The following is a 55,845-nucleotide window of genomic DNA, read 5'->3' on the forward strand; positions in this document are numbered from 1 at the left end:
GGCCGGGTCGCCGGTGCCGTCGGCGCCGTCGGCCGCGACGGCGGGAGAGCCCGAGCCCATCAGCAGCCGCTGGGCCTCCTGGGCGGTCGGCCGGTCTTCGGGATCCTTGGCGAGGCACGCGGCGACCACCTCGCGCATCGGGCCGGCCAGCTCGCCGAGGTCCGGTTCGGCCGTCACGATGCGGTGCATCACCGCTGCGGTGTCGTCGTCGCCGAAGGCGGGGTGTCCCCTCGACGCGAACACCATCGTGCTGCCCCAGGCGAACAGGTCGGCGGGCGGCCCGAAGCCCTGGCCGGCGATCTGTTCGGGGGCCATGTAGGCCGGCGTCCCGATCGTCTGCGTCTCGCTCGCCGCTCCGCGCACCCGCGCGATGCCGAAGTCGAGCACCCGGGGCCCGTCAGAGCCGAGCACGATGTTGTGCGGCTTGAAGTCCCGGTGCAGGATCCCGGCCTGGTGGATCGCGGCCAGCGCCGTGAGGGTGCTGATGGCCAGCCGCTCCAGCGCGCCGCCGCTGCGCGGGCCTCGCTCGCGGACCGATGCGTACAGAGTGGGGCCCTCGACGTACTCGCTCACGATGTACGGCCGGTCGCCGATCAGGTCCGCGTCGAGCACCTGCGCGATGCAGAACCGGGCCACGCGCTTGGCCACGTGCAGTTCACGTACGAAGCGAGCCCGCGACGACGCGTCCGCGATCAGGTCGTCATGGAGCAGCTTGATGGCGACGTACTCGCCTTCTGAGCCGTCGCCGGCGCGGCGGCCGAGATAGACGGCGCCCTGACCGCCTTCGCCCAAGAGCCCGAGGATGTCGTACTGCCCGACCCGTGCCGGGTCCCTGGGGCGCAACGGCGCCGCGTCCGGCATGATCGTCCTTTCTGTCACACCGCTCTCTGTGGTCACACGCGGTGTCAGGGAGAAGGTTATTTGTCTCGTGACGCCATGTCATATCGGTTCGCTTCATCGTCACGACCGCAAGACCACGCCGTTGTGCCACTGTGATCTTTCGGGCGGTGCCGGCCCGTGGCCCATGCCCGGGTGGTACGGCCCCCGCCCTCTACCGGGTCCCGATCCGGTTTCCGGTATGAACGGTCATGCGGAACCGAACCGCGGGACCCCTGAGCTCGGGAGGAGCACCGGTGACCAGTTGGCCGCCCTTGCCAGCCGATACCCCCTTTCCGGTGGAGAACCTGCCGTATGGCGTCTTCTCCGCAGCAGACGGACGCCGCAGGATCGGCGTCGCCATCGGTGACCACGTACTGGACCTGGCGCCGGTCGCGCGAGCGAGCGGGTTGCCGTTCGCCGACCTGCTCGACCGCCCGGTGCTGAATCCGCTGATGGCGGCGGGTCCGCCGACCTGGCGCGCCGTGCGGGCGGAGATCACCTCGTGGCTCACGGACACGGCGCATCGGGCCGCGGTGGAGCCGCATCTGCTGCCGCGCGGGGAGGTGACGCCGCACCTGCCGTTCGAGGTCGCGGACTACGTCGACTTCTACTCCTCCGAGCATCACGCGACCAACGTGGGCCGCATCTTCCGCCCGGGCGGCCAACCGCTGACGCCGAACTGGCGGCACCTGCCGATCGGGTATCACGGCCGGGCCGGAACGGTGGTCGTCTCGGGCTCGCCGGTCACGAGGCCGGCCGGACAGCGCAAGGCGCCGTCGGACCCGGCGCCGACGTTCGGACCTTCGCGGCGGCTCGACATCGAGGCCGAGGTCGGTTTCGTCGTCGGCGTTCCCTCTGAGCTCGGCCGACCGGTGCCGGTGGGCGCGTTCCGCGACCACGTGTTCGGGATCTGCCTGGTCAACGACTGGTCGGCACGTGACATCCAGGCATGGGAGACCGTTCCCCTCGGCCCGTTCCTCGGCAAGTCCTTCGCCACCTCGGTGTCGCCGTGGGTGGTGCCGCTGGACGCGCTGGAGTCCGCCCGGGTGGCGCCGCCGGCCCGGGATCCGGCGGTGCTGCCGTACCTGGACGACGCGGCCGAACCCTGGTCGCTCGACCTGGCCCTGGAGATCCGGCTCAACGGCCACGTGATCTCCCGCCCGCCGTTCGCGCCGATGTACTGGACGGGCGCACAGCAACTGGCCCACCTCACCGTCAACGGAGCCTCCCTGCGGACCGGGGACCTCTACGCCTCAGGCACGGTCAGCGGTCCCGAGCGCGAACAGCGGGGCTGCCTGCTGGAGTTCACCTGGGGCGGCGCGGAGTCGTTCGAGCTGCCGGACGGCACCCGCCGGACCTTTCTGGAGGACGGAGACGAGGTGACGATCACCGCCACCGCTCCGGGACCGGGCGGCGTGCGGCTCGGCCTGGGTGAGGTGACGGGCCGGGTCGTGCCCACGCCGGAGCCATGAGCCCGACCGGGCCGGCGAGGGTGGAGGTCGCGGTCGTTCGGCCGGTGCCGCGAAGTAGCGGCCGGCGGCCCGGTCATGCGGCCGCCAGCAGGGACGCCAGGGCCTCGTTGAACGCCGCGGGCCGCTCCAGGTTGGGCATGTGCCCGGCCCCTTCGATGACGGCCAGGGACGCCTTCGGGATGCGGTCGTACATCAGCCGCGCGTCGGCCACCGGGGTGAACTCGTCCCGGTCGCCGACCACCACCAGGGTGGGCACGGCGACGTGCGACAGCATCTCCACATAGTCGGGACGTTCGGCGCGACCGCGCAGGGCGGCCGCGGCGCCCTGCGCCGACGTGCCCCGCATCATGCCGAGCACATGTCGTGCGACGGCGGGCAGGGCGCGGATGTTGTCCGGGGCCACCATCTTCGGCAGCACCTCGTCGGCGTACGGGGCCATGCCCTCGCCGATGAGCCGCTCGGCCATCTCGTCGCGTGCTCTCCTGCCGTCCGCGGTCTCGGCCTGGGCGGAGGTGTCGGCGAGCAGCAGGCCGCGGACCCGGTGCGGGAACAGCCGGTGGAACTCCATGACGATCTGACCGCCCATGGACAGACCGCCGAGGACGATCCGGTCGATCCGCAGGTGATCGAGGAGGGCGGCGATGTCGCGGGCGAAGGTCTCCAGCGTCGTCTTGCCGGGCACGACGGTGCTCTCGCCATAGCCGCGCAGGTCCGGGGCGACCACCCGTACCCCCGCACCGCCGAAGTGCTCGATCTGGGGTCGCCACATCGTCCGGTCGAAGGGGTGGCCGTGAACGAGCACCAGCGGGTCACCACCACCGATGGCACGACCGCGGACGTCGCCGCCGCCCACATCGTCGAATCCGATGGTGATCCCGCCAATGGAAACGGTGCTCATCGTGGTGCTCTCCTCGTGTCTGGGCAGCCGCGATCGCACTCGTCGCCGCCGCCGGCTGCGCGTCACCAGCGCGCCGTTGTCGGCGCCTTGACGGCTCGATGCTATGAGGTGCAATATCTCGGTGCAATAGTAAAAATGCTCTCGGTGCAATATAGTGCGAGGTCGTGAAATGGACGATTACCGGCTGATCGCGGACGGCCTGGCGGCCGACATCGCGGCGGGGCGGCTGCGCCCCGGCGATCGGCTCGCGCCGCAGCGGCGGTTCGCCCGCCAGCACGGCATCGCCGGTTCCACCGCGGCACGGGTGTACGGCGAGCTGATCCGCCGGGGGCTGGCCGTCGGCGAGGTCGGCCGAGGCACCTTCGTACGGGCCGGCAGGCCCGCACCCGAGCCCGCGCTCGCCGAACCGGGCGGCGCGCGTGTCGATCTGGAACTGAACTTCGCCATTCCGGCCGAGCAGCCGGCCCTGCTCGCCCGCAGCCTGGAGCGCCTGATGCGGCCGGACGCGCTCGCCGCCGCACTGACGCCGGTCGGCGCGTCCGGCACGCCGGCGGCCCGTGCGGCCACCGCCGAGCTGCTCTCGCGACCCGGCTGGACGCCCGGTGCCGAGCAACTGCTCTTCGCCGGCAACGGCCGGCAGGCGATCGCCGCCGCGATCGCCGCGCTGGTCCCGGTGGGGGAGCGCCTCGGGGTCGAGGCGCTCACCTATCCCGTGGTCAAGGCCATCGCCACCCGGCTCGGCGTCACGCTCGTCCCGCTGCCGACCGACGACGCCGGGCTGGTGCCGGAGGCACTGGAATCCGCGCACCGGGCCGCGCCGCTCAGCGCCGTGTACCTACAGCCGACTCTGCACAACCCGCTCGGCGTCACCATGCCGGCGCGGCGCCGCGCCGCGCTCGCCGACGTGCTGCACAGGCTCGGCCTGTACGCGATCGAGGACGCCATCTACGCCTTCTTGAGCGACGAGCCGGCACCGCTCGCCGCGCTCGCTCCCGAGCACACCGTGCTTGTCGACGGCCTGTCCAAGCGTCTCGCCCCGGGTCTGTCCCTCGGCTTCGCGGTGCCGCCCGCGAGCATCGCCGGCCGCGTGGCGGCGGCGCTCAGATCGGGGACCTGGACCGCTCCCCGCTTCGCGCTCGAGGCGGCCACCTGCTGGCTGACCGACGGTACGGCGGCCACCCTGAGGCAGATCAAGCGTCGTGACGCCGCGGCCCGCCAGGAGATCATGCGCGGCCGCCTCGGCGGGTTCGCGGTCGCGGCCGATTCGAACGCCTACCACTGCTGGTGGGAGTTGCCGGAGCAGTGGCGGGCCGAGACCTTCGTCGCCGCCGCGTCCCGGCGGGGTATCGCGGTCACCCCCGCTGCGGCGTTCGCCATCACGCCGGGCCGCGCGCCCAACGCCGTACGGCTCGCGCTGGCCGCTCCGCCGGTGGACATGCTGTCCGCCGCGCTGGAGGTGCTCGCCTCGATCGCCCGAGGCACGCCCGAAGACACCGGTGTCGAGTGAGGACGCGGCCGGCACGCTACGGCCGGACGGTAGTACCAGCCGTACCGCGAGGTGAACGAGAGGTCCTTGAGCTTGGCGCCGTTGACGCGCAGGTCCACGGGCGCGGTCAGTCCGGTGCCCGCGGCGTTGTCGGGGACGCTGTAGCGGACCGTCATCGCGTTGGCGGGCTTGGTCAGGGTGAACTCGACGTACTGCCCGGCCGCGCTGAGCCGGACCGCTCTGCGGCCGGAGGCCTCGGACGGCAGGTGCGTGTAGACGCGGTCGGGCCCGATGACCGCACCGTTCGTGGCGGCGTCCTCGGCCTCGATCTCGGTGAAGGGGACGGTCGCGCCGCGGCCCGGCACGGCGATGGGCGATCCGCTCGCCGCCTGGGCGGCGGCGGGCCGCATCGGCGTCGGCAGCGAGGTGACCATCGAGGCCACGAGGGCGATCAGCGCCGTGATCGCGACGACGACCGTGAGTCGTCCGGTGACAGGGGAGGTGTTGTTACCCGGGTGGTGGCCAGGTCTCTTCATCGCTGGACCCTTCCGCATCGGCGCCGGGGGACGCGAGGGCAGTCACGGACGCGGAGACCGTCCAAGCCCGGCGGGGGTGGCGCCGACTCTGCTCGTGACGGCTGCCGGGGGTGGGCCAAACGATAGGTCGGTTGACAGGATCTTGCAATCATCTGACAGAAACTTACAAATTCCAGATAGCCGGCCAGAAATAACCGTGGGTAGGTCACAGTGTGATTGGAACGATCCGTATGCCGGTCCGGAACTCACTCCGCATGGTTCGACGCGACGGGCACGTCCGCCGGGACGACCTGGGCGCATGGCCGCAACTGCTTGCGCGCTCTGTCGTAGGCTTGCCGTCATGACACGACGACTTGCCGACGTGGCCAAGAAGGTCGGGGTGAGCGAGGCGACCGTGAGCCGCGTGCTCAACGGCAGACCCGGCGTCTCGGAGGCGACGCGCGAGTCGGTGCTGACCGCCCTCGATGTGCTCGGCTACGAGCGGCCGACGCAGCTGCGCGGCGACCGTGCGCGCCTGGTCGGCCTGGTGCTGCCAGAGCTGCAGAACCCCATCTTCCCGGCCTTCGCCGAGGTCGTGGGCGGCGCGCTCGCGCAGCAGGGGCTCACCCCGGTGCTGTGCACCCGGACGGTGGGCGGGGTGTCGGAGGCCGAGTACGTGGAGCTTCTGCTCCAGCAGCAGGTGTCCGGGGTCATGTTCGCCGGCGGCCTCTACGCGCAGGCGGACGCATCGCACCTTCACTACGAACGACTGGTCGAGCGGGGTCTGCCCACCGTGCTGGTCAACGCCGCCGTGGAGCACCTCCGTTTCCCGCGCGTCTCATGCGACGACGCCGTCGCGACCGAGCAGGCGGTGGGGCATCTGGCCGCACTCGGGCACGAGCGCATCGGCATGGTCCTGTGCCCGCCCGACCACATGCCCTCGCGGCGCAAGCTGGAGGCCTACCTCAGGCTGTCGCGGGCCGGGCTGCCCACCGGCCCCGAGCTCGTCGAGCACACGACCTTCTCCCTCGAGGGCGGCCACGCGGCGACCGGCCGGCTCCTGGACAAGGGCGTGACCGGCATCGTGTGCGCGAGCGACGTGCTCGCCATGGGCGCGATCCGGGCGGCCCGCCGCCGGGGCCTGTCCGTGCCGGCGGACATCTCGGTGATCGGCTATGACGACTCCGCCCTGATGACGTGCATGGACCCGCCGCTGACCACGGTGCGTCAGCCGATCGAGGCGATGGGTCGCGCCGCGGTCGACATGCTGGTGGCTCAGATCGACAAGGCGAGAGTGCCGAACGACGAGCTGCTGTTCGAGCCCGAGCTGGTGGTGCGGGCCTCGACGGCGCCGGCGTCCTCGGCGAATCGGATCACCTCCCTCGGCGCCGTCGGCGGCTAGCCGTCACCGACCCCCGTGAGCGGGGGGGGTCGGAATCTCTTTGGTCCCCGCGTGCAGGGTGCCGGAATCGGTCCGGCCCCTCGTGTCGGCGACTCCTCATGCGCCCGTGTCGTGTGGCTGCGTCGCACATGCCACCAGTGCTGTTGAATTCTTGCGAACTTCTGCTGAACTATTGCAATAGCTTGTCCGTCCTCGTATGTTTCGGGCACCGGTACGCGAAATGAGCCCGTAGCAGTAAGGGGACCTTGCCGGAGGGGCTCGGTTGTCGGGGGCCGAGACCTCAGCCGCAGTGGTGTGCCACACCAGGAGGAAGTTCGTTGATGAAATCCCGTAAGCTCACGATCCTGCTGGTCACGGGGATCGCACTGACCGCCGCCGGTTGCGGCGGAGATGACGGTGACGGTGACTCGGGCGCCGGCTCCACCCCCGGCCAGGTATCGGTCACGGTCGCCTGCCAGCCGCCGAAGACCGCCAAAGAGGAGCGCAGGCTCTGGGACGAGGACGTCGTCGCGTTCGAGAAGCTGCACCCGAACATCAAGGTCGTCAGCAAGGACGCGTTCCCCTGCTACGAACCGAAGACGTTCGAGGCCAAGCTGGCCGGCGGGCAGCTCGAGGACGTCTTCTACGTCAACTTCCCCAACGTCTCGCGCATCATCCAGGCGGGCCAGGCCACCGACATCTCCTCCTACGTCGGTGCCCTCAAGAACGGGAAGGACCTGCGGCCCGACGTCACGAACATCTTCAAGAGCGGCGGCAAGACCTACGGAGTGCCCCGGGACGGGTACGGGATGGGCCTGGTCTACAACCGCAAGCTCTTCACCAAGGCCGGCCTCGACCCGAACAACCCGCCCAAGACGTGGGCGGAGGTACGTGAGGCCGCGAAGAAGATCGCCGGGCTCGGCAGCGGCTACGTCGGCTTCGGCGAGTACAGCGGGGGCAACACCGGCGGCTGGCACTTCACCGCGTCGCTGTACGGCCGGGGCGGGGACGCGGTCACGCCCGACGGCACCAAGGCGGCCTTCAACAGCGACCAGGGCAAGGCGGTCCTGCAGACGCTGAAGGACATGCGCTGGACCGACAACAGCATGGGCACCCGCCGTGCGATCAAGTGGGAAGACCTGATGCAGCAGATGGCCGGAGGCAGGATGGGCATGATGCTCGGCGCTCCGGACGTGACCCGGGACCTGCAGGACAAGTTCCGCGGGAAGATCGAGGACTTCGGGGTGACCGCGCAACCCGAGGCCACTGCCGCGCTGAACGGCGGCTCCGGGTACATGTTCAACCGCAAGGCCTCGCCCGAGAAGATCAAGGCGGGTCTGCTCTGGCTCGAGTACCAGTACCTGACACCCGGCAAGGGCCAGTTCGACTACCCGCGCCTCAAGGCCGTCGGGAGGCCGGTCGGCCTGCCCATCCCGGACCTGTACGGCACGACGCCGCCCGGCCAGCAGATCGCCGCCGACCGTAAGCAGAACGCCACGGTGCCCGTGGAGAACTTCGCGCCGTACGCGGCCGGCACCGCCAACATCGCCGCCAAGCCCGAGCCGCCGCTCGCCCAGGAGATCTACGCGGTCCTGGACACCCCGATGTCGGCGGTGCTGACCAGGCAGGACGCCGACATCAACAAACTGCTCTCCGACGCCGAGAAGAAGGTCAACGCGTTGCTGGCCAAGAGCTAGCCGACCCGAAGCCCGGGGTGCCGGTCCATGCCCCCTACTGGGCCGGCACCCCGCACAGTCAGAACGGATCGGATACGCGTTGGAGGAACACCGATGGCCGTAGCGAGCCCCATCCGGCCCGCCCGGAAGCGGAAGCCCACCAGGTTCAAACGGAATCTGCGCCGCAACCTGTCGGCGTACGGCTTTCTGAGCGGAGCACTGATCTGCTTCGCGTTCTTCTCCTGGTATCCGATCATCCGTGAGTTCATCCTGAGCTTTCAGGAGAACAACTTCGTCGACCCACCTGTCTGGGTGGGCCTGGACAACTTCAAGACCGTGTTCGAGGACTCGGCGTTCAAGCCCGCCTGGGTGAACACCGTGGTGTTCACCCTGCTGGCGCTGGTCTTCGGATACGCGATCCCGTTCGTCATCGCGATCGTCCTGAACGAGCTGCGGCACGCGCGGGCCTATCTGCGCTTCGTCGTCTACCTTCCGGTCATGCTGCCGCCGGCCGTCGCAGTGCTGCTGTTCAAGTGGTTCTACGACCCGGGGCCGGGCCTGTTCAACCAGATACTGGGCCTGGCGAACCTCCCGGGTCTGAGCTGGCTCGACTCGACCAGCACGGCACTGCTCTCGCTGGTCATCGTGTCGACCTGGATGAACCTCGGCAGCGGCACGCTGATCTACCTGGCCGCACTGCAGACGATCCCCAGCGAGCTGTACGAGGCGGCCGAACTGGACGGCGCCGGCATCCTGCGGCGGATCTGGCATGTGACGATCCCGCAGACCAAGCTGATCCTTGCGGTGATGCTGCTCCTGCAGATCATCGCCACGATGCAGGTGTTCATCGAGCCGTACCTGCTCACCGGCGGTGGGCCCGAGAACGCCACCGTCAGCGTCGTCTATCTGATGTATCAGTACGCGTTCAACTTCACCAACTTCGGCGCGGGCAGCGCACTCGGCCTGATGCTCATGCTCGTCTTGATGGTTTTCTCCGTCGCGTACTTGCGCATCTCCCGCGAGAAGAATGGCTAGGGACCGCATGTCGAATCTCACCGCTCTCCGGGAGCCGACCGTCGAGGAGCCGGCCGATCCGCGCCGCCCGGGCGCGAACCGGCGCCGGGCAAGGCGGCGCCACGAACCCACCAACGAGTTCCGTACGATCATCTCGCCGCAACAGCGGAACTCCCGCTGGGGCAAGCGGATCTACTGGGCTGTTCTGATCGGCGTACTCGTGAGCTTTACCGCCATCTTCGTCTTCCCGCTGTTCTGGATGGTCACCGGGGCGATGAAGTCCCCGGACGAACTCGCTCAGATGCCCTCGCCGGTGCTGCCGTCCAAGGTCGATTTCACGGCCTACCGCGAGGCCTGGGATCTGATGGATCTCGGCCTGCTGCTCAAGAACACCGTGATCTACGCGGCGGGCGCCTGGATGTTCACCCTGATCTTCGACGTGTCGGCGGCCTACGCGCTCTCCAAGCTGCGCCCGGTCCTCGGCAACCTGATCCTGGGGGCGATGCTCTCGACGCTGATGATCCCCACGATGGTCGTGCTGCTGCCCGCGTACCTGACGGTGCACGACCTGCCGATCTTCCATTGGGATCTGCTCAACACGCCCTGGGCGATCTGGCTCCCGGCGGTGGCCAACGGTTTCAACATCTTCCTGCTGAAGCGCTTCTTCGACTCCATTCCACGGGAGCTGCTCGAGGCGGCGGAGATCGACGGCGCCTCACCCTTCAAGATCCTCTGGAAGGTGGTGCTGCCGGTCTCCCGGCCGATCATCGGCGTGGTGTCGATCTTCACCGTGGTCAACGTCTGGCGGGACTTCGTCTGGCCGCTGCTCGTGTTGCAGGACGCCGAGAAGATGTCGATCAGCGTCGGCATCGCCTCGCTGTCGGCCCAGATGCCGCAGAACACGCTCATCGCGGCCCTGGTGATCGCGAGTGTCCCGACCATCGTGGTCTTCTTCATCTTCCAGCGGCACATCATGGCCGGGCTGACCGCCGGAAGCCTCAAGGGCTGAGCCCGTGTCGAGCGACCCGAGGGCGTGGCCCCTGAGCTCGGCGATCGAACGGGTACGTCAGGATATGCCGTTGTGCCTGCTCATGGTCGCGCCCGGCACACGCGAGCGTTCCGATGATCGGCTTCTTCCTGCTCTTCAACGGCACACACTCGCGGGCCTCGTCGGCGGCAGCCGCAAGGGCTGATCAGTTAAGGAGAAAGACAGAACATGTCAGAAACGTGGTGGCGGGGAGCCGCGATCTACCAGGTCTACCTGCGCAGCTTCGCCGACGGGAACGGCGACGGCACCGGCGACCTGGCCGGCCTTCGAGCACGCCTGCCCTACCTCGCCGACCTCGGTGTGGACGCCATCTGGCTCAACCCGTGGTATCCGTCCCCGATGGCCGACGGCGGCTATGACGTCGCCGACTTCCGCAACACCGATCCGCTCTTCGGCACGCTGGCGGAGGCCGAGAAGCTGATCGAGGAGGCGCACGAGGTCGGTATCAGAACAATCATCGACATCGTGCCGAACCACTGCTCGGACCAGCATTCGTGGTTCGTCGAGGCGCTGGCCGCAGGCCCGGGCTCGCCGGCACGGGAACGGTTCTGGTTCCGCCCCGGCCGCGGCGACCTGCCGCCCAACGACTGGAAGTCGATCTTCGGTGGTCCCGCGTGGACCCAGGTGCCGGACGGCGAGTGGTATCTCCACCTGTTCGCCGCCGAGCAGCCGGACTTCAACTGGAACAGCCCCGAGGTGCACGAGGAGTTCCTCGACATCCTGCGGTTCTGGCTGGACCGCGGGGTCGACGGCATCCGCATCGACTCGGCGGCGGTGGTCATCAAGGACCTCGACAGCGTCGAGGAGTCCTACACCGACCACGACGGCGTGCACGAGATCTACCAGGACTGGCGCCGGCTGACCGACCAGTACGACGACCGCATCCTGATCGGCGAGCTGTGGCTGCCGGATCAGCCTGACCGGTTCGCGCTCTATCTGCGGCCGGAGGAGATGCACACCGCGTTCAACTTCGACTTCCTGTCCTGTGCATGGGAGCCCGCCGCGCTGCGCCGTGTCATCGACATGACGCTCGCGACCCACATTCCGCTGGGCGCGCCGGCGACGTGGGTGCTGTCCAACCACGACGTCACCCGGCCGGTGACCCGGTACGGCCGTGCGGACACCGCCTTCTCGCACTCCGACCGAGGGCATGGGGCGCCCACCGACCTGGAGCTCGGCCTGCGGCGGGCCAGGGCGGCCGCGCTGCTGGCCATGGCGCTCCCCGGCAGCATCTACATCTACCAGGGCGAGGAACTGGGCCTCTGGGAGGTCGAGGACCTGCCCGACGAAGTCCGGGAGGACCCGATCTGGGAACGTTCCGGTCACACCGACGTCGGGCGGGACGGCTGCCGCGTGCCGATGCCCTGGTCCGGTGACACGCCCCCGTTCGGGTTCGGGTTCGGTGACGGGGACGGTCAGCCGTGGCTTCCCCAGCCCGCCGGATGGCGGGACGTGACGGTCGACGTGCAGGAGGGCGACGTCGGCTCGATGCTGAACCTCTACCGGGCCGGGTTGCGGATCCGCCGCGAGTTTCTCGGCGACGGGGCGATGAACTGGCTGCCGCTCGGGGACGGCGTGCTCGCCTTCACCCGCGACTCCGGCCTGACCTGCGTCGTCAACCTCTCGGCGGAGGACGTCGTGCCGCTGCCGGAGCACGAGTCGGTGCTGCTGGCCAGCGGCCCGCTCGCCGGTGACCGGTTGCCCGCGGACACGGCCGTCTGGCTGCGCTGACCCTTCGTCGACTTGCGGCGTGTCGTTGGTCTGCGCGCCCGTACACCAACGACACACCGCAACTCGAGCGCGAAGAACCGCGCGCGCTTTCTCACGGTTCTGCCAAGAAGGTCGTCTAGCGTCGTCCTCCCATCACCGATCAGGAGGACGACGCATGGCGAAGAGCATGTCGCGAAGGTCATGGAGAACGATCATGGGCGCGGGTGCCGTCGGGGCACTGGTGTTCGTGGGCGGGCCCGTCGCGCAGGCGGACACCCCGACGCCGTCCCCGACGACCTCGTCGGAGTCGGCGCAGCCCGCCAAGCCGGGCAAGTCCGCACAGGACAGGCTGGCCAAACGGGCGAAGCGGATGTGCGCACGCGCGGACCGGGTGGAAAAGCGAGTGGACCGGCTCGTGAAGCGGCTGTCGGCCGGCCCGGGGACGCGGGGCTCGGTGCAGCGCCTGCAGAAGCGGGCCGCCACGGTGCGGAGCAAGGACGCGGCGCGCGCCGACATCCTCGACGGGCAGGTCCGCATCCGGCAGTCCCGGCTCAACACTCTGAAGCTCCGGCAGCAGAACCTGCCGAAGGTCGACAAGTGGTGCGACTCGCACGGCTTCCGCGACGGGAGCGCCGGGTGAGCAGCGCGCGATGGCGGGCGGCCCTGCCCGCCGGGCTGCTCTGCCTCACCCTGACCGGTTGCGGTGGCTCGGAGCCGCCGGCCGGTGAGCCCGGTGGCCAGGGCGGTCAGGGCGGATCGGCGCGGACGACGCAGACGCCGCAAGGCTCAGCGCCGCCCGCGGCCGGCATCTCCCAGGAGGAGATCTCCGAGCTGGAGAAGGCCGTCTCCGACGCCGAAGGCGCGGCGGACCAGGCCGAGCGCGAGGTCGTCGAGCCCGAGTGAGCCCTGGCGCGGTCCCGGCCCGGTGCTCACGGGTCCTGACCGGGCTGCGATCTGGCCCCGGCGGGCAGGGTTCCGCCCGGCCTCATCCGCGGGGGCCTGCCCGGGTACGCGGCCGCGGGCGCGCCGTGGCCGCGTACCCTGACCTCCGATGAGGGCAGGAGCATCGATGAGCGGACCTCGGATCCTCGCCGTCGACGACGACCCCGCGATCCTGCGATCGCTGCGGCGCGGTCTGCGGCTGGAGGGCTTCGGCGTGGAGGTCGCCGACTCGGGCCGGCGGGCGCTGGAGCTGGCCGGCAGCGCAGCTCCTGACGCGATCGTGCTCGACGTCTCCATGCCCGGACTGTCCGGGATCGAGGTATGCGCCGAACTGCGGGCGCGCGGAGCCGAGGTGCCGGTGCTGATGCTGTCGGCCCTCGACGAGGTGGCCGACCGGGTGGCCGGTCTCGCCGCCGGCGCCGACGACTACGTCGTCAAGCCCTTCGACCTGCGTGAGCTGGTGCTGCGGCTCAGGGCCCTGTTGCGCAGGGCCGGGCGCGAGCCGGGCGGCGTGGTGCGGGTCGGTCCGCTGACGGTCGACCCCACGGCCCGCCGGGTCACCCTGAACGGCCGAGACGTCGAGCTGACCCGGCGCGAGTTCGACCTGCTCGAGGTGTTCGCGGGCAACGCGGACCTCGTGCTCTCGCGCCCGGTGCTCCTGGACCGGGTCTGGGGATATGACTTCGAGGTGACCGGCAACGCCGTGGACACCTTCGTCGGCTACCTGCGGCGCAAGCTCGAGGCCGGCGGCGAGCCGCGCATGCTGCACACCGTGCGCGGTGTCGGCTTCGTGCTGCGGGACGGGCGGCCATGAGACTGTCGACCCGGTTCGCCGTCTGCGTCGCCCTGCTCGTACCGCTCCTCGTCCTGCTGGCCGGAGTGGCCATGCTGCGTCTGGCCTCGCACGACCTGCGCGCCGAGCGGGACAGGCACCTCACCACGCGCTTGCGCGCGCTCGTCCCGATGGCGACGGTGTACGCACGACGAGCCCGGCCGATATCCAAGGTCTCGCCGGAAGCCGCCGCGCAGCGGCTGGCCGGGGCGGCGCTCGGCGCGGAGGCCCCGGGCGGGGTCTATCTGCACGTGCCCGGCGCCGATCCCTTCATCATCGGCAACGTGCCGTCCGTCATGCCCCCGGGCGGTGCGGGCGGCCCTGCCACGTTCACCGCCGACGGCGCCGCCTGGCGGTACGTCGGCGCCGACCTGGCACTGCGCGGCAGGAACGGTGACCGGGCGCAGGTCTGGGTACTGGAGCCGGAGCAGCGGCTCGCCGGGCAACTGGACCTGCTCCGCAAGCGGCTGGCGCTCGTGACGCTCGCCGCCGTCGCCGTGGGAGCGGCGGCGGGGTTCGCCCTCGGCCGGTTCGCGGTGCGCCCGCTCGCCGTGCTGACGAGGCAGGCTCAGGCGCTCGACGTCCCGTCCGGCACCGCCGCCCGGCTCGGAACCGCCTCGGGTGTCAGTGAGATCGACAAGCTGGCCGCCCTGGTCAACGAGCTCCTGGGGCGACGTGACGTGGCGGTCGCGCGTACCGCCGAGGCGCTCGAGGCGGCGCGGGCCTTCGCCGCCACCGCTGCGCACGAGCTGCGGACGCCCCTGACCAGCGTCAGCACCAATCTCACGCTGCTGGACCACCCCGATCTCGATCCCGCCGAACGGGCAGAGATCATCGCCGATCTGGTCGCCGAGCATGGCCGGATGCAGCGTTTGATCGCCATGCTGCGGGAACTGGCACGCGGCGAACTCGCTGACGCCGCCACGTTCGCCGCCGAGGTGGAGCTCACCGAGATCGTCGCGACCGCGGCAGAGGAGGCGCGCCGCCGCCACCCGCACGCGACGATCACCTGCCCGCTGGACCGCGAGGTACGGGTCCGCGGCTGGGAGGAGGGCCTGCGCGTCATCGTCGACAACCTCATCGACAACGCCGCCATCCACGGAGCCGACGACTGGGGCCGCGCCGACATCACGGTGACACTGGCCCGGCAGGGTGCCGCCGCGCTCCTCGCCGTACAGGACGCCGGGCCTGGCATCCCCGCGGCCGAGCGCGGCGCGGTCTTCGGCAGGTTCCACCGTCGTCCGGGGAGCCCCGGCTCGGGCCTCGGGCTCACCCTCGTACACCAGCAGGCCGAGCGGCACGGGGGAACCGTCACCGTGCCGGATCCGCCCGCCGGGACCGGCACCCGGATCGAGGTCCGGTTGCCGATGGCGGGCCCCGCCGCCGTCGACCGGCCCGAGGCCCGTTCATGGCTGACCGCGCAGCACCCGTAGCCGGCAGACGCGTCGAGTTGCGGCGTGTCGTTGGTCCCTGCCGTGCCGTACCAACGACACGCCGCAACTCAACCGAGAACAGGGCGCTCGATCGTCATTTCCTGGGGCGGATCGGGCAGTCGGCCAGCCAGAATCCCCACGAGATGTCGGCCCCGGAGCTCAGGTCATGCAACGCCATGCCCCAGCGCGTCTCGCCGGGGTCGAATCGTATTCAGTGTCGGCAAAAGCACGACCGGGGCGGCTCCCGGTGGTGCGAACGCCGACACTGAACGTCGTTCTGCGTTCGTACGCAGGGCGGGGGCACGGCGCGCCGGTCCGGGCGGCCGGGGCGGGGCTCGGCGGTCTGACCGACCGGTCAGGCCGCGCTGACCTGGAGGAGTGCCCGGACCACCGCGTCAGTGTCGGTCAGGTCCGCCAGGACGATGTCGGCACCTGCCGCTCGGAGCGCCTGTTCGTCGCTGGCGCCGGTGGCCATGGCCACGACGCGAGCGCCACCCCGGTGCCCTGCGTCCACGTCGTGCGGGGTGTCCCCGATCAGAACGGTCGTCGAGGCGTCGAACGTCTCCCCGAACTTCCGTTCCGCACGCTTGCGAGCCAGCCCTACGAGCGGTGGCCGGTCGTCGTGATCAAAGCCGTACGCGCCCACCTCGAAGTCCACGAGGTCGTGCAGGTCGAATGCCGTCATCTTGCAGACGGCGATCGGCTTCATGTTGCCCGTGAGAACCGACTGGATCACGTCGGTCCGGATGGCCAGTTCCGTCAACGCAGCCCGGGCTCCGGGAAGCTCCCGGCCACGTGCCTTGATCTCATGCTGCCGCGCCGTGAACGAAGCGGCCAGGACGTCGGCGAAGGCCGTCACGACCTCGGTGTCGGGGGTGATCCCGTGTAGTCGCAACGTTTCGGCGATGATCGTGCGATCCGTCCTCCCGGCCATGTCCGCGACCCGCTCCATGGGGCGGCCGATGACCTCGCGGAACGCCGTATCGTAGATCTCTCTGCTGAGCCCGCTGATGCTGATCAGCGTGTGGTCGATGTCCCAGAGCACCAGAGTTCGCACGCACGCATGCTAGGCGAGAGACGGCTCAGGCGGTCTCGAGCACCCCGTGGCCCGCAGCGGCGACGCGGTGATCTCGTCGCGCTGCGCCGGATCGGGCGCGTACTGGTCCCAGAACCACTGCATGGTGTCACGACGCAGGAAGAAACCCTCGGCGAACCGCTCGTAGGAGCCGGTGTCGAAGGCGGCGTCGGTGACCGGATAGAACAGCACCTGACCCGCGAGCCGGACATCGCCCTGCTGCTTGGCGGTCAGGGTGAGCGACGCGGCCATGTTCCCGCCGACCGAGTCTCCGGCCACGGCGATACGGCCGGGGTCGAGTCCGTGGTCCGCACCGTGCGTGACGACCCATTGGGCGGCCGTCCACCCCGGTGGTTGGAGAGTGTTCAGTTCCGACGGCGCGCTGACGACGGCCAGCGCGCAGTGGCGGGTGAGTGGATCGCGCCGAGGGCCTGGGGACATCACGGCCAAGAGGATTCCTGCGATGGACAGATGACGAGTTCGCGCAGCTCGCACCCGGGCGGCTGGCAGAGCGCGAACAGGACCGCCTCGGCCACGTCCTCCGGCCGGTTGAGCTTCGCGTCCGGCGGTGGCCTGTACTGCTCGTCCCGGCCGTCGAAGAAGGCGGTGTCCATGCCGCCGGGCACGAGGAGCGTCACGCCGATCCGCCCGGCGGTCTCGACGGCCAGTGCCCTGGTGAAGCCCACGACGCCGAACGTCGCGGCGCAATAGGCGGTGGCGTCACTGACAGCACGCAGTCCGAGAGTGGACGCACAGGTGACCACCCGGCCGTTGCCGGACGCGAGGAGGTAGGGGAGCGTGGCCCGGACCACCGCGACGGTTCCCAGCAGGTTGACCCGTACGACGCGTTCCCAGTCGTCGGCGGGCACGGCGCCGAGCATGCCGCAGGCGTCGATACCGGCGGCCGTGACCACGGCGTCCAGGCCGTCGGCATGGCGGGCGAGAGACTGCACGGCGCGCTCGGCCGCCCGCCGATCGCAGAGGTCGGCCTGGATGTGCTCGACCGCCACCTGCGGCAGGTGCCGATCGAGGATCAGGGGCCGGCCGCCGTTGTCGTGGACCTTCCGCGCCACGGCGGCACCGAGTCCTGAGGCGCCGCCGGTGATGAGAACTCTCATGGCCTGCTTCCCTTCGGCCGCCTCGGAGCATGCCCGTCCCCACTGGTGTCACGTATATGGCATTTGTCGCCATCGGAGACTGCGCTAAACCAATAATTGCGCAAACTTGAAACGTTGCGGGACAGACTCAGCAGTGCGCCCGAAATGGGCAAAACCGCAGGTCAATGGGCATAAATCCCATCGTCTCGGGTATGCGTGAGAAGGCAGCACTCGAGTACCGGTTCAACGCGAGCGCGCACAATTTTCACTCATTCGAAGGGAGCGGTAATGGGCAACAATCAGCCTTCGTTCATTGAGGTACAGAAACACCTCTCCGGAATGGATTATCCGGCGACGCGCGACGAGCTCGTCGATCATGCGAGGAAGAACGGGGCACCTGAGGGCGTCATCGAGTCGCTGCGCAGGCTTCCCGAGCGTCAGTTCGACGGGCCCAACGCCATCAGCAAGGAGATGACCAAGGTCTCCTAGCGGACGTGCCGGCGGTCGGGCCGTTCACGTCACGGGGCGCGAACAACTGCGGGATCACAGAGGAGTGGAGCGGTGAGCTCGCAGTTGTTCGCGCCGGTGTCGGAACTCGGTCACCGCCGCGTCGGTGAATCCCGGGGGTGGCGCGTTCAGTGGCGCCGTTCCCGGCGTGGCCGGACGCACGTGCGGTGGCCGCCGTCGCTCAGCGGCCGGCCGGCGGGAGCCAGAGCCAGCCCCAGGCGCGGGTCTCCTTGCAGGAGACCCGGAGGCGCTGGTAGGCGGCGGGATTGATCAACCCGCCATGCCGGCTGGCATCGCGGTAGAGCCCGTCCGAGACGATCAAACCGAGATCGGCGCCGCTGGTGTTGAAGGCCTTCTTGAAGGCCGCGGCCTCGAGCAGCCGGAACAGGTGCAGAGCGGCATGACCGGCCACCCCGTTGAGATCGCGATGGACCCTTCCGCTGTGCACGGCCGCGCGCAGCCGCAGCCGCCCGGTCTCGCTCGCCAGCCGATTGTGGCGGCGGAGCCCGGCGTGCAGATGGTGGGCCAGGGGATCGAGCAGCGCCTCGGCCGGGACGTCGGGCGGAGTGACGATGAGCACCCCGTCCCCGCGGTCCTCACGGTGGCAGGCCGCCCACGGCAGCCGCGTGATCGAGAAGGCGTCCACGAGGCACTCGTACATCGCCTGGCGCAGGTGGAGCTGGGCGTCGTCGTCCCGGCGATGATCGCCGAACGCGGTGATGTCGACGGCGGCCAGGGTGGTGGGCATGGCGGACCAAAGCCCCTGAGGCGGATGCGCGATCTCGTGGAACCCCTGCCGGACGTCGAGAGGGCGGAGCGGGCGAAGTGCGGAGAACGGCTCGTCGGCCGGGTGCAGGCTCACTTCCGGGCCTCCACGAGCGGGTCCGCCCAGAAGTCGATGAGTTCGTCCACGCCGAGTTCGGCGGGCGGCACGCCGTGCCGCAGTGCGCGGCCGGTGGTCAGCGACCAGATGTTGATGAGCGTGTAACCGATGAGCTCGTCGTCCGAGCGTTGTGGATCGAGCAAGCCTCCTCCCGACTGCGGGCACCCGAGGCGTGGGCGCACAGTGACATGGCGCGCGGTGAGATGGCGCGCGGTGACGTGGGGCCGCGGTGACATGGCGCACGGTGACGTGGGGCGCGGCGATACAGGTCATCGTGGCTCCTTTCGTTTTCGTCATCTATGGAGGGTCTTGTGCTTACGGGCCCACGATGCAGGGTCGGCATGCGGGCAGGTGGTCGGCTCAAACACTTCGGAACGGCTAGGGGCAAGATGGGCCGCCTCCCTTTGGGGGCAGAGCGCGCCCGGGCGAGCCGGGCCATCAGCGCTCGGGAGCGTAGGGCCGCGCGCGGTGGACCTGGCTGATGAGGTCGGCGAGGCTCGGCAGCGAAATCGCATGTTCGGGCAGCGGAGGCGGCGGGGAGATCCCCTCTCGCCGTGTCTCGTGGTGGAGCCTGTCCGACCACCATTGCGCGAGCGGATGCCCGCACTCCGCCGCCCGGCTGAACCAGAAGACGGCACGGGCCGGGTCCTGGCGTTCCATCGACAGAGCGCCGAGTTCGAACGCGGCCCGTGCGTGGCCGTGGCCGACGGCGCGTTCGAGATAGAGCTCGGCGGTCGCGTGGTCGCCCGCGGTCGCGGCCTGGGCGCCCAGCTCATAGGCGAAGGCGGGGGCGACGGCGCGCGGAGAGGGGTGCTCGATGAGCCTGCTGGCCCCTGGATGACCATGGCGCTCGGCCTGCATCAGCCAGGCCAGCGATTCGGTGGGGCGATCGTCCATGCAGAGCAGCAGGCCGAGCCGGAAGCACGCCTCCGGATCCTGGTGGCTCTCGGCGGCTGTGAGCAGGTCGACGCCGTGCCGGCCGTACTGCTTGAAGAAGCGCAGCTCGGACAGCGACGGGCCGCCCGGATCGCCGACGTAGTCCTCCAGCAGCTCGACGATGACGGCCTGGGCGGCGGCCCGCGGTGCGGCGCGCGAACCTGGAGGGGAGTCGCGGTCGTCCGGGCTGTCGCGGGCCGGGGTCCGAGGCTCGACCGTCGGCGCGGCAAGCGGCTCGCACGGTGGCGGGGAGGGGGACGGCGGAGGCGAGGCAGGAGGGGGCGAGGCAGGAGGGGATGGGGCCGGTGGGGACGGGGCTCGCTGGGGCGGGGACTGTGGGTAGGCCGGCCACTCTCCTGGTGGTGACGCCGCTGAGGGACCGCGGCCGGTCCTCGGGTCGGCGTCCTGGTCCGCGTCGGGCGCCTGGGCGGCGTCGGGTTCCTCGTTCGCGGTGGGATTCTCGCCGGTCGCGTAAACCGCCTGCAGCCGCCGGTTCCACTCCGGCAGCGTGCTGCCGCCCGGATCGTGGGGGATCAGGCCCGACTCGGCGGCGTAGCGCTGGCAGGACAGGACGTACGAGGCCACCCAGCTCCACGGCGGGGGCTTCTTCCGGCGGCGATTGAGCACATCGCTCAGCGCGGTGGGCGAGAGCATCTGCAGGTGCCGGTATCGCTTGTCGGAGGTCTCCACGACCTGCCGCGAGACCCGTGCCAGCTCCCTTATGCCCGGCCCGCCACAGGCTCGCCGGAATTCCTCCAGGACCTTGATGAATTCGTCGAGAGCGGCACCGTTCCAGGGTTCATCGATGCTCATTAAGGCTGCCTTTACCGGTTACATGCGAGGTTAGTTGATTTATTCCCCCCACAGTGGTCAATCGTCTCACCCTCCCCACGGCTTCCGCGCGAACCGCCTGTTCTGGAATGTTCCGTGTCGTTCTGGGAGATGAGAAATCCCAGGTGGGAGGCGCGGGACGCCGGTGTTCCGATATGTACCGCACCACCCGGTTGGGGCGGGATGCCGGGCCGAGTGGCAATTGGCCGGTGACCGGCCGAAGTCGAATGTGTCAGGTGACACATTCGGGGTTCGTTAAGGTGGGCGGCGCACAGGTACCTGGTCGATCGGCCGGGCTATTGGTGGTGAGTCCGCCATTTCGCTAACGTAGCGTTAAGGTCGGAAAGATACATGATATAGAGAATTTTCCGGTTACATGGATTTTAGTATGTTTTGAGGTGTTCGCCCCGGTCCTTGGCAGTGGAGCGCGTCTCGACGTCCTCCACGTGATCGAGCTGAGGGACGTCCGGTTCGACCGGGTTCCCGCTCATGGCCGGGCCACCTGGCCGGCATGCCTGTGTGAGGGGAAAAGGGGGCGATATCCTAAATAGTCACGAGTGTCGCGAACACAACTCTCTTACTAGTGTGTCCGTGATGCCTCCCTCGACGCTGGAACAGCGCGCAACGGAACCTCCGACGGAGGCGCCGGCCAGGGCCCGGCTGGCCTGGCTTGACGTCCTGCGCGGCCTGGCGGCGCTGGCGGTGGCACTGCATCACGCGACGTACTACTTCACGCCACGCCTGCGGTATCAGGTCTTCGAGTGGTTCGACCCGGGCAGGTACGGTGTCCTGGTCTTCTTCCTGGTGAGCGGCTATGTGGTTCCCGCCTCGCTGGAGCGGCACGGGCGGGTGCGGGACTTCTGGATCGGCCGGTTCTTCCGTATCCATCCATTGCTGCTGGTGGCGTCCGTCCTGGGCATCGTGCCGTTCATCCTCGGCATCAGAGGACTACGGGCCGGGCTGGAACAGTACGACCCGGTGATCGCGACCCTGGCCCACGTCACGATGTTGCAGGACGTCCTGGCCGTGCCCAACACCCTCAACGTGCTGTGGACGCTGTCGTACGAGATGGTCTTCTACCTGTTGATCGTCGCGCTGTTCGTCACCGGCACGCATCGTCGGTCCGCGCCCATCGCCGCTCTCCTGGTCCTCGCCGCGCTCCTCGGGGGAGCGGTGCTGCCCACCGCGGTGCTGTCGCGCGCCGCGGGAACCGGCCGGGTGGTCGTGATCGCGGCGGTCCTGCTGGCCGTGGCGATCGCCGCCGCCGCGTCGAGCCGGGCGAGGCCACGGACGGCCGGCGGAATCCTCGGGGGAGTCCTCGCGGCCGTGCTCGTCACCGTGAACGGGCGGATCACCCCCTGGGAGGGGCTGGTGATCCTCGCGGTGATGTTCGCCGGCACGGTGGTGTACCGCGCACAGCACGGCCAGATCGGCAAGGGCGCAGCGGCGCTGGGCCTCGCCACCGTACTGGCCGGATCGGTCGCCGCCGGGGTCTGGAGCGCCGCGCGGACCATGCCCCGGCCGGACGCGCACGTCTTCCAGGTCTACTGGACCGGCTCGGTCCTGCTGGCGGCGTTCACCTTCGCCGGTGTCATGGCGCTGAGGCACCGCCGCATGCCGCGCAGCCTGGTCGGCCTCGGTGTGATCAGCTACTCGGTGTACCTGCTGCACCCCGTCCTGTTGATCATCTCTGATCAGCTCGGCGGCACTCCCGAGCGCGACGATGTGCTCAGGCTGGCCGTCTTCGTCTGCGTGCTGGTCATGGTGAGCTGGACGACCCACCGCTGCGTCGAGGCCCCGATGCAGCGCCTCGGCCGGCGCGTGGCCCGCCGGCTCGGCTCGGGCGCAGCGCGTCATGCTCCCCCGAGCGGCGGCGACCGGTCGGCCTCGATCGCGGCCGGGGCGCCCGGAGCGTCCGTCACGCCCGCCGACTGACGAGGACGAGGTCCACTGTCATCTGGGGCGCCCGCTCTCGCGGACCTTTCCGTCTCTCGGGGTATGTCAACAGACAGTGGAAGTCAGGAGGCACCCACGATGTCCGTACAGCTCAACCACACGATCGTCACCGCACGAGACAAGAAGGCGGCAGCCGACTTCATGGCCGACATCCTTGGACTCGAGGTCGGCGCCCCCTTCGGTCCGTTCATCCCCGTCGACACCGGCAACGCGGTCACGCTCTTCTTCCTGGACAGCGACGCGGCCGAGATCGCTTCGGAGCACTACGCGTTCCTGGTGTCCGATGAGGAGTTCGACGGCATCTTCGAACGGATCCGCCAGGCCGGGATCGCCTACTATGCCGACCCCGCTCATCAGGAGCCCGGCCGGATCAACCGCAACGACGGTGGACGTGGCGTCTACTTCGACGACCCGAACGGGCACAATCTCGAGGTCATCACGCGTCCGTACGGAAGCGGCGGGTGAGCGTGCGGTGCCGCACGGGCGGTGGTCGCGCGGCGGGCTCCTCGGCCGGGCCGCCGGGTGCGGGTACGGGCCTGGTACGAGGTCGACCGGTGTCGCTTCAGCGCCGCATGTCGAGATCGTGGAGCGGCGCGATGGGCAGTCTCAGCGCCTCTAGTGCGGCCCGTAACTGATCGCGCTCCTCGACCGTGACGGGCTGGTTGTAGGCGTGCAGCGAACCGATCAGGTCGTCCAGCACCTGCTGCCACTGCCCGCCGCTGGCCGCGATGCTGATGCGCTGCAGCGTGCGGTCCGGCAACCGGTCGGTGAACCGCTCTGGAAGGCGACGGATCGCCAGGGCGAGCTCACGATGCCCCACTCTCACGGTCTCGCAGGTCGACCCACGACGCCCTGGACGCCAAGTTCTGATCAGTAATGAGCGCCGGAGCGTTTGCACCAGCTCATGCCGAGGCATCCCGCACCTCCTGGTCTATCGCGGCCCACCCGCCGTTATCACGATAAGTGTACGCTCCATCGCGCTATGTAGTGAGTCTGGAGGATCCCATGGGACCTGCATGAGCCGGTCCGCTCACCGGTCGCAGCGGTGGCGCGGCCGGGGCCTCCGGTCGCCGGCGAAGATCGACGATGATCCTTGGATCCTGATCGCCGTGCTCAACGTCGGAGGACTGTGAGCACGGGCGTCCTCAGACATCTGGGCATGTGCGCGCCGCCGCGATCAGGCGGCTCGCACCTTCTGTCAGGGGCGGGGATGCCCAACGACGCCGTACGGTCCGGCACCCGCCGGAGCAAGGGCCGCCGGGCCGTACGGCCTCTCCTCGACGCGCCGATCGGCTCAGGCCACCTTGCGCGGCGGGCGTTCCGAGGGCCGGCCACTCCGGTCCTGGTCGTCACCGGCGGTAGCGGGGGCGGGGACGGCCGCGCGGCCAGGGCGCGCAGGGGGGCCGGCCGTACCGGGCTCGGGCCATCGCGCCCGCGACGAGCGCGCGAAGCGGCGGCCCAGCCGCTGCGTGGGCTCCTCGACATAGCGATAGGCCACGGCGCTCGAGACGACCACCATGGTCACGATCACGCCCGCCCAGCCCGCACGCTCCATCACCGACAGTGGCGCCGGATCGCCGGTCAACCGCCGGACGACCTGCAGCGGCAACTGGTGCAGCAGATAGACGGAGTAGCTGATGACACCGAGCCAGGGCAGTGCCCGGGGCATGGCGCGATGGCGCAGTGCGAGCACGACGGCGAAGGTCAGCCAGGCCGCTGCGACGGCGGCGGGCCAACCCCAGGACAGCCTCGGGTGACCGGGCGGCACGCCCCAGCCCGCGGCGAGGCGGACCCCGGCCATGATCGTCAGCGCGGGCACCAGGATGACCACGACCCGGTCCATCGGACGATGGACGGAGCCCCGGTGCCGGAGGCGGTAGATCGAGGTGCCGGCGAACATGGTGGCCATGATCGAGAAGCTTTCGACGGCGCCGACCCGGCTGTTCAGGGCGAGCAGCGCGAGGGCCGTCACGGCGACCACCGCGGCACCCCAGGGACGGAGCCGCGGACGGCCGCTCAGCACTGCCGCCAGCCCGGCGATCAGCAGCACGCTGACCCCCGCGACCGCACCGGCACCCCACGCCGCCGAGATCAGGTACGCCGGCAGCGCGATGCCCAGCGTCAGGGCCGCCGCGCCGAAGCCGAGGGCCGCGCCCGCGCTCGCCCGATGCACGCCCGCGACGAACATCGCCGTGACCAGCAGGTAGAAGGCCATCTCGTACGACAGCGTCCAGAACACGTTGACGACGTTCGGGACTCCGAGCAGGTCCTGCAGCATCGTCACGTGGGCCAGGGCCGACGTCCACGGGCGGTCGGACAGCTGATCCGGCAGCCCCCAGAAGACCTCCGCGAGGGCGAAGAGCAGGCCGATCGCCGCGGCCACCGCCCATAGCGGGTAGAGCCGGAACGCCCGGCCGATCCAGAACTCGCGTACGCTGCCGCGCCGTTCGAGGGACGCGGGGATGACGTACCCGCTCACGATGAAGAAGACGAAGACGCCGTACCTGCCGAAGTCGAACCACGGACTCGCGGTTCGGCGTACCTCGGGCAGCAGCGCGTCCAGCAGGTGCTCGAAGACCACCGCCAGTGCGGCCACGCCGCGCAGTGCGTCGAGCCAGACCAGCCGTTCGCGAGGTCGGTTTTCAGTTCGGGTGGGCGACGCTCCGTTCTGTGCGGGGGCGAGCGAGGCGTCCACGTCCTTTCTGAAGCGCTGGGAGAACGGGCCCCGCGTCCACTTTGACGCCGGCCCGAGATGCTCCCGGAACACCTCCACTCTGTGCCCAGGGACAGTGTGGATCTCACCTCTCGCCTACGAGAGCCGAGTCACACCGCCCTTCGTCAGTCGTCCGGGTCGGGCATCGCGTCCAGGTGCCCTTCGAGCGCGTCGAGGCGTTGCGCCCACATCTCCCGGTAGCGCCGCAGCCACGCGTCGACCTCCATGAGGGGCTCGAGCCGTAGCTCGTAGACCCGCCGCTGCGCGTCGGGACGGATCCGGACCAGCCCGGCCTCACGCAGGACCTTGAGGTGCTTGGACGTCCCCGGCTGGGTGAGGCCGAGTTGTTCGACCAGCTCGCCGACCGGTCGCGGCCGCTCGAGCAGGAGGTCCAGGATGCGGCGGCGGTTCGGTTCGGCCAGGACGGCGAAGGCGGTGGTCACCCGACAATCATAACCGTAGCTGAATATAGCCAACAAGATATATATCCTCCGTGCGGGGCCGCTGACCCGCTGACCCGCCCGCCTGTACTCACCGTTCTCCCCGGGCCGGTGCGTCCGTGAGGGAGGTCCCGAGGAGGGTCGCGGCCGCGGCCCGCGCCCGGTGAGCGATCTCCGGACCGCCGGTGATCGCGGCGGTGGTCATGGCTCCTTCCGCGAGGAGCAGGATCTGATCCACGATCGCCGGGTCGTCGGCGGCGAGGTCACCGGCGAGGCCGGCCAGATAGTCCCGGAACAGCGACTTGTGCTCGCGGACGACGCCGGCGATGAGGTCGTCGGCGGCGCCGAGCTCTCCGAAGGCGTTGATGAAGGCGCAGCCGTGGAAGTCCGGTCCCCGGAACCAGCCCTCCAGCCAGTCGAAAACCGCGAGGAGCCGGTCCGCCGGTCCGGCTGCCGGGCCGGCGGTCTGCGCGGCTACGTGGCCGGCCAGGTCGGCACGCCATCGCTCGTCGCGCCGGCGCAGATAGGCGGCCACGAGGTGCTGCTTGGAGGGATAGAGCCGGTAGAGCCGGGTGAGCGAGACTCCGGCCGTCGAGCGGACCTCGTCGATGCCGACGGCCTGGACACCGCGCGCGTAGAAGAGAGCCTCCGCCGCGTCGAGCAGGCGTTGTACGGCTTCCTCGCGATCCACGCCACCTCCTCGGAACCTCGGGAGAACGAGCGTTCTAGACTATCTTCCAAGGGTAGAACGCACGTTCTGTGTTCTGCCATGGTGTGCGCCGAGGAGGATGCGTGATGACCGGTCGACCGCCCTTTCCGCCGTTCGACGAGGAGACCGCCGCGCAGAAGGTCCAGGCGGCGGAGGACGCGTGGAACACCCGCGACCCACAGCGGGTGTCGCTCGCCTACACGGAGGACTCGGTGTGGCGGAACCGCGATCGCTTCGTCACCGGCCGCGAGGCGATCGTCGCGTTCCTCACTGAGAAGTGGGAGCGCGAGCTGGACTACGCGCTGCGCAAGGAGCTGTGGTCGTTCAGCGGCGACCGGATCGCCGTGCGCTTCCAGTACGAGAGCCATGACGCCGCCGGCCAGTGGTGGCGCAGTTACGGCAACGAGCTGTGGGAGTTCACCGCCGAGGGCCTGATGCGGCGCCGCGAGGCCAGCATCAACGACGTGGCGATCGAGGAGGGCGACCGGCGCATCTTCGGACCTCGCCCGGACGCCGAGCGCGGAGCCTCGATCCCGATCTGGTGAGCGGCCCCGCACTCCGTTCATCGAGATCCGTGATCCGGCGTCCATCGAGATCCGTGACCCGGCGAACGTGCTGCGATGTTAGTTTCGATGAATGACCGACGAGGGCCGGGCGCGCCCCAAACTTGACACGAGCATCGCGCATCCCGCGCGGGTCTATGACTACTGGCTGGGCGGCAAGGACAACTACGCCGCGGACCGCGAAGTGGCCGAACGGGTCCTGGCCATCGTGCCGGAGGCTCCGCGGAGTGTGCGGGCCAACCGGGCGTTCCTCAAGCGGGCGGTACGGCTGACGGCCGAGGCCGGTGTGCGGCAGTTCCTCGACATCGGCTCGGGCCTGCCGACCGCGGAGAACTCCCATGACATCGCCCAGCAGGTGCGGCCGGACGCCCACGTGGTCTACGTCGACAACGACCCGATCGTTCTCGTCCATGGCAACGCGCTGCTGGCCGGGACGGGGTCCACGACGGTCGTCCAGTCCGATGCCCGGGACCCGGAGGCCATCCTGGGTCATCCGGAGGTGCGGCGGCACATCGACTTCGGGCAGCCGGTCGCGGTGCTGCTGCTCGGGGTCCTGCACTTCGTTCCGGACGACCAGGACCCGTACGGGATCGTGGCCCGGCTCGCCAAGGCGATGGTGCCCGGCAGCCATCTCATCCTGTCCCACCTGACCGGCGACTCGGATCCGGAGAACGCGAAGAGGTTCCTCGAGTCGGTCAACCGCGAGGCAAGGGCGGTCGTCCGCACTCGCGAGGAGGTGCAGCGGTTCTTCGACGGATTCGAGCTCCTCGACCCGGGTGTCGTGCCGGTGGATCGGTGGCGGCCCGACGGCCCGGACGCCATGAAGCGCTTCTGGCTGTGGGCGGGCGTCGGGCGCAAGGCGTAGCGTCACCGGGCCTGGCGGCGCCGGGTGGGACGCGGCAGGGTCAGGGCATCAGCGAGGCCGGCAGCACGACCAGCTCCAGGGGAGCGTGGCCGTTGTACTCGAGCCCGTGCTGGTTCCAGAGGACGTCCTCGGGGCGAGGCTGGACGTTTCCGGCCCTGTCGCGCGCGCGTGACATCACCCGGTACTTCCCCGGCTTCACCCCCTGCCACGGCACCTCGAACCGCACCCACATGAAGGGCTCCGGCGCGCTCAGCAGTTTCGCCTCGCGCCACGGGATCTCGGTCGTCCACCGGCCCGGCGCGACGAGCCTGTCGACCTGGACGTCGACGCGGTCGATCGCCCCGGCTCCCGACCAGGCGCGCCCGCGCAGCGTCATGTCGCCGGGCGTGAGCGTGACGTTCTCGTTGAACTCGACGGCGCTGCGGACCCGCCCGGCGGTGGGTCGGACCGGCTCGGGAAAATCGGGACCGGTGAGCACCTGCAGTCTCTGCGGACCCGCGGCCGGGATGCTCCGCTTCGACGCCTCGATATGGCCGAGCCACTTGACCGCGGTGTTGCCGCCCCACCCGGAGAACAGCGCGCGCAGCGGGTAACCGTGGTCGACCGGCAGGTCGGCGCCGTTCATGCGATAGGCCAGGAGCGTGTCGTCCTTGACGGCCTTCTCGAACGGGATGACCTGCGAGTAGTTGACCGTTCTCCCGTCTGGATCCGTGATCTCGTCCAGGCCGGTGAACTTCACGTCGACGCCGTCCCGGGCCCCGGCCGCGGCGAGCACGTCCTTGACCCGTACGCCCGTCCACTCCGCCGCGCTGACCGCGCCGAAGTGCCACTGGGTGAAGCCGATCGGCAGCCAACGGCGGCCGTCGCCCGACGGCGGGAGCGAGGGAAAGAAGACGCGGCAGTTGGCGCCGCAGTCGAGCGTGCGCCGCAGGGTCACGGCCGGGAGCGCCAGCAGGTCCTCGTAGCCGAACGACCGGGGACGGGCGAGCGCGTCGCCGGTGAGCCTGAGCCGCCACGTGCGGCGGTCGATGTCGGGCGGCCGCGCCCTGTTGTGGATGTAGAACCGGTCGTTGGGCACCGTCTCGGCATAGTCCCGCGCCGGGCCCCACTTCATCTCCTCGGAACCGTTGCCACGGTTGACGAAGTAGCGGGACGGCGTCGCCTGGACCACGCGGTCGGCCTCTTCGGCGACCTTGCCCACCTCGCCGGACGGGCGGCTCGCGGTCGTCTCGCCGCGCGCCGCCGCCTCGGCCGCGACGCCCGTGCCGAGGACCAGCGATCCGGCGGTGCCGATCGCCGACGACGTCAGGAACCGGCGGCGTGAGTACAACGCATCGAGAAGGGACTCCAGGACATCGCCCGGCGCGGTCTCCCGGCGGGCCGGTCGGCGATGCGCTGCCATGGCCACTCCCCGTCATGGTCGCAGGACGGGGGGTCGGTCAGCTTTCACCCGTCTTATCTCCGCTCGTGTTCATCCCAAAACGGCTTATTTCGGGCATGTCATCTGGTGGACGGAAGAAATTCACCTCGCACGTCAGGGTTGCCATCCGTGACGACGCGCTCTCCGGAGGAGCGGTCGTGCGACCCGATCCGTCTTGCCATATGGACAGTTAGTATCACGATATGAACGCCACGCCCTCCCTCTCATCCCGGCGCCGATGGGTGGTGCTCGCGGTCGGACTCGCCGCGATGACCGCGGGCACCGCCTTCCAGTTCGGCCTGCCGTACCTCATCCCGGCTTTCCGTGCGCACGGACTGTCGCTCAGCGAGGCGGGCGTGCTCGTGGCATGTCCCCTGGCCGGGCTGATGGCCACGCTCATCGCCTGGGGCGTCGTGGCGGACCGCCGGGGTGAGCGGTTCGTGCTGAGCGCGGGCCTCGCGGTGGCCGGGATGGCCCTGCTCGCCGCCGCAGCGGTGCACGGCACGCTCGCGCTCGGGGTCTGCCTGGTCACCGCCGGCGCGGGCGGCGGATCGGTGCACGCGGCGAGCGGACGTCTGATCCTCGGCTGGTCGCGGCCGGGGAGCGCGGGCTCGCCATGGGCATCCGGCAGACCGCGCAGCCTTTGGGACTGGCGTTGGCCGCGCTCACCCTGCCCGTGCTGGCGGTGCGCGGCCTGGCCCCTCCGCTGCTCACGCTGTCCGGCTTCTGCCTGTTCATGTCCCTGTTGGTCTGGCTGTTCGTGCGCGATCCCGTACGACCGGACGAGGCGGCGGGGGAGCGGCGGGGTTCTCCGTACGCCACCCCCGTGCTGTGGCGGCTGCACGCGGCCGGTGCGCTGCTGGTCGTCCCGCAGTTCGCGGTCGCGACGTTCTCCCTCGTGTACCTGGTGGACGACCACCATTGGGACGTCGCCACGGCCGGCCGGGTGCTCGCCGCCGCACAACTCTGCGGGGCCCTGGCGCGGATCGGCGCCGGCGCCTGGTCCGATCGCGCGGGCAGCAGGCTGCGCCCGTACCGCCTGCTCGCCGTCCTGATCGGCGCGGTGATGCTGGCCCTGGCGGCCGGTGCCTACGTGGACTCGGCCGTGGCCGTCGGGGCACTGCTCATCGCCGGCGTGATGACGGTGAGCCCGAATGGGCTCGCCTTCACGGCGGTCGCGGAACACGCCGGACGCTCCTGGGCGGGCCGGGCTCTCGGTGCCCACAACACCGTGCAGAACGCGTTCGCGGCTGCGACCCCGCCGCTGCTCGGCGCCGTGGTCGGCGGAGCCGGTTATGCCGCCGCCTTCGCCACCGCCATCGCCTTCCCGCTGGCCGCGGCGGCGATCACCCCGGTCTCCGCCGAACGCTCCCACCTCGCCCGCGACGCCGCCGTACCCGAACGCACGGTGGTGTGATCCGGCGGCAGGCCCGAGCCCTAGAACGACCACCAGCCGAAGGCGAGATGGCCGGTGAGCCACACACCGCCGATCAGCAGCAGGCCTCTGCCGATCCAGGTGGCCACGGTGGGGCGGCGGTCGCGCACTTTGAACACCCGCCAGACGAACTCGGACAGCGTGTCGCCGGGTCGCTTGTCCCGGAGGGCGATGCCCTCGAGGGTGGCGAACGCCGCGATCCAGACGATCCACAGCACGGGCCAGACGCTCATGAACTCCCCCGTTCAAGGCGATGCCGCCGAAGTCTCTTCAGTCCTCCATTGAACGGCAGGGGAAAGGGCTGCATGCCGCCTTGAAGATGGCCGGATCACGCCACCCTGCGGTTGCGCGCCGGTGACGGCGGGACGCCTTCGCCCGGTTCAGGGCGGATCTCATCGACGTGATCGAGCATCAGCGGCGGCTGAGCCAACGGCAGGAGAGCAACGGCCGGATCAGACGTCTCGGCGGAGGAGGGACAGGGCGCCCGCGCCGAGTGCCGCGGCGACGTAGGCCGCCATCACCGCCAGCGCCCCGTACGGCGACATCACCGTGTCCTCCTGAGCGCCCGCGAGCTGCCCCGCCAGGCTCGGGAGCATCACCGCCGAGATCCGGCCGCCCCAGGGCGACGGCAGCAGCGTGGTCATCGCCGGCAGCACGAGGAGCAGCGTGCTGACGATGACGAGCGCCGCGGCGGTGGACCTGACGACCGCACCGATGCCCAGGCCGACGAGACCGATCACCATGATGGACAGACCTGACGCGAGCGCCGTGGGCAGCCCGGCCGCCACCGACTCCCACGCGGTGATCGGCGCCGGCCGGTCCCCAGTGATCAGCCTGCTCAACAGCAGCGAGGAGAACGCGATGGCCAGGCCGGTGGCGAGGGCCAGAGCGGCGATCACAATGATCTTCGCCGTCAGCAGCCGGAGTCGTTGCGGCACCGCGGCGACGCTGGTCTGGATGAGGCCGGTGGCGAATTCCGAGGTGATCACCAGCCCGCCGAAGGCCGCCAGGCAGAACTGGGCGAAGGGAACGGCGAGCATGCCGGGGTCGGCGCCGGGGAAGGTGGCCTGCTCGGCCGGAACCGAGCCGTCCCAGTCCGCGGTCATCAAGTACGACATCAGCGTGCCGATGAGCAGGGCGACGACGAGCGCGCCGAGGACGGCGAAGGTCGAGCGGACGGAGCGGACCTTGAGCCACTCCGCTGCGATCAGGCCGGTCATCGGGTCGTTCCTCCGGTCCGGTACTCGACGCTGTCGTCGGTCAGCCGCATGAAGGCCTCCTCCAGTGATGCGCTGCGCGGGGTCAGCTCGTGCACCGCGATGCCGTGGGCCATCGCGAGCTCACCGATCTCGGCGGCGGTCATCCCGCTGACGGCGAGCCCGCCGTCCGGTTCCGGCGTGACGGTCGCCCCGGCCGACCGCAGCGCCGTCCCCAGCCCGGGCTCGTCCGGAGTACGGACCAGCACGTCCTGGTCGAAACGGCCGGCGAGTTCGGCCATCGTCGTCTCAGTGATCAGCCGTCCGCGCCCGATGACCAGCACGTGGTCGGCGGTGAGCGCCATCTCGCTCATGAGATGGCTCGACACCAGCACCGTCCGGCCCTCCGCGGCCAGCGACCGCATCAGCCCGCGGATCCACCGGATGCCCTCCGGGTCGAGCCCGTTGACCGGCTCGTCGAACAGCAGCACACCCGGGTCGCCGAGCAATGCCGCGGCGACGCCCAGCCGCTGCCGCATCCCGAGCGAGAAGTCCTTCACACGTCGCCGTGCCGCACCGGCGAGGCCGACCTGCTCCAGCACCGCGCCAACACGTGCGGCCTCGATGCGGTTGGCGAGCGCCAGGCAGCGCAGATGGTCGTAGGCGGTGCGTCCACCGTGCACCGCGCCGGCGTCCAGCAGCGCGCCGACCTCGTGCAACGGACGTCTGATGCCCGCGTAGCGGCGGCCGTTCACCAGCGCCGCGCCCGACGTGGGCAGGTCGAGCCCGAGGACGGCCCGCATGGTGGTGGACTTGCCGGCGCCGTTCGGCCCGAGAAAGCCGGTCACCCGTCCGGGCATGACCCGGAAGGACAGCCCGTCGACGGCGGTCACGGCGTCGTACCGCTTGGTCAGGTCTCTTACCTCGATCATGGCTGCAACGATGGCCGATCGCTCCACGCCGCACATCGGACCGTGGCCTGGACCCGTGCCTCCTCCCGGGGCATGACCGGCAGGCCCCCGCGGCGCGGGATCAGACCAGGGGATGACGTGCTCCGGCCGGATGTGCCGGGCCGAGCCGGGCGGATACCGTCGAACCGTGCGTGAGACGGATCGGCGGCCGCTGCTCAGCCGCCCGCTGCGCCGCGGCCACCTGGTCGCGCTCGACGCGGCCGCCGCGGTGGCGGTGTCGCTGCTCTGCGCGTACGCGGCCAGGGAGACGGCGGAGGGCTGCCCACATGAGCCCGTCTGGGTGTCGTGGCTGGTCGCGCTGGTGATCGGGCTGCCGGTCTCGCTGCGCCGGCTGAGGCCGTTGACGGCCCTCGGCATCGCGGCGACGGGGTCGGTCACGGCGCTGGTGACCGGTGTCATCCCGCTGTTCGCGGTGCTCGCGCCGACGACGGCACTGGTGCTCGTGCTGTACGAGGTGGCGCTCAGCCGACGTCGCCGCACGGCGGCCCTGGCACTCGGCGCCTGCCTGTTCGGCGTCGTCGTCGCCACCATGGGCGGCGCGGCCCTGTCGGCCGGGCAGGATCAGCCGGACGCCCTCGTCGGAGGCTTCTACGTCGGTCTGGTGGTGACCCTCCCGTGGGCGGTCGGGCGGGCGGTGCGGGAGCGGCGCGCCTACGCCGCCCGCTCGGCCGGGCAACTGGCCCGGCAGGCCGTGGCCGAGGAGCGTCTGCGCATCGCCCGCGAACTGCACGACGTGGTCGCGCACAGCATGGGCCTGATCGTGGTCAAGGCCTCGATCGCCAACCATGTCGCCGACTCCCGGCCCGAGGAGGCCCGGGACGCACTCCGCGTCATCGAGGAGACCGGCCGGACGGCGCTCGGCGAGATGCGGAACACGCTCGGGCGGCTCCGCTCCGGCTCTGGCGACCCCGCCGGACTGCGCCCCGCCGAACTGCGCCCCGCCCCGGGTCTCGACGGCCTGCCCGAGCTGGTCGATCGGGCCGCGATGGCCGGGGTCGGCGCCGACCTCGAGGTGAGCGGCACGGCCGTGCTGCCCGAGGGGGTGGGGCTGTCGGTCTACCGCATCGTGCAGGAGGCGCTCACGAACGTGGTCAAGCACGCCGCTCCGGCACGATGCCGCGTGACGGTCGAGTTGGGCCGGAAGAGGGTCCGGATCGAGGTCACCGACAACGGTCCCGGCGTCCGGGTGCTGCCGGACGACGGCGCGACCGGGCAGGGGCACGGTCTCATCGGGATGCGGGAACGGGCCATGATGTACGGCGGGTCGTTCTCCGCGGGGCCACGTCCCGAGGGCGGCTTCAGGGTGAGCGCGGACCTGCCGTACGAAGCCGCCGGACCGACCGGGAGCCACACCCCTTGAGCGAGCGGATCCGCGTGCTCGTCGCAGACGACCAGGCGCTGCTGCGCGGCAGCTTCCGTCTGCTGATCGACACCACGCACGATCTGACGGCGGTCGGTGAGGCCGGCACCGGCGCCGAGGCGGTGGACCTGGCCGCTCGGGAACGCCCCGACGTGGTGCTCATGGACGTTCGGATGCCCGAGATGGACGGCATCGAGGCGACCCGGCGAATCTGCCGGTCACCGGAGACGGCGGGGGTACGGGTGCTCATCCTCACCACGTTCGACGTGGACGAGTACGTCTACTCGGCGCTGCGGGCGGGCGCCAGTGGATTCCTGCTCAAGGACACCCCGCCGGCCGACCTGCTGACCGCGATCCGGGTGGTCGCCGCGGGCGAGGGACTGCTCGCCCCCACCGTGACCCGGCGGCTCATCGCCGAGTTCGCCCGCCGCCCCGAGCCCGCGCGGCCGCTCGCCCGGGGGCTGGACGGCGTGACCGAGCGGGAGCGCGAGGTGCTCACCCTGATCGCCCGCGGCCTGTCCAACGCCGAACTCGCCGAGCACCTGCATCTCAGCCTCGCCACCGTGAAGACGCACGTGGGCCGGCTGCTCGCCAAGCTAGAGGCGCGCGACCGGGCGCAGCTCGTCATCATCGCCTACGAGACCGGCCTGGTCCGCCCAGTGTGATCTCCATTCTCGGCAATCCGATGATGGGTGGTCGAAGGGCGACTTCGACCACCCGTCATTAGGCGGCCTTCAGGGCTCGTAGAGCGGTGAGTTCCATATCGGTCGGCGGCGCGGTGGTGCCGATGGTGTCGGCTGTCTTGAGCGGCCAGCCGGTGGCGGCGTGGACCTGTTCGACGGTGACGCCGGGGTGCAGGTCGGTGAGGACGAGCTCGGCGGTGCCGGGATCGGGACGCAGGATGCCGAGGTCGGTGATGACCGCCACGGGGCCCTTGCCGCGCAGGCCGAGGCGTTCGCGGTCGCCGGGCCCGGAGCCGTGGCCGACGGAGGTGACGAAGTCGAGCCGGTCCACGAAGTTGCGGGTCGAGTGGCGCAGCACGATGAGCACCTCGCCGCAGCCGGCGGCGATCTCCGGTGCCCCGCCGGCGCCGGGCAGACGGCCTTCCGGCCGGTCCGGGCCACGGTCGACGACAGTGGTGTTGATGTTGGCGTGCCGGTCGAGCTGCGCCGCCCCGAGAAAGCCGACGTCGATCCGGCCGGCCTGCAGCCAGTAGTTGAACATCTCCGGCACCGACACCACGGCGTCGGCGGTGTCGGCGAGTTCGCCGTCCCCGATCGACAGCGGCAGCCTGGTCGGTTTGGCGCCGAGGGCACCCGACTCGTAGATGAGGACGAGGTCGGGTGCGGCGGTGCGGCGGGCCAGGTTGGCGGCCGTGCTGGGCAGGCCGATGCCGACGAAGCAGGTCTTCGCGGCGGTGAGGGCACGGGACGCGTTGACGGTCATCAGCTCGTCGGGGGTCCAGTCGTTCATCGGGCGGACGCCCCCTCGGTCTGCAGGATGTTCTCTCGGATCCAGGCGGTGAACCGCTCACGGTCGCGGGCGATCGGGTCCCATGCCTGGTAGAAGTCGTTGTCGCGGACCGAGTACCCGGCGGCGTACGACGGGTGGGCGCCGCCCGGCACCTCCGCGACGGCGGTGACCACCCAGCTGGGCAGCACCACGCCACCGGGGCGCGGTTCCAGCCTGTCGACCAGTTCCTCGACGGTGACCAGCACCCGCTTCGCCGAGAGCGCGGCCTCCTTCTGCACCCCGGTCAGGCCCCACAGCTGGACGTTGCCGTCGCGGTCGGCCTGCTGGGCGTGGATGACGGTGACGTCGGGGTTCAGCGCCGCGACCGCGGCGAGCTCCTCGCCGGTGAAGGGACAGACGACCGTCGACACCGTGTCGGTACGCTCCGGCAGCTCGGTGCCCCGGTACCCGCGCAGTACGGCGAAGGGCAGCCCTGAGGCACCGGCGACATAGCGGTTGGCCATGCCGGCGTGGCTGTGCTCGTCGACTTCCAGAGCGCGCGGCCAGCCGTTCTCGACGGCGTCGCGGAAGCGGTGCAGCGATCCGACGCCGGGGTTGCCGCCCCAGGAGAAGACCAGCTTCCGCACCAGGCCGGCCCCGATCAGCTGGTCGTAGATGACGTCTGGCGTCATCCGGATCAGGGTGAGGTCGGTGATGCCCTGCCGGATGACCTCGTGAGCGGCGGCGAAGGGGATGAGGTGGGTGAAGCCCTCCATGGCGACGGTGTCGCCGTCATGGATCAGCTCCGCCACCGCGTCGTGGAGTGTGCGGATATCAGTCATGTCTTTCGCTAACTCAGTTCAGTCGGCCCAGTTGAGCGAATGGCTCAGGCCTAGCTCGATGTCGGCGGCCGCCTCTCGCACCAGCGGGACCAGCGACCGCATCTCCTCGACCGACTTGCGGCCGATGTGCGTGGAAAGATTGATCGCCGCGCGGGCCCGTCCCATGCGGTCCCGCACCGGAACGGCGATGGCGACCAGGCCCTCCTCGAGCTCCTGGTTGACGAGGGCATAGCCCTCCTCGCGCACCTTCCTCAGCTCGGCGCGGAACTCGTCCGGATCGGTGATGGTCCGGGGCAGCGCCGGCGTCAGCTCGTACGTCCGCAGGTAGTGCTCGAGGTCGGCCGGCGGCAGGTTCGCCAGCAGGACCCGTCCCATCGCCGTCGCGTTCGCCGGACGCCGGGCTCCGACGTTGACCGAGATCGTCATCAACGCCGGGCCGGGGACGCGCACGACGTAGACCACGTCCCCGCGGTCGAGGATCGACCCCTCGCTGGCCTCACCCGTCTCGGCGACCAGCTTCTCCAGGCGGGGCAGCGCGATGTCGGGGAACGACAGCGCCGACAGGTACGAGTAGCCGAGCTCCAGAACCTGGGGGGTGAGCTCGTAGCGGTTGTTCTTGCCGTACACGTAGCCGAGCTCGCACAGCGTCAGCAGGAAGCGGCGTACCGCGGCGCGGGTGAGCCCGGCCTCCTGAGCTATCTCGGAGACCGTCATCGACGGGCGTTCGGCGTTGAACACGCGGATGATCGCCAGGCCGCGTTCCAGCGACCGGACGAAGTCGCGTGAACGTTCGTCGTCGCCTGCGGGCTGCTCGTCCAACTCGCCGCCGCTCTTCGCATCAACAGACGGTGAGACGGGTACCACGTGAAGACCTCCTGGCGGACGGGGCGGTGGGCGACGGCCCGTGGACTTTCTATCGAATGTACGAGGCACCGTTCACGTCCAGCGTGGCCCCCGTGAGACTAGGGCATGCGTCGGTCGCGAGAAAGGCCACGAGCGATGCCAGTTCGTCGGCCTCGACCAGCCGGCCCATCGTCAGCCCGTCCGCCACCGCCTGCTTGGCCGATTCGTCCTGCCCTGCGATCGCCATGCCCGCGTTGACGACTCCCGGGGCCAGCACGTAGACCCGCAGACCCTGCCGCGCGAAGTTGCGGGCGAACGTCTGGGCGAGATTGCGGATCGCGGCCTTCGACGCGGCGTAGGATGTGCGGTCGATGAGCCGTGAGCCCATTTCCGCCGCCCAGCTCGACAGCACGATGATGGTGCCGGATCCGCGCGCGACGAAGTAGCGGGTCGCCTCGCGCATCAGGGCGCCCGCCCCGATGACGTTGACCTGCAGGGCCTCCTGCCAGCCCGCGTCCCATGTCTCGTCCGGTGCGTCGATCGGCGTCTCCGGGTTGACCGCCGCGTTGAGCACCAGGACGTCGATGTCCCGGTCCCATTCGAGTGCCGAGCGCCAGAGGTCGCGTGCGCCGGCGGGTGTCGAGAGGTCGGCCTGGAGCAGCAGCTTCTGGTCGCCGGAGAGCGCCTCGACGGCGCGCTCGGCGCCGTCGCGCTCGGTGCGGTACTGCGCGATGACGTTCGCGTTCGCACTCGTGAGCGCCCGCGCGGTCACCGCTCCGATGCCACGGGAGGCGCCCGTGAGCAGCACGGTGCGACCTGCGAGCGCGTTCTGGTCGAGAGTCACCTGAACTCCTAGTGGATTCCGCCGTCGACGTTGATCAGTTGACCGGTGATGCCCGATGACAGGTCGCTGGTGAGGAACGCGATCGCGTCGGCGACCTCGGCCGCGGTGGCGATCCGGCCGAGCGAGGTGGCGCGCGCCGACCGCTCGAGCGCCTCGTCCACCTGCAGCCCTGTCGTCTCGCGGCGGGACGCCATGCGCGAGCGCAGCGCGTCGGTGGCGATCGGGCCCGGGGCCACGGCGTTGACCCGGATACCGTCAGGCCCGAGCGCGAGCGCCGCCGACCGGACGATGCCGAGTGCCGCGTGCTTGCTGGCGGCGTACGACGTGATGTTGGGATCGCCCCGCCAGGAGTTCAGCGAGGCCACCACCGTGATCGCCCCGCCCGGGCCGAGCCGCGGCGACGCGTGTTTGATCGTGCAGGCCACGCCGCGGGCGTTGATGGAGAGCACCCGGTCGAAGTCGGTGAGGTCCATCTCCGCTGGGCGCTGCCAGGACGGAACCACGCCGGCGGCCGCCACGACCGCGTCGATCCCGCCCAGCAGCCGTGCCGACTCGGCCACGGCCGCACGCATCGAATCCTCGTCGCGGACGTCGACGGGCGCGGTGTGCCAGCCGTCCGCCGGTGCGCCGGCGAGCGAGCCGGGCAGGTCGAGCACCACGCCGCATGCGCCCATCTCGGCGAAGCGCCGCGCGACGACGGCACCGATGCCGTTCGCGCCGCCCGTGACGATCACTCGCCGGCCGGCCAGCAGCGTCCCGGTCGAGGCGGTGGAGCCGGTCGAGGACGTCGGGGCCGTCATCGGGCGCTCGCGGCGTCACGGAGCAGGTCGTGGTCGGCGGCGGCGGTACCGTCGAGAGGATCGACGTCGACGATGATCTCGTCGACACCGGCGCGGCCGAGTTCGCCGATCCGGCGGGCGACCTCACCGGCCCGGCCGGCCGACGCGACGAGCCGCAGCACCACCTGCAGGTCCGACGGGTCGCGCCCGGCCGCCGAAGCGGCGGAACGAATGGTCGCGATCTCGTCGGCGAGCCGGGCCGGGTCGAGGTCGGGCACCGCCTGCTGGGCCAGCCAGCCATCGCCGAGCTGCGCCGCGCGCCGCAGCGCCGTCGGGGAGTGACCGCCGACGTAGAGCGGCACCGCGTGTGCGGGAGTGGGCAGCACGAGCGTGTCCCCCGGCAGGTTGTAGTGAGTGCCGGAGCGGGCGGCCGGACGCCCCGTCCAGCATTCGCGCAGGAGCGTTATCCACTCGACCATACGCGCGCCGCGCGTGTCGAAAGGCGTGTCGAGGGCGTTGAACTCCTCGCGCAGCCATCCCGCTCCGATGCCCAGCGCGACCCGTCCTCCGGACAGCGCGTCGATGCTCGCGACCTGCTTGGCGAGCAGCACCGGGTTGCGCTGCGGGAGCACGAGCGCGGCGGTGCCGAGCCGTACGCGCTCGGTGACCGCGGCGGCCGCGGCCAGTGCGACGAGGGCTTCGAGGTAGGGGGTGTCGGTCGGCCAGGTCGCCTTGCCGTCGGCAGCGAACGGGTAGTGCGACTCGATGACGGTCGGCAGCACCACGTGGTCGCTGACCCAGAGGGAGTCGAACCCCGCCAGCTCCAGTTCGCGCGCGTGGGGGGCCAGGGACGGCCCGGCCGCCGCGTTCCCCGTGTGCGGCAGCTTGACGCCGATCCGCATGGTCATGGGACAACGACCCTTCTCTACTACGCGCGCCCGGCTGGCACTGCGCGGATACGCCGACGAGCGGGGCGCCGCATGGTCCGAGCCGACACGGGGCTGCTCCGGCGGTGACGCCGAGGCGAAAGCAGGCGGCGTGATGGCCGCATGGTATTGACAGGCCGTCTGTGCGTCAAGCGCACGATTGCTCGCTATGAGGTGCGTTGTACGTCTTGCGCCCATCGGAACGATATGCGAGCATCTCCCGAAATGCATCGCGGCCAGGCCTGCGCCGACGTTTGGGCTGGTCAAGCCGCTGGGAGGTAGCGGAATAGATGGTAGCCACCACTCGAAGACATGGAACGCTGACGGGGCTGGACCACATCGGCATCGGTGTGTCGGACATGACGGCATCGCTGGCGTTCTATGCCGAACTGGGGTTCACCGACGTCGCCTTCGACTACGCGGGACCACTGCCGGGGCTGAGCGGGGTCACCGGATACGACGGCACCGAAGCGCGTGTGGTGTTCCTCCGCACCCGTAACCCCACGGTGCTGGGCCGAGCGTCGATCAAGCTGGTGCAGATCACCGATCGGCCGTCGCCACCGGCCCCCGAGGGGCAGGCCTGGGGCGAGCCGGGGATCTGCGAAGTGTGCGTGCACGTCAACGGTCAGAGCGACTTCTATCGCGAGCTCGTCGCACGCGGGCACACCGGGCTGATGGAGCCCAACGAGGCCGACCTCCCGCCGTACGAGACCCACTGCGGCCTGTCCTACGTCGCCGATCCCGACGGCGCCAAGATCGAGCTCATCGAGTGGTCGACGCTCGAAGCCGGCTGGCCGGTCGAGCCAGGCCCGCAGGGCGTCAACCACGTCGCGTTCGGCGTGGCCGACATCGAGCGCACGCGAAGCTTCTACCAGGGGCTCGGCTTCACCGGGCAGCTGTTCGAGTCCGACGGGTACTTCGAGCCGATGCACCCGTGGTTTCACCCCCGCACTCCGCCGCGCCAGCGGATGATGCTGCTCACCAGCCCGCTCGGCGGCGCGCTCGAGCCCGTACAGCACTATCCGCCGTCGCCCGACATGCGCGGCGAGTGGGGCCACCTCGGCACCTTCGAGTTCGCCGTGGGCGCGCGGTGCATCGACAGCGCCATCGAGCACCTGGCCGCCGGCGACATCGCGCTCGTCGGCGAACCGGCCACGATCGACCTCGGAGACGGGGCCACCTGGCGCTACGCGTACTTCAAGGATCCCGACGACCTGTACGTCTGCGTCACGGAGGTTCGCGCGTGAGCGCTCTGGAGAAGACGGCCGCCGTTGAAGAGACGACGCCGATCGTCGCGCTGCGCGACCTCCGCAAGTCGTTCGGCGACCTCGAGGTGCTGCGCGGCATCGACCTGGACGTCTTCGCCGGCGAGCACGTGGTGATCTTCGGGCCGTCCGGCTCGGGCAAGTCCACCGTGCTGCGCAGCATCAACCTCCTGGAGCCGCCGACCTCGGGATCGCTCAAGGTCGCGGGCGTCGAGTACGGCCCAGGCCGGCCGGGCGAGCGCGTCGAGCGCCGGGGGAAGGCGCTGGATCTGCGCCGCACCGTCGGGATGGTGTTCCAGCAGTTCAACCTGTTCCCGCACCTGACCGCGCTCGACAACGTGGCGCTGCCGCTGCGGTCGGTACGCGGCCTCAAGCGGGGCGACGCCCAGCTGAAATCCGCCGAGGCACTGCGCCGGGTGGGGCTGCTGCAGCGAGCGGGCCACTACCCGCAGCAACTGTCCGGGGGGCAGCAGCAACGCGTCGCCATCGCCCGCGCCCTGGCCCTCGATCCCGAGGTGATGCTCTTCGACGAGCCGACCTCGGCCCTGGACCCGGAACTGGTGGGTGAAGTGCTCAAGACGATGCGAGAGGTCGCCTTGGACGGAATGACGATGGTCGTGGTCACCCACGAGCTCGGCTTCGCGAAGGAGATCGGGGACCTGAACGTGTTCATGGAGGACGGCGTGGTCGTCGAGAGCGGGCCTCGCGGGTTCTTTGAGAACTGCACCAGTCCCCGCGCCCGCGAGTTCATCCTGGCGGTGCGCTGATGTACGACTGGGGACTCATCTGGGACAACCACAGCGCCCTGCTGAACGGCCTGCTGGTCGCCCTGAAGGTGTCGCTGTGCGCCGTGGTCATCTCGATCGCCGGCGGTCTGTTGCTCGCCATCATGCGGTTGGCGCGACAGCCCTTCTCCTTCATCGCGGCCGTCTACATCAACGTCTTCCGGGGCGTCCCGGCCCTGGTCAGCGTGATCTGGGTGTACTTCGGCGTCTCGTTGCTGCTGGGCGTGGACTTCAGCGTCTTCCAGGCCGGGGTGATCGCCCTGTCGTTGCTCTACAGCGCGTTCATGGCGGAGATCTTCCGGTCGGCGCTCAGCGCCATCCCGGCCGGGCACCGTGAGGCGGGACAGGCCCTCGGCATGCGGCCGATCCGCGTGTTCTTCTCGGTCGTCCTGCCCCAGGCGGTCAAGATCGCGTTGCCGAACATCGGCAGCATGTACATCGGCATGGTGAAGGACACGTCCACCTTCACGGTCATCGGTCTGCTCGAGGTCGTCCGGGTCACCCAGAACGTGGTCTCGCAGACCTTCCAGCCGTTCGTGCTCTACACGGCGGCCGCTGCGATCTACGTGCTCGCGGCGTTCGTCATCGACCTGGTGTTCCGGCTCATCGAAGGGGCCTACGCCAGCCCGCCCAGCGGGGCGGTGTCCCGGCTCCTGCGCTCGCGTCAGCAGCGCCGCATCAAGCAGCTCATGGTCGACCTCGGCTCATGAGGCTCCACCCCCTCCCAACCTCGCCTTTTCAGCATCGAAAGAGGAAACCCGTGCCCAGAAGCATGAAGTCATGGTCGGCGGTGAGGCGCACCGCTCTGGCGGGCGTCGCCGTCGTGTCCGCCCTGGTCCTCGCGGCGTGCGGCGGGTCAGATTCCTCCGGCGGCGGCAGTGGCGGCGACGACGCCGGCCTCAACAAGGCCGGGACGCTCACCGTGGGGATGAACCTGCAGTTCAAGCCGGAGATGTACCTGGACGCGGCCGGCAAGCCGGCCGGCTACGACGTCGACCTGCTCAACAAGCTGGCCACCGAGCTGGGCGTCAAGCTCAACATCCAGAACCTCGACTTCAACGGCCTGATCCCCGGCCTGCAGAGCAAGAAGTTCGACATGGTCTCGGTCGGTTTCTCTGCGACCGAGGAGCGCAAGAAGGTCATCGACTTCACCCGGGCCTACGTTCCGTACACCAGCGTGCTGGCGGTCGGGCAGAACGACACCTCGCCCGCGACGGTCGACAGCTACAACGCCAAGGGCAAGACCATCACGGCGCTGCAGGGCTCCACCGGTGAGCAGCTGGCCAAGAAGTCGTTCCCGCAGGCCAAGGTGAGCAGCTTCAGCGACCAGAACGCCGCACTGCTCCAGGTGGCGACGGGCCGTGCCCAGGGCAGCGTGGTCGAGGACTACATCCTGGCGCAGTACCAGAAGAGCAACCCGAACCAGGTGAAGAAGGCCGCTCTGCCGCAGCCCCTCGACCTGTCCTACGGCGCGTGGGCCGTGCAGAAGGGCAACAGCACGCTGCGGACGAAGCTCGACGCCTTCCTGTGCAAGGCGCAGAAGGACGGCACCCTCGCCGAGCTGTACAAGAAGGACTTCGAGGTGTCGGAGTTCCCGGCCATGCCGGAGGGCTGCTGAGCGGTGGTAGCCAGCTACCTGGATCCTGACCTCCTCGTGGTCGGAGGCGGTCCGGCGGGCATCTCAGCCGCCCTGGCGGCGAGCAGGGCGGGTCTGAACGTCCTGCTCGCCGACGAGCGCCCGACCCTTGGTGGCCAGATCTACAAGCAGCCGGGCCCGGGCTTCACGGTCACGGACCCGGCTGCGATGGACCGCCAGTTCCGGTACGGCAGATCCCTGATCGAGTCCCTCGACGGCACCGGCGTCGCCGTGCGGCTGCGCACGAGCGTCGTCGCCGTCGAGGGACGGCGGGCGGTGCTGGTCACCGAGGGATCCGCCGCGCACACCGTGACGGCACAGCGGATGGTCCTCGCGCCCGGGGCACACGACCGGCCTGTCGCCTTCCCCGGCTGGACCCTGCCCGGAGTGATCACTGCGGGCGGGCTGCAGACCCTGGCGAAGACCCAGCGTGTGCTGCCGGGCGAGCGGATGCTGTTCGCCGGCTCCGGCCCGGTCGCGCTGGCGTTCCCCGCCCAGCTGGGCCACTACGGCGCGCACATCGTGGCCGCGCTGGAGGCGGGGCCGGCCCCGCGGCCCGCGGACTTCCTCGCCATCGCACGAGCCGCTCGCGGCAACACCGCGCTCCTGCGCGATGCCGCCCGCTACCGGAGCCTGCTGCTGAGGCACCGCATCCCGCTGCGGTACGGACGGATCGTCGTGCGCGCGGAGGGCGACGGCAGGGTCGAACGGGTCGTGCACGCGGCGGTCGACACGGACTGGCGGGTCATCCCCGGCACCGAGCAGAGCGTCGACGTCGATGTGCTCTGCGTCGGGTACGGGTTCGTCCCGTCGCTGGAGCTCATGCGGCTGGTGGGCTGCGACTTCGACTACCAGGAGGACCTCGGCGGGCATGTCGTGCACCGCGACGAGTGGCACCGCACGACCGTCGACGGCGTCTATGCCGCCGGCGACGGCGCCGGCGTCGAGGGGTCGTTCGTCGCGATCGACGAGGGCCGCATCGCCGGTCTCGCCGCCGCGATGGACGCCGGCGTGATCGGTGCGGACGATGCCGTCGCCGAGGCGGCGCCCGCCCGGCACCGGCTGGCCCGCCGCCGCGCGCTGAACGCCGCGACCACCCGGCTGTACCGCGTGGGCCCCGGCATCTTCGAACTGTCCACCGACGACACGGTGATCTGCCGGTGCGAGGCCGTCCGCCAGCGCGACCTGGCGCCCGCGATCGACTCGACCGACGACGTCAACGTGGTGAAGGCCTTCACCCGGGCCGGCATGGGCCTGTGCCAGGGCAAGAACTGCCAGCGCCAGGTGGCCTCGCTCATCGCCCGACGGCACGGCCGCCCGGTCGCGGACATCGCACCTGCCACGCCGCGCATGCCGGTACGGCCGGTGCCGATCAGCGCGCTGGCCGACCACTCGATCGTGGGACCGACTCTGTTCCTCGCCGACGACGCCGTACCGGAAGACGCCGCATCGGTCGGCCCCGCATCGGTCGGCACCGCATCGGATGACGCCGCACCGGTCGGCACCGGGTCAGATGACACCGGATCGGCCGGCACCACGGCAGAGGGAACGGGGGAGCCGTGACCGACGCACTAGCCACCCAGCGCTGGGTGCCCGCGGAGAGCAGCCGCGCACCGCTGCCGTCGAGCACCGACGTGCTCGTCGTCGGTGGCGGCATCGCGGGTGCGGCGATGGCCTACCACCTGGCCAAGGCCGGTGTGGAGGTCACGCTCGTGGAGCGGGGCGAGCTCAACCGCGAGGCGTCCGGAACCAACGCCGGCAGCTTCCATCTGCAGCTGGCCATCCACCAGCTGTCCGGCCAGGGCGCCGCGGCCGACCGTGAGCGGCTGCTGGCCGAGGCCAGGCTGAGCCTGAAGGCGTTCGCGGTATGGCAGGAGCTCGGAGCGGAACTCGACGCCCCGCTCGACGTCCACCTGACCGGTGGATGGATGGTCGCCGAGACCCCGGAGCAACTGCGGACACTGCGTGACAAGTACGAGCTGGAGCAGCTCGCCGGGATCGAGACCGAGGTCGTCACCGGCGACGAGCTGCGGCAGCGTGCCCCGTTCCTGTCCGACACCGTCATCGGCGCGACCTACTGCCCGCTCGAAGGGCACGCCAATCCGCTGATCGTGGCGCCGCTGTACGCGCTGCGCGCCTCGCAGCACGGGGCCGTGATCCGCACCCATACCGAGGTGCTGGGCATCGACGTGACCGCGGCGACCGGCGCCCGGCGGTTCACCGTGCACACCGACGCCGGCTCGATCGACGCCCACCGCGTCGTCGACTGCGCGGGCGCCTGGGCCGGTGAGCTGGCCGCGATGGTGGGCCTGCGGCTGCCCGTGCGCAGCGAGGGTCTGCACGTCAACGTGACCGAGCCCCGACCCCGGCTGCTCACGCCCATGGTGCAGCACATCGGCCGCCGGCTGACGCTCAAGCAGACCGAGCAGAACACGTTCATCATCGGCGGAGGCTGGCCCTCGCCCGCCGCCCCGCGCCCCGAGCGCTATCCGACGAGCTGGCACAGCGCGGCGGGCAGCACGGCGGTGGCGGTGTCGGTCGTGCCCGCGCTCGCGGACGTCCGGGTGGTGCGCACCTGGTCCGGCGTGATCGTGTTCACCGACGACTTCTCGCCCGTCGTCGGCGAGTCGGTCCGGGTGCCCGGATTCCACGCCTGTGTCTCGTCGACCGGCTTCACCTTCAGCCCGCTGCTCGCCCACCGACTGGCCGAGCACATGGTCGCGCCGTCGGCGTCCCGGCGCTTTCCCGAGAGGTACGCGCTCGACCGCGCGACGCCCGGCACCACGTCCTGATTGGAGAGGTTCATGGACCGCAACGATGTCGACTGGCAGGGGTACTTCCCGGCCTTCGTCACCCCCTTCACCGAGTCGGGCGACCTCGACCTCGACACCCTCCGTGCGCTGGTGGACCACTACGCGGCCGAGGGCATGCACGGCATCGTGGTCAACGGAACGTGCGGCGAGTGGTTCTCGCAGACGGCGCAGGAGCGCCGCGCGGTCGCCGAGACCGCCGTCGCGCAGACGGCCGGGCGGATGCGCGTGCTCGTGGGCTGCACCGCCTACACCGCCAAGGAGACCGCCGAGTTCGCCCGCCACGCGCTCGCGGCGGGTGCCGACGGCGTGCTCGCGTCGCCGCCCCCGTACGCCAAGCTGTTCCCCGACGAGGTGATCGAGTTCTACCGGGACCTCGACGCGGCGGTCGAGGGGCCGATCGCGGTCTACAACTGGCCGCACGGCAGCGGTGTCGACATCGGCACCGACCTCGCCGACCGGCTCGCCGACATCGACCAGATCGTCGCCATCAAGGACAGCACTCCCGACGCCGACCAGTTCTTCGAGACCTCGCGCCGCGTGCGCGACCGGGTGCGGGTCTTCGGGCCCTACATGAGTGTCCGGGGGCTCGAGGTGCTGCGAACCGAGGGCGGGGACGGCACCGTCGGCGGTGGCTCCCTGCACGGGCGTCCCGACCCCGAGTTCTGGGAGTCGTACTGGCGCGGTGACTACGACGGCCCGCGCGCCCACGCGGTGGCGGGGGACCGGCTCTTCCCCAAGCTCTGGCTGCCCGGTGGCTGGGCGGGCAAGTACGGCGCGTACCAGAGCCAGCTGAAGGCGCTGATGACGATGCTCGGCCAGCCGGCCGGACATGTCCGCCGGCCGCGCCTGCCCGTGACCGACCCGGCGAGCCTGCGCAGCATGCGCGCCGTGCTCGTCGAGGAGGGTCTGCTGCCGGAGGTGGCCGAGTCGTGACGATCAGACGGCCCCGGCTCGCGGCGGGGCGGGGCCTCGAACGCGGGCCGGCGGTGACCATCACGGTCGACGGCCGGCCCACACCGGCCTACCTGGGCGAGAGCGTGGCGGCGGCGCTGATGGCCGACGGCGATCTGTCCACCCGGACGGCCCTGGACGGCGAGCCGCGCGGCCTGTTCTGCGGCATGGGCGTGTGCTTCGACTGCCTGGTGATCGTCGACGGCGTGGCCGGGACCCGGGCCTGCGTCACATGGGTCCGCGACGGCATGGACGTCGCCCGCCAGGACCATCCGGGGCTGCGCCGCGAGAGCGCCGAGGCATCCGGCGATGGCCCAGGCCGTGCGTCCGACGGCTGAGCCCGACGGCACCCGAGCCGCCGGGCGTCCCGGCGTACCGGCGGCAGCGCCGGCGCACGGTTCGGGCGCCGGCCCGCCGGGCGTTCTGGCCGTGGGGGCGGCCGCCGAGCCGGCGGGCGTCTCGGCGGCCGGAGCGGACGGCGGGTCAGCCGCCGAGACCGTCGACGCAGAGGTACTTCAGCTCGGTGAACTCGTCGAGGCCGTGCCGGGAGCCCTCCCGGCCCACGCCCGACTCCTTCACGCCTCCGAACGGCGCTCCCTCGTAGGAGATCAGTCCGGTGTTCACACCGACGACGCCGAACTCGAGGGCCTCGCCGACCCGCCACATCCGGCCCAGGTCGGTGGTGAAGAAGTACGAGGCGAGACCGAACGGCGTGTCGTTGGCGATCGCGATCGCCTCGTCCTCGGTGTCGAACTCGATGACGGCGGCCACCGGGCCGAACGTCTCCTCGCGGGCCACCAGCATGTCGGGCCGTACGCCGGTGAGCAGCGTGGGTTCGAAGTACGTGTGACCGAGCGGGTGCCGGTCGCCGCCGCTGAGCACGGTGGCCCCGCCGGCGACGGCGTCGCCGATGTGCCGCCGCACCTTCTCGACCGCGGCCTCCGAGATCAGCGGTCCCTGTTCGGACCCGTCCTCGAAGCCGTTGCCGACGGTCAGCGCCTCGATCGCCGTACGGAAGCGCTCGACGAAGGCGTCGTGGATGCCGGACTGCACGATGACCCGGTTCGCGCACACGCAGGTCTGCCCGGCGTTGCGGAACTTCGACGCCATCGCACCGGCGACCGCCGTGTCGAGGTCGGCGTCGTCGAACACGATGAGCGGAGCGTTGCCGCCGAGCTCGAGCGCGACCTTCTTGACCGTCTGCGCGCTCTGGGCCATCAGCAGCTTGCCGACCTCGGTCGAGCCGGTGAAGCTCAGCGCCCGGACCGATGGGTGCGAGGTCAGAATCTCGCCGATCATCGCCGGCCGGCCCGACACGACGCTGAGCACACCGTTCGGGATCCCGGCCCTGGCGGCGAGTTCGGCGAGCGCGGTGGCCGACAGCGGCGTCTCCTCGGCCGGCTTGATGATCATCGGGCAGCCGGCCGCCAGCGCGGGCCCGGCCTTACGCAGGATCATCGCCGACGGGAAGTTCCACGGCGTGATCGCCGCAGTCACGCCGACCGGCTGTCGCATGGTGAGCAGCCGGCGCCCGGCCACGTTCGTCGGGATGACGTCGCCGTAGGCGCGTTTGCACTCTTCGGCGTACCACTCGACGAAGCCGGCGCCGTAGAGGATCTCGCCGCGCGCCTCGGCGAAGGGCTTCCCCTGCTCCGCGACGAGGATCGTCGCCAGGTCGTCGGCGTTGGCGACGATGAGGTCGTACCACCGGCGCATGACGCGCGCGCGTGCGATCGCGGTCATCGCGCCCCAGGCCGGAGCCGCCGCCTCGGCCGCGTCGATGGCGCGCCGGACGTCGGCGCCGGTCGCGTCGGCCATGCGCGCGATGACCGCGCCGGTGGCGGGGTCGACGACGTCGCTGCGCTCTCCGGCCGAGCCGGGCGTCCAGACGCCGTCGATGAAGAGGTCTTCCCGCAACAGGTCCGCGTCGCCCAGGTGAGAGCGCAGTCGAGAGCGGTCGAAGGTCGAGTCCACGGCGTCAGCCTCCATGCTCGAATATCCGGCAAATCCGACGAGATAGCACTTGTCCGGCGACCCAGTGGCCGGATAGCGGGCAACGGTACGCTACGCGGCCATTTATTGCTACATTGGCCTCGCGGTCGCCGGCTCGGTCCCCCGACCCCCTCCCATTCGACACACCGACCCTCCCCACACCGACTTCACGGATGCAGGCGCCAATGACGATCGAGGACATCGACAAAGAGTTCTTCTTCCACCCGTTCACGCATGCGCGCGAGCATGAGCGGACCGGCCCCCTGACCATCGCCCTCGGGCACGGATCGACGCTGACGGACACGCGCGGCCGGACCTATCTGGACGCGATGGCCGGCCTGTGGTGCGTCAACATCGGCTACGGCAACGCCGAGATGGCAGAGACGCTGCGCGCCCAGACGGAGCGGCTGGCGTACTACCACACGTTCGCGTCGATGGGGAACGAGCCGGTCGCGCGGCTGGCGCAGCGGCTCATCGCGATGGCGCCGGGCGCGATGTCGAAGGTCTTCTTCGGGAACAGCGGCTCCGACGCCAACGACACGCACGTCAAGCTGGTCTGGTACTACAACAACGTCCTCGGCCGGCCGCAGAAGAAGAAGATCATCTCGCGCAACCGCGGCTACCACGGGGTGACGGTGATGTCCGGGAGCCTGTGCGGCCTGCCCGGCATGCACGCCGGGTTCGATCTGCCGCTGCCGATGGTGCACTTCGTCCGCGCGCCACACCGGCTGTGGGAGCAGGAGGCGGGGCAGAGCGAGGAGGAGTTCGTCCAAGGGCTCGCCGACGAACTCGAGCAACTGATCCTCGCCGAGGGCCCGGACACCGTGGCCGCCTTCATCGCCGAGCCCCTCCAGGCCGCCGGCGGCGTCATCGTCCCGCCCGCGTCGTACTTCCCCGCGATCCAGGAAGTGCTGCGCCGGTACGACGTACTGCTGATCGCCGACGAGGTCGTCTGCGGCTTTGGCCGGCTCGGCGAGAACTTCGGCTCGGAGGTCTTCGGGCTGCGACCCGACCTCATCACCGTCGCCAAGGGCATCACGTCGGCGTACATGCCGCTCTCGGCGAGCCTGGTCTCCGAGGCCGTGTGGGATGTGATCGCCAGCGGGTCGGAGAAGTACGGCGTCTTCAGCCACGGCTACACCTACTCGGCGCACCCGCTCGCCGCGGCGGCGGCCATGACCAACCTCGACATCATCGAGCGCGACGGGCTCATCCCGCAGGCCAAGGCGCGTGGCGAGTATCTCGCCGAGCGGCTGCGGGCCGAGTTCGGCGGCCACCCGCTGGTGGGCGAGGTACGCGGTCACGGCCTGGTCGGCGCGGTCGAGTTCGTCAAGTCCACGGACCCGCTGACGGCCTTCGACCCGGCACTGAAGGTGTCGGCCGCGGTCGTACGGCGCAGCCGGGAACTCGGTGTGATCACCCGGGCCCTCCCGTCGGCCGACACGATCTCGTTCTCGCCCCCGTTCGTGGTGACCGAGGCCGAGATCGACGAGATGGCGGCGGCGACGAGACGGGCGCTGGACGACGTGGCGGCGGAGCTTCGCCTGCTGCCATGACCGAAGGACCCTCGCTTGGCGTCGTCGTCAACCCGATCGCCGGGATGGGCGGCCGGGTCGGTCTGCACGGCACCGACGGGCCGGCGCTCGACGCCGCGGTGCGCCGGGGCGCCGAGGCCGTCGCCCCGCATCGCGCGCGCCGCGCGCTGAACCGCCTGCACGGGCTCGCGCCGGCCGTGCCGGTCGTCGCCGTCGAAGGGCCGATGGGCACCGACCATCTGACCGGCGACGGCTGGACCGTGCGTACGCTGCACCGCGCCCGTACCGGACCCACCACGGCGGCGGACACCCGCGACGCCGCGCGGGCGATGGTGGAGTCGGGCGTCTCGCTCCTGATGTTCGTCGGCGGTGACGGCACGGCCCGCGACGTCGTCGACGCGGTGGGCGCCGCCGTGCCCGTGCTCGGCGTGCCGTCGGGAGTGAAGATGCACTCCGGCGTGTTCGCGACCGGGCCGGAGGCCGCGGGTGAGACCGCGGCGCGCTATCTCGCGGAACCCGCCCGCTTCGGCTGTGTCGACGCCGAGGTGGTCGATCTCGCCGGCGGGGACGGGGCATCGCCGGCCACACCCCGGATGTTCGGTATCGCGAGGGTGCCCGACGCGAGGGGTTCCCTGCAGCGCGCCAAGGCGGTCGCCGGCGGGGCCGACGACGCCGACCTCGTCGCGTTGGGCCGCGAGGTGGCCCGCGAGATGCCCGCCGACCGGCTGTACCTGCTCGGGCCGGGTACCACGGTGGCACACGTCAACGCCGCCCTGGGCCTGCCCGCGTCGCCGCTGGGCGTCGACGCCGTTCTGGGCGGGCGCCTGCTCGCCGCCGACGCGAGCGAGGCGGAACTGCTGTCGCTGCTGCTGCGGCACCCGTCGGCGACGCTGGTGCTCGGCGTCGTGGGCGGCCAGGGGTTCCTGCTCGGGCGGGGCAACCAGCAGATCAGCGCCGCCGTGCTCGCGGCGGTCGGCACCGACAACATCGAGATCCTCGCCGCACGCGGCAAGGTGGCCGCGCTCGATCCGCCGACGCTGCGGATCGACGTCGGCGACGAGCACGCGACCGCTCCGATCACCGGTTACCGCAAGGTTCGCACGGGGCGGGGCAGGAGCACCGTCTTGCGGATCGTGGCCTAGCCGGCAACGCGCACAGAAGGGAACCGTGACCGTGGCACACCCATATATGCCGAACTCCACGCCGGATGCCAAGACCGCGATGATGCGGGCGACCGGCATCTCCGACGTCGACGAGCTGTTCGAACAGATCCCCGCCGACCATCTCACGGCCGAGCCGATCGCCCTCGAGGCCGGGATCAAGGCCGAGTCGACTGTGCGCCGGCACGTACGAAAGCTGCTCGATCGCAATGACAGCTGCGCCGAGAACCTGAACTTCCTGGGCGCCGGGTGCTGGCAGCACTACGTGCCGGCCGTGTGCGACGAGATCGCCTCGCGCAGCGAGTTCCTGACCCCGGTCTGGGGCACGCCCTCGTCCGACCACGGGCGCAACCAGGCCTGGTTCGAGTACGCGTCGCAGCTCGGCGAACTGGTCGGCATGGAGTTCGTCGGCCTGCCGGTCTACAGCTGGGGCGCGGCGGCCGGGCACGCCGTCCGGATGGCGGCCCGCCTCACCGGCCGGCACGAGGTCGTCGTGCCGAGCACGCTCGACCCCGAGCGTCTCGCGGTCATCCGGACCTACTGCGGCCCGAGCGAGGGCAATGACCCGATCACCGTCGTCGTCGCCCGGCACGACCCGGCCACCGGCCGGGTGGACCTGGCCGACCTCGAGGCCAAGGTCGGTGCGGCGACCGCGGCCGTCTATCTCGAGACGCCCAACCATCTCGGCGTCATCGAGGCCGACGCGGCCGCCGTCGCCGAGCTCGCGCGTCGCCACGGCGCCGAGACGATCGTCGGTGTCGACCCGATCTCGCTCGGCGTGCTCAAGCCACCGCCGGAGTACGGCGCCGACATCGTCGTGGGCACCACCCAGCCGCTCGGCGTCCACCTCAACGCCGGTGGCGGCGTCGGCGGTTTCATCGCCACCCGCGACGACGAGCGTTACGCACGTGAGTACCCGACGCTGCAGGTCAGCCTGGCCGACACGATCGTGCCCGGCGAGCGCGCGTTCGGGATGACGCTGTTCCACCAGAGCTCGTACGGGTCGCGGGAGGACGGCAACGACTGGACCGGCAACTCCGTCTACCTGTGGACGGTGGTGAACGCCGTCTACATGGCCCTGATGGGCCCGCAGGGATTCGTCGACATCGGCGAGACGATCGCGGCGAACAGCGCGTACGCGGCCCGGCGCGTCGGCGAGATCGAGGGACTTTCGGTGCTCTGGCCGTCCGGGTTCTTCAAGGAGTTCGTCGTGGACTTTGGCGGCACCGGGCGAACGGTCGCCGCGGTCAACGAGGCCCTGCGCGGCCGGGGCATCTTCGGCGGCAAGGACCTCTCGGCCGACTTCCCCGAGCTCGGCCAGGCGGCGCTCTACTGCGTCACCGAGATCCACACGGCAGATGACATCACCGCGCTGGTCAGCGCACTCAACGAGGCGGTCACGGCATGAAGGGCATCACCCGTCGCTACCACGCCGCGGTCTGGGACGAGCCGCTGATCATGGAACAGGGCGCGTCCGGCCGCAGGGGCACCGTCCCGCCCGGGCCCATCGAGGGCGCCGGCCCCGGTGACCCGCTGCCGGCGGGCATGCGCCGGGCGACGCCGCCGGCACTGCCCGAGGCGGCCGAACCCGACGTCCTCCGGCACTACCTGCGGCTGTCGCAGCAGACCATGGGCATGGTCGGGATCAGCCTCTTCGGCACCTGCACGATGAAGTACAACCCCCGGGTCAACGAACTGCTCGCCGCGCGCGACCAGGTCGCCGAGGTGCACCCGCACCAGGACGACAGCACCATTCAGGGGTTGCTCGAGATCGTCCACCGGTTCGACCTGATGCTCCGCGAACTCTCGGGGATGGGCCGGTTCGTGTTCCAGGCCGGTGGCGGCGCGGCTGCCGCGTACATGCACGCGACCGTCACCCGCGCCTACCACGAGTCGCGTGGCGAGCTGGCGCAGCGGCGCGACGTCATCACCACCGCGCAGGCCCATCCCTGCAATCCGGCCACCGCGGCGGCGGCCGGCTTCAACGTGATCACACTGCCGGTCGAGCGGGACGGTTACCCCTCGCTCGACGCGCTGCGGGCCGTCGTGAGCGACCGTACGGCCTCGCTCATGATCAACAACCCGGACGACATGGGCATCTACAACCCGCACATCAAGCAGTGGGTCGACATCGTGCACGAGGCCGGCGGGCTCTGCTTCTACGACCACGCCAACTTCAACGGGGTGATGGGGCGCGTCCGCGCGGCGGAACTCGGCTTCGACGCGTGCATGTTCATGCTGCACAAGACGTTCGGCGTCCCGAAGGGCGGCGGCGGCCCGGCGGTCGGCGCGTACGGCTGCACGCCGGAGCTCGAACGGTTCCTGCCCGGCCCGCTCGTGGTCCAGACCGACTCCGGTTACGAGCGTCGCGAGAACCCCGGCGGCGTCGGCCGGGTACGTGAGTTCCTCGGCAACCTGCCCCAGGTGGTGAAGGCCTACTCGTGGCTGCTGGCGATGGGGGCCGACGGCATCCGCGAGGCGGCCGACATCTCGGTGCTGGCCAACAACTACATGGAATCGCGGCTCCTCGCGATCCCCGGCATCACGAAGTCGTTCGACCACCTGACCCTGCGGCGCCTGGAGATGACGCGGTTCAGCCTCGGTGAGTACACCGAGCAGACCGGCGTGACCGCCGTGGACGTCCAGAACCGCATGACCGACTTCGGCGTCGACGCGTTCTGGCTCAGCCATGAGCCGTGGATCGTGCCCGAGCCGTTCACGCCCGAGGCCGGCGAAGGGTGGTCGATGGAGGACATCGACTACTGGATCGACGTGCTCGCGCATGTGATGGAGGAAGGGCGGGGCGACCCGGCGATGGTCAAATCGGCTCCGCACAACCAGGTCGTGGCTCAGATCGACGGGTCGTCTCTGGACGACCCCTCCCGCTGGGCGACGACGTGGCGCGCCTACCAGCGCAAGAACGCGGACCGGACGAACGCGAGCGCCCGGTGACCGAGATGTCCTCGCCCGTTCCGGCGCCCGTCGCCATCGTCGGAGCGGGCAGCATCGGCGCGGCGTGGGCGATCGTGTTCGCGCGTGCCGGTCACCGGGTCGCACTGCACGACGTCGACGCCGATCGGGCCGCGACGGCGCTCTCGGAGATCGAGAGCCGGCTGGCCGAGCTCGACGGGTTCGGCCTCGTCGGGGCCGAGATCACCGCGGTGCTCGGCCTGGTCGGCGTCGCGGCCGGCCTCGACGAGGCGCTCGACGGCGCGGTGTACGTGCAGGAATGCGTGGTCGAGTCGCTCGAGGTCAAGCGGGAGCTGTTCGCCGAACTCGACCGGCGGGCCGGCCCCGACGCCGTCCTGGCCAGTTCGACCTCGATGATCCCCTGCTCGGCGTTCGCGGCCGAACTGCCCGGGCGGGCGCGGTGTCTGGTCGTACATCCCGGCAACCCGCCGTACCTGCTGCCGATCGCGGAACTCGCCCCCGCGCCGTTCACCGACCCTGAGACGATCGAGCGCGCGAGGGAGCTGCTGTCCGGGGCGGGCATGGTGCCCGTCCTGGTAGGCAAGGAGAACGAGGGGTTCGTCTTCAATCGCCTGCAGGGCGCCCTGCTGCGTGAGGCCTACTGCCTCGTACGCGACGGCGTCGCCTCACCGGCCGACATCGACCGCGTCGTCAGCTCCGGGCTGGGCCGGCGCTGGGCCGTACTCGGGCCGTTCGCGACCGCGGAGCTGAACACGCGAGGCGGTATCGAGCGCCACGCCCGGTTGCTCGGCCCCGCCTATGCGCGGATGGGCGCCGAACGAGGACAGGACGATCCGTGGACCCCCGAT

Annotated in this window: 54 protein-coding genes and 2 pseudogenes (1 of these 56 only partly in view); 32 read left to right on the forward strand and 24 right to left on the reverse strand. The window is 70.6% G+C overall.

The window, feature by feature from the left end:
• Positions 1-879 (reverse strand): serine/threonine-protein kinase (locus HKK72_RS07980; RefSeq protein WP_315987138.1); only part of this gene is annotated, 879 nt, incomplete at its 3' end.
• A gap of 209 nt (positions 880-1,088) precedes the next feature.
• Between HKK72_RS07980 and fahA the strand changes: the two genes are divergently transcribed.
• Positions 1,089-2,351, forward strand: a complete 1,263-nt coding sequence (gene fahA / locus HKK72_RS07985; protein ID WP_187233620.1) for a fumarylacetoacetase — start codon at positions 1,089-1,091, stop codon at positions 2,349-2,351.
• 73 nt (positions 2,352-2,424) lie between these two features.
• On the opposite strand, the gene HKK72_RS07990 is transcribed toward fahA, so the two are convergent.
• Positions 2,425-3,249: an alpha/beta fold hydrolase gene (locus HKK72_RS07990; RefSeq protein ID WP_187233621.1), complete on the reverse strand. Its 825-nt coding sequence runs from the start codon at positions 3,247-3,249 to the stop codon at positions 2,425-2,427.
• Positions 3,250-3,418: 169 nt separating this feature from the next.
• Here HKK72_RS07990 and HKK72_RS07995 point away from each other — a divergent pair, with 169 nt between their 5' ends.
• Entirely contained in the window at positions 3,419-4,756 is a 1,338-nt protein-coding gene (locus tag HKK72_RS07995) for a PLP-dependent aminotransferase family protein (protein WP_187233622.1), read from the forward strand.
• A 53-nt stretch (positions 4,757-4,809) separates the two neighbouring features.
• Here the strand turns inward: HKK72_RS07995 and HKK72_RS42685 are convergent.
• Positions 4,810-5,289, reverse strand: a pseudogene (locus HKK72_RS42685) (hypothetical protein); the annotation flags it as partial.
• A gap of 322 nt (positions 5,290-5,611) precedes the next feature.
• Here HKK72_RS42685 and HKK72_RS08005 point away from each other — a divergent pair.
• From HKK72_RS08005 to HKK72_RS08045, 9 genes are all read left to right on the forward strand, one after another.
• Positions 5,612-6,652 carry a LacI family DNA-binding transcriptional regulator gene (locus HKK72_RS08005; RefSeq protein ID WP_187233623.1) on the forward strand — a complete coding sequence of 347 codons (1,041 nt, stop codon included), beginning with the start codon at positions 5,612-5,614 and terminating at the stop codon, positions 6,650-6,652.
• A gap of 320 nt (positions 6,653-6,972) precedes the next feature.
• On the forward strand, positions 6,973-8,328 hold the full coding sequence (locus tag HKK72_RS08010) for an ABC transporter substrate-binding protein (RefSeq protein ID WP_187233624.1): 1,356 nt from the start codon (positions 6,973-6,975) through the stop codon (positions 8,326-8,328).
• A 93-nt stretch (positions 8,329-8,421) separates the two neighbouring features.
• Positions 8,422-9,342 carry a carbohydrate ABC transporter permease gene (locus HKK72_RS08015; protein ID WP_222720476.1) on the forward strand — a complete coding sequence of 307 codons (921 nt, stop codon included), beginning with the start codon at positions 8,422-8,424 and terminating at the stop codon, positions 9,340-9,342.
• Positions 9,343-9,349: 7 nt separating this feature from the next.
• Entirely contained in the window at positions 9,350-10,330 is a 981-nt protein-coding gene (locus tag HKK72_RS08020) for a carbohydrate ABC transporter permease (RefSeq protein ID WP_187233626.1), read from the forward strand.
• Between the two features lie 207 nt (positions 10,331-10,537).
• Positions 10,538-12,100: a glycoside hydrolase family 13 protein gene (locus tag HKK72_RS08025; protein ID WP_187233627.1), complete on the forward strand. Its 1,563-nt coding sequence runs from the start codon at positions 10,538-10,540 to the stop codon at positions 12,098-12,100.
• Positions 12,101-12,293: 193 nt separating this feature from the next.
• A complete protein-coding gene (locus HKK72_RS08030) occupies positions 12,294-12,719 on the forward strand; it encodes a hypothetical protein (RefSeq protein WP_187233628.1) in 426 nt (141 codons plus the stop codon).
• Positions 12,716-12,982 carry a hypothetical protein gene (locus HKK72_RS08035; protein ID WP_187233629.1) on the forward strand — a complete coding sequence of 89 codons (267 nt, stop codon included), beginning with the start codon at positions 12,716-12,718 and terminating at the stop codon, positions 12,980-12,982. The genes HKK72_RS08030 and HKK72_RS08035 overlap by 4 nt, the downstream gene beginning before the upstream one ends.
• Positions 12,983-13,148: 166 nt before the next feature.
• On the forward strand, positions 13,149-13,835 hold the full coding sequence (locus HKK72_RS08040; protein WP_187233630.1) for a response regulator transcription factor: 687 nt from the start codon (positions 13,149-13,151) through the stop codon (positions 13,833-13,835).
• Positions 13,832-15,286 (forward strand): sensor histidine kinase, encoded by a 1,455-nt coding sequence (locus HKK72_RS08045; protein ID WP_187233631.1) that lies wholly within the window; start codon positions 13,832-13,834, stop codon positions 15,284-15,286. Before HKK72_RS08040 ends, HKK72_RS08045 begins: the two co-directional genes overlap by 4 nt.
• 355 nt (positions 15,287-15,641) lie before the next feature.
• Here the strand turns inward: HKK72_RS08045 and HKK72_RS08050 are convergent, their stop codons facing one another.
• The 3 genes from HKK72_RS08050 to HKK72_RS08060 are packed head-to-tail and all read right to left on the reverse strand — an operon-like array spanning position 15,642 to position 17,479.
• Entirely contained in the window at positions 15,642-16,343 is a 702-nt protein-coding gene (locus HKK72_RS08050; protein ID WP_187233632.1) for an HAD family hydrolase, read from the reverse strand.
• Positions 16,344-16,352: 9 nt separating this feature from the next.
• Entirely contained in the window at positions 16,353-16,802 is a 450-nt protein-coding gene (locus HKK72_RS08055) for an alpha/beta hydrolase fold domain-containing protein (RefSeq protein WP_187233633.1), read from the reverse strand.
• The gene (locus HKK72_RS08060; RefSeq protein WP_187233634.1) at positions 16,802-17,479 is read right to left on the reverse strand and encodes an SDR family oxidoreductase; all 678 of its coding nucleotides are present in this window, start codon (positions 17,477-17,479) and stop codon (positions 16,802-16,804) included. The genes HKK72_RS08055 and HKK72_RS08060 overlap by 1 nt, the downstream gene beginning before the upstream one ends.
• Positions 17,480-17,746: 267 nt before the next feature.
• On the opposite strand from HKK72_RS08060, the gene HKK72_RS08065 reads away from it, so the two are divergent.
• Positions 17,747-17,947: a DUF2795 domain-containing protein gene (locus HKK72_RS08065; protein ID WP_187233635.1), complete on the forward strand. Its 201-nt coding sequence runs from the start codon at positions 17,747-17,749 to the stop codon at positions 17,945-17,947.
• Positions 17,948-18,146: 199 nt separating this feature from the next.
• On the opposite strand, the gene HKK72_RS08070 is transcribed toward HKK72_RS08065, so the two are convergent.
• The 3 genes from HKK72_RS08070 to HKK72_RS08085 form a co-directional block, all read right to left on the reverse strand.
• Entirely contained in the window at positions 18,147-18,827 is a 681-nt protein-coding gene (locus tag HKK72_RS08070; RefSeq protein WP_187233636.1) for a hypothetical protein, read from the reverse strand.
• A complete protein-coding gene (locus tag HKK72_RS08075; protein WP_187233637.1) occupies positions 18,824-18,991 on the reverse strand; it encodes a hypothetical protein in 168 nt (55 codons plus the stop codon). Before HKK72_RS08075 ends, HKK72_RS08070 begins: the two co-directional genes overlap by 4 nt.
• A gap of 295 nt (positions 18,992-19,286) precedes the next feature.
• A complete protein-coding gene (locus tag HKK72_RS08085; protein ID WP_187233639.1) occupies positions 19,287-20,597 on the reverse strand; it encodes a tetratricopeptide repeat protein in 1,311 nt (436 codons plus the stop codon).
• Between the two features lie 612 nt (positions 20,598-21,209).
• Between HKK72_RS08085 and HKK72_RS08090 the strand changes: the two genes are divergently transcribed.
• Both HKK72_RS08090 and HKK72_RS08095 read left to right on the forward strand, forming a co-directional pair.
• Complete coding sequence (locus HKK72_RS08090) at positions 21,210-22,550, forward strand: acyltransferase family protein (protein WP_187233640.1); 1,341 nt, start codon at positions 21,210-21,212, stop codon at positions 22,548-22,550.
• Between the two features lie 99 nt (positions 22,551-22,649).
• Positions 22,650-23,036, forward strand: a complete 387-nt coding sequence (locus HKK72_RS08095; RefSeq protein ID WP_187233641.1) for a VOC family protein — start codon at positions 22,650-22,652, stop codon at positions 23,034-23,036.
• A gap of 97 nt (positions 23,037-23,133) precedes the next feature.
• On the opposite strand, the gene HKK72_RS08100 is transcribed toward HKK72_RS08095, so the two are convergent.
• The 4 genes from HKK72_RS08100 to HKK72_RS08115 all read right to left on the reverse strand — a co-directional run bounded on the left by HKK72_RS08100 (position 23,134) and on the right by HKK72_RS08115 (position 26,415).
• On the reverse strand, positions 23,134-23,397 hold the full coding sequence (locus HKK72_RS08100; protein WP_222720477.1) for a hypothetical protein: 264 nt from the start codon (positions 23,395-23,397) through the stop codon (positions 23,134-23,136).
• A gap of 468 nt (positions 23,398-23,865) precedes the next feature.
• Positions 23,866-25,266 carry an acyltransferase family protein gene (locus HKK72_RS08105; protein WP_187233643.1) on the reverse strand — a complete coding sequence of 467 codons (1,401 nt, stop codon included), beginning with the start codon at positions 25,264-25,266 and terminating at the stop codon, positions 23,866-23,868.
• A gap of 143 nt (positions 25,267-25,409) precedes the next feature.
• On the reverse strand, positions 25,410-25,727 hold the full coding sequence (locus HKK72_RS08110) for an ArsR/SmtB family transcription factor (RefSeq protein ID WP_187233644.1): 318 nt from the start codon (positions 25,725-25,727) through the stop codon (positions 25,410-25,412).
• 88 nt (positions 25,728-25,815) lie between these two features.
• Positions 25,816-26,415: a TetR/AcrR family transcriptional regulator gene (locus HKK72_RS08115; RefSeq protein ID WP_187233645.1), complete on the reverse strand. Its 600-nt coding sequence runs from the start codon at positions 26,413-26,415 to the stop codon at positions 25,816-25,818.
• Positions 26,416-26,519: 104 nt separating this feature from the next.
• Here HKK72_RS08115 and HKK72_RS08120 point away from each other — a divergent pair, with 104 nt between their 5' ends.
• On the forward strand, positions 26,520-26,978 hold the full coding sequence (locus tag HKK72_RS08120; RefSeq protein WP_187233646.1) for a nuclear transport factor 2 family protein: 459 nt from the start codon (positions 26,520-26,522) through the stop codon (positions 26,976-26,978).
• Positions 26,979-27,069: 91 nt separating this feature from the next.
• A complete protein-coding gene (locus tag HKK72_RS08125) occupies positions 27,070-27,861 on the forward strand; it encodes an SAM-dependent methyltransferase (protein WP_187233647.1) in 792 nt (263 codons plus the stop codon).
• Between the two features lie 40 nt (positions 27,862-27,901).
• Here HKK72_RS08125 and HKK72_RS08130 read toward each other — a convergent pair whose 3' ends face one another.
• Positions 27,902-29,263, reverse strand: a complete 1,362-nt coding sequence (locus tag HKK72_RS08130; protein ID WP_187233648.1) for a molybdopterin-dependent oxidoreductase — start codon at positions 29,261-29,263, stop codon at positions 27,902-27,904.
• Between the two features lie 287 nt (positions 29,264-29,550).
• Between HKK72_RS08130 and HKK72_RS08135 the strand changes: the two are divergent.
• Positions 29,551-30,698 (forward strand): annotated as a pseudogene (locus HKK72_RS08135) (MFS transporter).
• Between the two features lie 20 nt (positions 30,699-30,718).
• Here HKK72_RS08135 and HKK72_RS08140 read toward each other — a convergent pair.
• From HKK72_RS08140 to HKK72_RS08150, 3 genes are all read right to left on the reverse strand, one after another.
• Entirely contained in the window at positions 30,719-30,949 is a 231-nt protein-coding gene (locus tag HKK72_RS08140; protein ID WP_187233649.1) for a hypothetical protein, read from the reverse strand.
• 219 nt (positions 30,950-31,168) lie between these two features.
• On the reverse strand, positions 31,169-31,936 hold the full coding sequence (locus HKK72_RS08145; RefSeq protein ID WP_187233650.1) for an ABC transporter permease: 768 nt from the start codon (positions 31,934-31,936) through the stop codon (positions 31,169-31,171).
• On the reverse strand, positions 31,933-32,844 hold the full coding sequence (locus HKK72_RS08150; protein ID WP_187233651.1) for an ABC transporter ATP-binding protein: 912 nt from the start codon (positions 32,842-32,844) through the stop codon (positions 31,933-31,935). Before HKK72_RS08150 ends, HKK72_RS08145 begins: the two co-directional genes overlap by 4 nt.
• Before the next feature lie 166 nt (positions 32,845-33,010).
• On the opposite strand from HKK72_RS08150, the gene HKK72_RS08155 reads away from it, so the two are divergent.
• Together HKK72_RS08155 and HKK72_RS08160 are read left to right on the forward strand one after the other, a co-directional pair.
• Positions 33,011-34,243 carry a sensor histidine kinase gene (locus HKK72_RS08155; protein WP_315987141.1) on the forward strand — a complete coding sequence of 411 codons (1,233 nt, stop codon included), beginning with the start codon at positions 33,011-33,013 and terminating at the stop codon, positions 34,241-34,243.
• On the forward strand, positions 34,240-34,908 hold the full coding sequence (locus HKK72_RS08160; protein ID WP_187233652.1) for a response regulator: 669 nt from the start codon (positions 34,240-34,242) through the stop codon (positions 34,906-34,908). The genes HKK72_RS08155 and HKK72_RS08160 overlap by 4 nt, the downstream gene beginning before the upstream one ends.
• Before the next feature lie 58 nt (positions 34,909-34,966).
• On the opposite strand, the gene HKK72_RS08165 is transcribed toward HKK72_RS08160, so the two are convergent.
• Genes HKK72_RS08165 through HKK72_RS08190 form a run of 6 tightly spaced genes read right to left on the reverse strand, consistent with a single transcriptional unit; the run spans position 34,967 to position 39,911 of the window.
• Positions 34,967-35,716 carry a CoA-transferase subunit beta gene (locus HKK72_RS08165; protein WP_187233653.1) on the reverse strand — a complete coding sequence of 250 codons (750 nt, stop codon included), beginning with the start codon at positions 35,714-35,716 and terminating at the stop codon, positions 34,967-34,969.
• Positions 35,713-36,537 (reverse strand): CoA transferase subunit A, encoded by an 825-nt coding sequence (locus HKK72_RS08170; protein ID WP_187233654.1) that lies wholly within the window; start codon positions 36,535-36,537, stop codon positions 35,713-35,715. The genes HKK72_RS08165 and HKK72_RS08170 overlap by 4 nt, the downstream gene beginning before the upstream one ends.
• An 18-nt stretch (positions 36,538-36,555) precedes the next feature.
• Positions 36,556-37,401, reverse strand: coding sequence for an IclR family transcriptional regulator C-terminal domain-containing protein (locus HKK72_RS08175; RefSeq protein ID WP_315987142.1), 846 nt, complete (start codon positions 37,399-37,401; stop codon positions 36,556-36,558).
• 49 nt (positions 37,402-37,450) lie between these two features.
• On the reverse strand, positions 37,451-38,224 hold the full coding sequence (locus tag HKK72_RS08180) for an SDR family NAD(P)-dependent oxidoreductase (protein WP_187233655.1): 774 nt from the start codon (positions 38,222-38,224) through the stop codon (positions 37,451-37,453).
• A gap of 8 nt (positions 38,225-38,232) precedes the next feature.
• Positions 38,233-39,024 carry an SDR family NAD(P)-dependent oxidoreductase gene (locus HKK72_RS08185; protein WP_187233656.1) on the reverse strand — a complete coding sequence of 264 codons (792 nt, stop codon included), beginning with the start codon at positions 39,022-39,024 and terminating at the stop codon, positions 38,233-38,235.
• Positions 39,021-39,911 carry a TIGR03619 family F420-dependent LLM class oxidoreductase gene (locus HKK72_RS08190; RefSeq protein WP_187233657.1) on the reverse strand — a complete coding sequence of 297 codons (891 nt, stop codon included), beginning with the start codon at positions 39,909-39,911 and terminating at the stop codon, positions 39,021-39,023. Before HKK72_RS08190 ends, HKK72_RS08185 begins: the two co-directional genes overlap by 4 nt.
• Before the next feature lie 308 nt (positions 39,912-40,219).
• On the opposite strand from HKK72_RS08190, the gene HKK72_RS08195 reads away from it, so the two are divergent.
• Genes HKK72_RS08195 through HKK72_RS40720 form a run of 8 tightly spaced genes read left to right on the forward strand, consistent with a single transcriptional unit; the run spans position 40,220 to position 47,717 of the window.
• Positions 40,220-41,176: a VOC family protein gene (locus tag HKK72_RS08195; RefSeq protein WP_187233658.1), complete on the forward strand. Its 957-nt coding sequence runs from the start codon at positions 40,220-40,222 to the stop codon at positions 41,174-41,176.
• Positions 41,173-41,961 (forward strand): amino acid ABC transporter ATP-binding protein, encoded by a 789-nt coding sequence (locus HKK72_RS08200; protein WP_315987143.1) that lies wholly within the window; start codon positions 41,173-41,175, stop codon positions 41,959-41,961. The genes HKK72_RS08195 and HKK72_RS08200 overlap by 4 nt, the downstream gene beginning before the upstream one ends.
• Positions 41,961-42,689, forward strand: a complete 729-nt coding sequence (locus HKK72_RS08205) for an amino acid ABC transporter permease (protein ID WP_187233659.1) — start codon at positions 41,961-41,963, stop codon at positions 42,687-42,689. Before HKK72_RS08200 ends, HKK72_RS08205 begins: the two co-directional genes overlap by 1 nt.
• 50 nt (positions 42,690-42,739) lie before the next feature.
• A complete protein-coding gene (locus tag HKK72_RS08210; protein ID WP_187233660.1) occupies positions 42,740-43,597 on the forward strand; it encodes an ABC transporter substrate-binding protein in 858 nt (285 codons plus the stop codon).
• 3 nt (positions 43,598-43,600) lie between these two features.
• Positions 43,601-45,178: an FAD-dependent oxidoreductase gene (locus HKK72_RS08215; protein ID WP_187233661.1), complete on the forward strand. Its 1,578-nt coding sequence runs from the start codon at positions 43,601-43,603 to the stop codon at positions 45,176-45,178.
• Complete coding sequence (locus tag HKK72_RS08220) at positions 45,175-46,407, forward strand: NAD(P)/FAD-dependent oxidoreductase (RefSeq protein ID WP_187233662.1); 1,233 nt, start codon at positions 45,175-45,177, stop codon at positions 46,405-46,407. The genes HKK72_RS08215 and HKK72_RS08220 overlap by 4 nt, the downstream gene beginning before the upstream one ends.
• A gap of 12 nt (positions 46,408-46,419) precedes the next feature.
• Positions 46,420-47,361, forward strand: coding sequence for a dihydrodipicolinate synthase family protein (locus tag HKK72_RS40715; RefSeq protein ID WP_187233663.1), 942 nt, complete (start codon positions 46,420-46,422; stop codon positions 47,359-47,361).
• Positions 47,358-47,717 carry a (2Fe-2S)-binding protein gene (locus HKK72_RS40720; protein WP_315987144.1) on the forward strand — a complete coding sequence of 120 codons (360 nt, stop codon included), beginning with the start codon at positions 47,358-47,360 and terminating at the stop codon, positions 47,715-47,717. Before HKK72_RS40715 ends, HKK72_RS40720 begins: the two co-directional genes overlap by 4 nt.
• 145 nt (positions 47,718-47,862) lie before the next feature.
• On the opposite strand, the gene HKK72_RS08235 is transcribed toward HKK72_RS40720, so the two are convergent.
• The gene (locus HKK72_RS08235) at positions 47,863-49,368 is read right to left on the reverse strand and encodes an NAD-dependent succinate-semialdehyde dehydrogenase (RefSeq protein ID WP_187233664.1); all 1,506 of its coding nucleotides are present in this window, start codon (positions 49,366-49,368) and stop codon (positions 47,863-47,865) included.
• Between the two features lie 188 nt (positions 49,369-49,556).
• Between HKK72_RS08235 and HKK72_RS08240 the strand changes: the two genes are divergently transcribed.
• The 5 genes in view from HKK72_RS08240 to HKK72_RS08260 are tightly spaced (at most 31 nt apart) and all read left to right on the forward strand, a layout consistent with a single transcriptional unit that may run on beyond the window.
• A complete protein-coding gene (locus HKK72_RS08240; RefSeq protein ID WP_222720480.1) occupies positions 49,557-50,927 on the forward strand; it encodes an aminotransferase in 1,371 nt (456 codons plus the stop codon).
• On the forward strand, positions 50,924-52,048 hold the full coding sequence (locus HKK72_RS08245; RefSeq protein ID WP_187233666.1) for an ATP-NAD kinase family protein: 1,125 nt from the start codon (positions 50,924-50,926) through the stop codon (positions 52,046-52,048). The genes HKK72_RS08240 and HKK72_RS08245 overlap by 4 nt, the downstream gene beginning before the upstream one ends.
• Before the next feature lie 31 nt (positions 52,049-52,079).
• Entirely contained in the window at positions 52,080-53,474 is a 1,395-nt protein-coding gene (gene gcvPA / locus HKK72_RS08250; RefSeq protein WP_222720481.1) for an aminomethyl-transferring glycine dehydrogenase subunit GcvPA, read from the forward strand.
• On the forward strand, positions 53,471-55,018 hold the full coding sequence (gcvPB, locus tag HKK72_RS08255) for an aminomethyl-transferring glycine dehydrogenase subunit GcvPB (protein ID WP_187233667.1): 1,548 nt from the start codon (positions 53,471-53,473) through the stop codon (positions 55,016-55,018). The genes gcvPA and gcvPB overlap by 4 nt, the downstream gene beginning before the upstream one ends.
• 5 nt (positions 55,019-55,023) lie before the next feature.
• On the forward strand, positions 55,024-55,845 hold the 5' portion of the coding sequence (locus HKK72_RS08260; RefSeq protein WP_187233668.1) for a 3-hydroxyacyl-CoA dehydrogenase. 153 nt of this gene lie beyond the right edge of the window; only the first 822 of its 975 coding nucleotides appear in the window; it begins with the start codon at positions 55,024-55,026; the stop codon falls past the right edge of the window.

The sequence above is a fragment of the Actinomadura sp. HBU206391 genome (assembly GCF_014323665.1).
Lineage (GTDB): Bacteria > Actinomycetota > Actinomycetes > Streptosporangiales > Streptosporangiaceae > Actinomadura_C.

What these genes read in the sequence shown, in the direction of transcription:
- HKK72_RS08170 (WP_187233654.1), bottom strand. Translation starts at nt 36,537, where the DNA reads ATGACTGATATCCGCACACTCCACGACGCGGTGGCGGAGCTGATCCAT.
- HKK72_RS08235 (WP_187233664.1), bottom strand. Translation starts at nt 49,368, where the DNA reads ATGGAGGCTGACGCCGTGGACTCGACCTTCGACCGCTCTCGACTGCGC.
- HKK72_RS08145 (WP_187233650.1), bottom strand. Translation starts at nt 31,936, where the DNA reads ATGACCGGCCTGATCGCAGCGGAGTGGCTCAAGGTCCGCTCCGTCCGC.
- HKK72_RS40715 (WP_187233663.1), top strand. Translation starts at nt 46,420, where the DNA reads ATGGACCGCAACGATGTCGACTGGCAGGGGTACTTCCCGGCCTTCGTC.
- HKK72_RS08005 (WP_187233623.1), top strand. Translation starts at nt 5,612, where the DNA reads ATGACACGACGACTTGCCGACGTGGCCAAGAAGGTCGGGGTGAGCGAG.
- HKK72_RS07990 (WP_187233621.1), bottom strand. Translation starts at nt 3,249, where the DNA reads ATGAGCACCGTTTCCATTGGCGGGATCACCATCGGATTCGACGATGTG.
- HKK72_RS08240 (WP_222720480.1), top strand. Translation starts at nt 49,557, where the DNA reads ATGACGATCGAGGACATCGACAAAGAGTTCTTCTTCCACCCGTTCACG.
- HKK72_RS08190 (WP_187233657.1), bottom strand. Translation starts at nt 39,911, where the DNA reads ATGACCATGCGGATCGGCGTCAAGCTGCCGCACACGGGGAACGCGGCG.
- HKK72_RS08025 (WP_187233627.1), top strand. Translation starts at nt 10,538, where the DNA reads ATGTCAGAAACGTGGTGGCGGGGAGCCGCGATCTACCAGGTCTACCTG.
- HKK72_RS07995 (WP_187233622.1), top strand. Translation starts at nt 3,419, where the DNA reads ATGGACGATTACCGGCTGATCGCGGACGGCCTGGCGGCCGACATCGCG.
- HKK72_RS08150 (WP_187233651.1), bottom strand. Translation starts at nt 32,844, where the DNA reads ATGATCGAGGTAAGAGACCTGACCAAGCGGTACGACGCCGTGACCGCC.
- HKK72_RS08205 (WP_187233659.1), top strand. Translation starts at nt 41,961, where the DNA reads ATGTACGACTGGGGACTCATCTGGGACAACCACAGCGCCCTGCTGAAC.
- HKK72_RS08055 (WP_187233633.1), bottom strand. Translation starts at nt 16,802, where the DNA reads ATGTCCCCAGGCCCTCGGCGCGATCCACTCACCCGCCACTGCGCGCTG.
- HKK72_RS08065 (WP_187233635.1), top strand. Translation starts at nt 17,747, where the DNA reads ATGGGCAACAATCAGCCTTCGTTCATTGAGGTACAGAAACACCTCTCC.
- HKK72_RS08095 (WP_187233641.1), top strand. Translation starts at nt 22,650, where the DNA reads ATGTCCGTACAGCTCAACCACACGATCGTCACCGCACGAGACAAGAAG.
- fahA (WP_187233620.1), top strand. Translation starts at nt 1,089, where the DNA reads ATGCGGAACCGAACCGCGGGACCCCTGAGCTCGGGAGGAGCACCGGTG.
- HKK72_RS08060 (WP_187233634.1), bottom strand. Translation starts at nt 17,479, where the DNA reads ATGAGAGTTCTCATCACCGGCGGCGCCTCAGGACTCGGTGCCGCCGTG.
- HKK72_RS08245 (WP_187233666.1), top strand. Translation starts at nt 50,924, where the DNA reads ATGACCGAAGGACCCTCGCTTGGCGTCGTCGTCAACCCGATCGCCGGG.
- HKK72_RS08195 (WP_187233658.1), top strand. Translation starts at nt 40,220, where the DNA reads ATGGTAGCCACCACTCGAAGACATGGAACGCTGACGGGGCTGGACCAC.
- HKK72_RS08165 (WP_187233653.1), bottom strand. Translation starts at nt 35,716, where the DNA reads ATGAACGACTGGACCCCCGACGAGCTGATGACCGTCAACGCGTCCCGT.
- HKK72_RS08140 (WP_187233649.1), bottom strand. Translation starts at nt 30,949, where the DNA reads ATGAGCGTCTGGCCCGTGCTGTGGATCGTCTGGATCGCGGCGTTCGCC.
- HKK72_RS08090 (WP_187233640.1), top strand. Translation starts at nt 21,210, where the DNA reads ATGCCTCCCTCGACGCTGGAACAGCGCGCAACGGAACCTCCGACGGAG.
- HKK72_RS08185 (WP_187233656.1), bottom strand. Translation starts at nt 39,024, where the DNA reads ATGACGGCCCCGACGTCCTCGACCGGCTCCACCGCCTCGACCGGGACG.
- HKK72_RS08085 (WP_187233639.1), bottom strand. Translation starts at nt 20,597, where the DNA reads ATGAGCATCGATGAACCCTGGAACGGTGCCGCTCTCGACGAATTCATC.
- HKK72_RS08045 (WP_187233631.1), top strand. Translation starts at nt 13,832, where the DNA reads ATGAGACTGTCGACCCGGTTCGCCGTCTGCGTCGCCCTGCTCGTACCG.
- HKK72_RS08120 (WP_187233646.1), top strand. Translation starts at nt 26,520, where the DNA reads ATGACCGGTCGACCGCCCTTTCCGCCGTTCGACGAGGAGACCGCCGCG.
- HKK72_RS08030 (WP_187233628.1), top strand. Translation starts at nt 12,294, where the DNA reads ATGGGCGCGGGTGCCGTCGGGGCACTGGTGTTCGTGGGCGGGCCCGTC.
- HKK72_RS08015 (WP_222720476.1), top strand. Translation starts at nt 8,422, where the DNA reads ATGGCCGTAGCGAGCCCCATCCGGCCCGCCCGGAAGCGGAAGCCCACC.
- HKK72_RS08130 (WP_187233648.1), bottom strand. Translation starts at nt 29,263, where the DNA reads ATGGCAGCGCATCGCCGACCGGCCCGCCGGGAGACCGCGCCGGGCGAT.
- HKK72_RS08125 (WP_187233647.1), top strand. Translation starts at nt 27,070, where the DNA reads ATGACCGACGAGGGCCGGGCGCGCCCCAAACTTGACACGAGCATCGCG.
- HKK72_RS08040 (WP_187233630.1), top strand. Translation starts at nt 13,149, where the DNA reads ATGAGCGGACCTCGGATCCTCGCCGTCGACGACGACCCCGCGATCCTG.
- HKK72_RS08010 (WP_187233624.1), top strand. Translation starts at nt 6,973, where the DNA reads ATGAAATCCCGTAAGCTCACGATCCTGCTGGTCACGGGGATCGCACTG.
- HKK72_RS08020 (WP_187233626.1), top strand. Translation starts at nt 9,350, where the DNA reads ATGTCGAATCTCACCGCTCTCCGGGAGCCGACCGTCGAGGAGCCGGCC.
- gcvPB (WP_187233667.1), top strand. Translation starts at nt 53,471, where the DNA reads ATGAAGGGCATCACCCGTCGCTACCACGCCGCGGTCTGGGACGAGCCG.